The sequence below is a fragment of the Roseivirga pacifica genome (assembly GCF_900111145.1).
GTDB classification, from domain to species: Bacteria; Bacteroidota; Bacteroidia; order Cytophagales; family Cyclobacteriaceae; genus Roseivirga; species Roseivirga pacifica.
The window spans coordinates 57,672-115,342 of the sequence record NZ_FOIR01000006.1 but is presented as its reverse complement, the minus strand read 5'-3'; the positions used below and the strand labels follow the sequence as shown (position 1 = coordinate 115,342).

Below are 57,671 nucleotides of genomic sequence, written 5' to 3'. Positions count from 1 at the left end.
AAAATGTCAACTTCGCTTTCTTTAGAGTAGATGACCAACTATTGCAATCTTTCGAGATTGAATTATTGGCCGGCAGGTATTTTAATGCCGAATTGGAAACGCCATTTGAAGATACGGATAAGCAGTATCATGGAATGATCGTGAACGAAACTGGCAGAAAAACACTGGGTTTTGATTCTAATGAAGCGGCCATTGGCCAAAAAGTAAATCGATGGGGGAGAATATTTACACTGGTTGGCGTGATTGGCGATTACAACCAGAATTCAGTAAAGTATAATGTGGAACCAATGGCTTTCTTTTTCGATAAAGCATCGAATTATGCCAACTATACACTAATTAAGTTGAAGGCAGATGATCAGAATGGCTATGCTGCATCTCTTAGTGCCATCAGAGAGTTGTATCAGTCGGTTTATCCTGCCAGTGATTTTGAGTACTTCTTTGTGGATGAAGATTTCAACAAGCAATATCGAGCCGATCAGCAATTCGGAACTGTGTTCACCTCCTTTGCCATAATGACCATTTTTGTAGCCATACTTGGGTTGTTTGGTCTAGTGCTTTATGAGGTACAACAGCGGATTAAGGAAATAGGCATTCGTAAAGTTTTGGGAGCATCTGTCCCGTCAATTATCAAGCTATTTTCTACCAATTTCCTTAAGCTGATTGGTGTTTCGATTATCATAGCAATACCTGTGGCCTATTTTGTGCTTAATCAGTGGTTACTGGGCTATGCCAATAGAATAAGCATTGGTTGGGTCTTGTTTGTAGTGCCGGCAGCGGTGTTACTGCTTATTGCGCTGCTTACCATTATTTCTCAATCAATTAAGGCTGCCAATGGAAATCCGGCCAAGGCATTGAGGTATGAGTGATTTAGTGAAAGAAGTGAACCGCGGTTTCAATCCATAAAAACTACGGTTCACTCCCGCTTACTTTTTCTTAATAGCATTGCTTTCCAAATTGTAACTGTCAAAATCTCAATGCTATGATTAAATCAAAACACAGTTTATTTAAGTTATTCTTTGCGGTAGTAATGTGCTTTTCACTGGCTTTTGCCAGTGCACAAGATACACGCAATGAAAGGTACAGAAGAAGCGGAACGGAGGTGATTCCGCCAGTACCACCGGTTCCAGCTATCCCTCCAATACCGTCCATTCCATCTATTCCTTCAATTCCACCCATTCCGGCATTGGAGGTTGTATTGCCAGAATTGCCCGATTTACCAAGTTTGGCGTCATTACCGGCTTTGCCTTCGCTTCCGAGCTTGCCAAGCCTGCCATCGTTGCCTGCCTTACCAAGTTTTGAGTTTGGTAGTGCATACGAGATTAACGGTCATTTCTTACGTTCTAAGAATAGTCGGACAGGATTATTGATTGAATCTAGTGGTAAAGTGAAGTTTAACGATGACTTTTCTGCGTTAAAGTCACTGGCAGATGATGGTTACCTAATGGTGATGGATGAAACAACCCGAAAAGAGGTTTGGGTAGAAATGGATAGTGAAAGTAATGAGTTGGTTTACACCTTTTACCAAAGAGGGAGAATACTACCTTTTGAAGGTGAAGGGGAAGAGTGGCTTGCTTCTGTTTGGGAAGACCTAGTGAAAGTTTACGGAAAAAAATAAGAAGAGGCCGTTTGACTAAAGAACGGCCTCTTATTGAAACTATTGACCCCCACCGCCTCTGCGTCTTTGCATCGGTGGGTTCTCTTTTTTCCATTTTTCATAAGCAGTCCACTGCGTTTCTGTAAAAATGGTCTTCAACTCTTTTTCTAGGCTTTCTCTCACTTCTTCCATGCCTTTTTGCATGGCTGCTCTATCTCCACTGCCTCTTAGCGACTGCATTTTTTCTTGCGTCTCCTCAATGTTTTTTACCAATACGGCTTGCACTTTTTCGTGCTGCTCGTCAGAAAGGCCAAACTCTTCTTGCCACATGTCGGCACGTTGTTTTGCCACTTTTTCAGGATCCATTTGCTGTCTGCGGCCTCCCTGGCCACCTTGAGCATAGGCGCTAGAAAGGCCTACGAAAAGCAAAAGCGCTAATAGGTAAGAATACTTTTTCATCTCGTTGAAATTTGTTGTTTAGATGGTTCGAATCACTAAAGGTTTAAAGCTACACTTTACTAAAAAACCTTTGACATAATGTGTGTTAAAAATGTGCGTAAAGCACCCGTGCCAGTTTTGCCGAGTTGCACTAATAATTCCTTGCACTCCATCATTCATACATGGTGCTAAGGCTTCATAATTATTGTTGAATCATACGGCTTGAAAATAGCTTTTGCTAAAATTTGAAAGGAATGATCGCACTTTGATGCGCTGAGAAATTAATGAGTGATTCCGATTTTGTTAATACCATCAATTCTGCCGTATTTCGCCTTTAATGAGTAGCGTATTTCCATATAAGACCGATATAGTAGTAACCTGTTTCCCAAAAATGAATGACTGGCTGGCCAAAGAGCTGACCGATTTGGGCTATGAAATAAAACATTCGAGCGTTACAGAGGTAGAAACCAGCGGCTATATGGACGACTGCATGCGCTTAAACATGTACCTGCGTACAGCAAGCAGGGTATTGTTTCAAATTCAGCGGTTTAGGGCAGTAAATGCCAATGAACTTTATAAGCGGATTAAGAATATTCCTTGGGAAAAGTACATGCATAACGATACCTACTTTTCCATTACCAGCTATGTGAAAAACGATAGTATTAAGGATACACGTTTTGCCAATGTAAGGGTGAAAGATGCCATTGCCGATAGGTTTTTGGAGAAGACTGGTAAGCGACCTAATTCCGGGCCAGAAAAAGATCATGTGGTGATTCACCTGTACTGGAAAGAAGATAAAGTGCGCATTTATTTCGACACTTCTGGCCAGACAATTTCTAAGCATGGTTATAGAAAAATTCCATTCAAGGCACCAATGAGTGAATCGTTGGCGGCTGCTACAATCATTGCATCTGAGTGGGATAGAGAAAGCCCCTTTGTAAACCCCATGTGTGGTAGTGGTACCCTGGCCATTGAGGCAGCACTTTTGGCTCAGAACAAAGCGCCTGGATTGTTTCGCGATAACTTTGGCTTTATGCACCTAAAAGGCTACGATGAAGAGTCGTGGGAGGGCTATAAACGACTGGCAGGTTTGCAGATAAAAGAAACCGAAGGTGTGAAAATCATAGCTTCAGACCTGAGTAGACAAGCACTTTTTGCAGCGAGGGACAATGCCAAAACTGCCGGAGTTGACCATATGATCGAATTTTTTGAAGGTGATTTTCGCGATACGCCTGTGCCGCAAGAAGATGGCGTGCTAATGATGAACCCCGAATATGGAGAGCGACTTGGAGAGGTAAAAGAGCTGGAGCCAATTTATAAGGCTATTGGCGATTTTATGAAGCAAAAGTGTAACGGGTATACAGGCTTTATCTTTACTGGTAACCTCGATCTTGCCAAACACATCGGTCTAAGAACTTCTGCCAGAATTCCCTTTTTCAATGCGAAAATTGAATGTAGATTGTTGAAATACGATTTATACAGAGGTACCAAGAAGCAAAAAGATTGAAGATTATTCGATCCATTTTAAACAGTTTTCCCATTAAGCTATTGCTTGTGCATATTAAGCACAACCAGTTTTTACTGCTTTATTGGGTCATACTCTTTGCGATTATAGATGGTCGAATTGGCAAGAGTTTGGGGATTCCCTACCTATTCTTGGATCCAATCTATTTAGACAAAGTAGGCTTTTGGGGCTTTCTGATTATGGGCGTTGTGCTGGCTGGTTTTGCCATGTCATTTAACATTACCAGTTATATCTTGGATGGCTTTCGTTTTCCGTTTTTGGGTACTTTGCCACGGCCATTCACGCATTACTGTCTCAACAATGCACTTTTACCGCTAGGCTTTCTAATTTTTTATGTCGTTAGAATAATTGGCTTTCAGCGCGATGCGGCACTTTATAGCAGCACCGAGATTTTGGCCAGCGTAGGTGGTTTATTGCTAGGCTACGCTTTTATGCTCATGATGCTGTTTAGCTATTTTGCCATAACCAACCGCGACATGCGTACGGTGCTTAAGCGCAAAGCGGCTAAGCTGCCACCAAAGTTTAGCGTGCAAAAGCGCAAGTCGGCTTTTCAACAGCTGAGAAGGTTGAATAAAAAGCCTGTAAAATGCGATAACTACCTTTCCATTAAGTTTCGTTTTTTTCCTACCCACCGCTTCGAAAAATATTACGATAGGGTAGCCATTCTTGGCATTTTTAAGCAAAACCAGAGCAATGCCATTATTGCGGAAGTATTTCTGTTGGTAGTTATTTTCGGCCTTGGGATATTTCAGAACACTCCTGTTTTTCAAATTCCGGCCGGAGCATCAGCGGTGCTGTTCTTTACCATTTTTGTAATGGCCACAGGTGCCCTTAGTTATTGGCTACGTTCGTGGGTGGTTTCTGCGGTTATTTTGCTACTGGTTATTGCCAATGTTTACTCTAGCAGGTACCATACGGGCTATACTTTTCCGGCTTATGGGCTCGATTATAAAACCGAACCTACGACCTACAACTTGAACAAAGTAAATGCCTTGGTATCCGAAGATGCCGTGAGGGAAAGCAAGGCCTATTGGATTGAAATGCTCCAAAACTGGAAGGCCAAAACTGGGCAGGAAAAACCCAATATGGTGTTGGTAGCAGTAAGTGGAGGAGGGCAGCGCGCAGCACTTTGGACGACCACCGTTTTGCAGCATGCCGATTCGGCCATGAAGGGCCAATTAATGGACAAAACCTTTCTTATTACGGGAGCTTCTGGCGGCTTGGTTGGGGCGGCATACTTCCGCGATATCTACATGCAAAATGTTATGGTAAGCGATGAACAAGCAAGGGTGGCTATTAGTACCGAATTGCTTAACCCTATGATATTTACCCTGCTGATCAACGATTTCTTTTTAAAGGTGAGAAACTTTGAATATGCTGGTCAAACCTATAAAAAAGAGCGAGGCTATACCTTTGAGCAAAACCTAAGTCAGAATTTGGGTGGTTTGCTCGATAGACCCATTGCCGATTATCGCGAAGCAGAATATAGCGCAAGAATTCCGAAGCTTTTGGTAGCACCGTTGATTACCAATGACGGACGCAAGCTTTACATCTCTCCGCATCCTGTTGGTGTTTTTAATGAAAAGAGAGACCAAAATGCGATTGTACAAGGGGTGGATTTTAGAGCTTTGTTGGAGGAACATCAAGCCGATAGCTTGCGGTTTTTAACCGCACTGCGCATGAGTGCTACTTTTCCGTACATTACCCCAACCATGACATTGCCAACGGAGCCACCAGTGCAAATTGCCGATGCTGGAATTTCCGATAATTATGGGGTAGTAGATGCGCTGATTTTCTTGGAAGCATTTAAAGGTTGGATAAAGGAAAACACCAATGAAGTGGTGCTGTTGGCCGTGCGTGACTCAAAGAAAAGTGAAGAACTGGCAGCGGTAAAATCACAGAATATTGTTGAGCGATTTTTCTCGCCAATTCAGTCGGTGTATAAAAGCTGGGACAAGGTGCAGACGATTAAAAATGACCAGTGGTATGAGTTAGTAAAAGCTTCTTTTGGCGACCAATTGCAGCGGGTGGAAATTCAATATGCAGCCGATCCGGAGGACCGCGCTTCACTTAGTTGGCGATTGACAGAACTAGAGAAAAAGGACATTATAGAATCTATACATCGCCCAGTAAACCAAGAAAGTCTAAGGAAGTTGGAGAGGTATTAGTGGTTTGGTAAAAATCATACAATGGTTTAGTTGTTTTGGTCTTTGGTACTTGCTTTTTAGTTCTCCATCCATGCAATTACTTCATTGTCTTCAAAAGGTTTTGATTTGACATATTCACCATGTTTTTCATAGAACTCATCTATTTTCCCTTCTTCAAGTTTTGGAGGGCTTTTTAATGGTTTGCCATCAAAATGAGTTCCGACATACCTTTGGAAGTCTTCATGAACTTGAAATTCCTTTTCTGTTTGTTCAATTGAAAGTTTGACGATAGCAAACCTTCTATGCCAATCACCTGCTTTCCAATCTTCATTTTCTTGAATCATTTCAAACCAAAAAAGTCTATTCTGGTATTTAATAATACCGCTTATAGCACCATCCCAATAATTCGATGTATAGATATTCTCAGTTTCGCTAAAATCTACTTTAGCTAACTCTAGGTTTGAATTGATATTTCTAAGGTCTTTGAGTTTCAACTTTTTTACTAGCAATTGGGTAGAATACACTGGCTATGCAGTTTATAGCTACAATAAGTTAAGGATTTTCTGTACCTCCATAAGCCACATTGAATATAGGTTGTTGCATACCGAGTTTATTGTTTTTTAATGTGATAAGTTGTCAGTCTTTTATCTCCTGATTTTGTGAATAACCCTTTTTCAATTCCAGTTTTTAAATCTCTACTGGCTGAAGCGCTACTCAAGTGCTTGAAGACTTGCATATAGTCTTTTCTAGAGAAGGAGTCCATATTTAGAGAGCAAAAGTGTTTTAGTCTATTTTCCTGTGTCATATTCACAGAAACAGAATTTTTAATTAGTTCTGCTAGCGTATCATTTACTACTGAAAGCATATATTCTATGAATACAGTCGATTTTCCCGTTTTGTCACATATGGATAGAACTTTGTAATAGTCCTCTTGCGACTTTGATATTAAGGTCTCAAAAGGCAAGTATTGAAAGATGGGGTATTGAGACATTAAAATAATTGTTTGCCATAATCTTCCCATTCTACCGTTTCCGTCAGTAAAAGGATGAATAAATTCCATTTCGTAATGAAAAACACAACTTTTTATCAAAGTGATTTCCTCGTCATTTTTGAGGTAATCAAATAGGTCTTTTATTAAATACTGAACATTTTCAGGAGGGGGGGCTAAGTGTTCAACTTTGGATCCTTTTACAATTCCAACTCCTTCTTTTCTAAACTCCCCTGGATTATCAATTAGTCCAAACATTAACGTCTTGTGAGCTTTTAAAAAGGAGTTAATAGAATCAAATTTGTAGTCAATTATTGACTCATAAACTTTTATTGCATTTTGAACTTCTTTGATGTCCTTTGATGGGCCAATAACTCTTTTGTTTTCAAGTATTGCAGTAATTTGTTGTTCTGTCAAAGTGTTACCTTCAATCTGCAAAGAAGAGTGAATCGTTTTAATTTGATTCTGCTTTCGAAGGCTAGGAGAAGACTTTATTAAGAAAGAGGCATTTACTTCTCCAATCTTTTCCGAAATACTAGTTATTAACCCTAAGATATTTGTGTTAATCTCATACGGAGGCTTCATGATAGTATCATTTGATAGTATCAAAGATAGAGGTTTCTATGAAATTAGCTTTTTTATGTGGTGTGCAAAGGTCTCGGCAATGAGTAGTTGCGTGGTTTAGCGGTTAACTTAACAAGTACACACCAAGCTGAAAATCCGCGAGGATTTTAAGAAGTAGGAGAGGACAAGCAATTACTTATAGCCATTGTTACCTGCTGACTTTATTTTTTATTTTATTCAATCGTTGAAATATTCTTTCTCCTAAATCAATTTCTCCAACGAAGTCGTCCCATTGGCAAGTTGGTGCAAACCAAATCCACAAATCCTCAATTACGTTTTCATTTCCGTTTTCCAATTTTTTAATACGGTCAACGAGGTCAGTATGGAATTCCTCCGCTGATGAATGTTTTCCAGAATAACCTCCTGAATATTCGGATAAGATTTTTTCTGCCTTTTTTAAATCAGATATGAGTGAGCTCATCTTAGTCCGATTCGTGAAAATACTCATAAGCATATCCTTCTATTTCTCCACTTAATTGACTTCCGTTTTCATCTTTCAAATCATATGATTCTTGTGTTCCGCCTATCGATGCACAACCGTCTAAACCTAAAAGAATAGTGTAAAAAATGTCCGTTAGTGTTCCGTCCATTATTTTTTTCATTACATCAGGTTGTTGGTCGGTCAGATTTAATGATTTAATCAGATGTCCAACTTCTGATTCTGGATTTTCAGATAAATATTCAGCAAGAAAATTCTGTTTCTCTTTATAAAATCCTTTTACAAATTCTTTTGTATTCATTCTGTTTTTCAGCTTGCAGGTAACGTTACGTGTCATTCATAAATATGATTGATATGAATATATAATGAAAGATTTATGACTGATAGCCGTAAAATAGCAGGGCCATAGGCCATTCCCACCATTTCATTTAACCAATAACTTATCCTCGTTACAAATGAGGGTGGAAAAGGGCCAAACTGAAAATGGGTGATGATTTCCAGAAGCAGATAAGGATAAGTATTTACTTATTACCGTTGTTAGGGGCGGTATTTATCCACTTAATCGCACTTTCAGACATCTTTTTATAGTTGTGCCCTGTGTTTTTTACCGTGTCAATTGTCCAGTTAAACTCCCAATTGTTTTTATCTACTAATTCCTTATTAGCATTAAAAAAAGTTGTTCCACGTTCCAACCTATGTGCGCCTTGTTCCATTGCTAAATCCGTTGTTCTAAAAGTCCCCAAGCTAGGATCATTATCTAATTCTCCTAAAAGAACAATCATTCTTTTCTTGTAAGATTTTTGCAAATCTGTTGCTGTATTTTTGATTCCATACGGAAATGCAAGGTTCTCGTTTGGTAAGCTGTAAAAGCCAGAATTTGCAGCTATGGCCGTTCCAATTCTCGATTCGGGCATTAACATTACCATTCTATGTACAAATTGACCACCGGCTGAATGTCCAAAAATATCGTACTGCTCATTTGTAATATTATTCACGGATTTGATGTGGTCAAATATGTTTTCAACCACTGTATATGCCCATTCAGTTTTCGGGTTTTTGCTTCCAAAAAACGTAAACAGATTCCCTTCTTGATAGTCGTTTGTAGTGTACTTCGAAAACTTATTCTCGAATTCAGGTGCTATTATTAACAGGTTATTCTCATTGGCCAAATCAATCCAAGCATTTAGATAGTCATCCGCGTTTCGTCCGCCACCGTGCATCACGAAAACTATTTTGTCTTTGTCGTTCCAAGTTTCAGGTTTGTAAGTCCATACTCTAATGGATTTTCTTTCACTTTCTTTATAAGCGTGAATGACAAAAGAGTCAGTTCCTGCATTGATTTTTCTGGTGGCTGTGATTTCTGGCCCTTTGGGAAGAACATAGAGGTAAACGTAACCTGTGACTGAAAGCAGTAAAAGAATGGCGAGTGTATATAAAACTACCTTTTTGATTATTCTAAAAAATCTGTTCATTGATTTGTTTTTTGTGCGCTAAAATCGGTCATAAATATGGTCGATTATCTCAAGAATAGCGGCCTAGTGTTTATAGCTATGATTTGCTTGAAACATTGTTAAGCTTTTTTCTCAGGTATAAGTTCAACTTTTAGCCCATCATCTTTTCTAATCAGGATGTAACTATAATGCATTTGTAAAAGGCCATTGGCTGTGTTCAAATAATTGAGGTCAAACAGGAAAGTATAATGAGCCCTTACTTTTTATCGATCGATCGTTTGGCTCGTTTTACAATCTTTTCAGTTGCAGTGGTTGGTGATGCTTTGCTCCATTTATCGCAGAGCTTTATCACGAATTCTGGTTTGGATTTACTCGCATCGTTTAACCAATTACCCACGCTATCCTGAACATATTTGGAAGTGTCCGACTTTAGTTGTTCCAAAATAGGCAGGGCAATTTCGGGGCTTTCCTTAAGCCGCTCAATATGCTTACACCAAACCCCTCTTGGTCGTGTAGCTTCTGTAGTAAACCTTCTCACATTCTCATCCTTGCTCTGAGTCCACTCGGTTAAGACCTCAATAGCTTCATCGAGATCTGCTTCAATGGCAGGGCGCAGTGCAAGCCAAATCACTTCTCTCACCCCAAAGTGTTTGTCAGCTACAAGTCTAAGTGCTTTAGTCAGTTTTTCTGATATGCTTAGCCTTTCATTTAGCCCAATTAAAAAAGGGGCATAGCAGCGAATAGTGTCTGACTTATGACTGCTCAGTTTATCGAGTACCGAGTCAAGCTCTGCAGTATTGGCATAGTGTTTATAAAGCGCAGCGCCCACTAGTTTAGTGGTGTTCATGGTAGAAGGCTTTTTTTGCAGTGCTATTTCATTGGAGATACGCTCTACCAATTCCCAGTCCATGCCCAAAGCCGGAAATACTGTTTGAATTAGCTGTGCGTGGTCTATCGCTAGCCATTCGGTCAAGTTTACAGTTTCTATTTCACCCTTGTTCAGCAGGCTCAACACGGCTTGTGGAATGTCTTCTACTTTTCTGGCTCCTTTTCTATTGAGAATTTCTGGGTTCATCGGAAGTGTGGGTTTGGCTAAAGCTAATTTCACAAGAAATGAGTAGAATACCGCTAAGTTTCTCAATAAGCTGATTTGTGCAAGGCTTGTCAGTTAGTTTCTACATTTCTCTACTGAAAATAAGCGACTTATACGGCTGCCTAACAATCGTTAGGAGAATCACGCATTTTGGCTAAATTTGTAGTGGATTAGAAATGGAAATTTAGATGCAAGAAGTAGCTCCTTATACGCCAAAAAATAAAGTCAGAATTGTTACCGCTGCCTCATTGTTCGATGGGCACGATGCGGCTATCAACATCATGCGCAGAATTATTCAGGCCACTGGTTGCGAGGTAATTCACCTTGGCCACGACCGCAGTGTGGAGGAAGTGGTGAATACCGCCATTCAGGAAGATGCGCAGGCCATTGCCATGACTTCGTATCAAGGTGGTCATACAGAGTATTTTAAGTACATGTACGACTTGCTGAAGGAAAAAGGAGCTGGTCACATTAAGGTTTTTGGAGGAGGAGGAGGAGTGATTCTTCCAGAAGAGATCAAAGAACTGATGGACTATGGCATTACCCGTATCTATTCACCAGACGATGGGCGTGAAATGGGGCTCCAAGGCATGATCAATGACATGGTGGAGCAATGCGATTTCCCTACCGGACAAAACTTAAATGGTGAAGTAAATCATTTGGTTGAAAAGGAAGTGACTTCCATTGCGAAGCTTATTTCTGCAGCCGAAAATTTCCCGGAAGCATCTGCTAAAGACTTCGATACGGTGCACAAAATGGCCGATAAAGTGGAAACGCCTGTACTCGGTATTACCGGTACTGGTGGAGCTGGAAAATCCTCTTTAGTTGATGAATTGGTGCGTAGGTTCCTGATTGATTTTGAGGACAAAACTATCGCCATTGTTTCTGTAGATCCATCGAAGAGGAAAACAGGTGGAGCACTTTTGGGTGACAGAATTCGCATGAATTCCATCAATAATCCACGCGTTTATATGCGTTCGTTGGCTACCCGTCAGTCGAATTTGGCACTTTCGAAACACGTGCGCGAAGCGGTGCAAGTGCTAAAAGCAGCGCAGTACGATTTGATCATTCTCGAAACTTCTGGTATCGGTCAGTCGGATACTGAAATCCTGGATCACTCAGACGTTTCGCTTTACGTAATGACGCCTGAATACGGTGCCGCAACTCAGCTAGAAAAGATCGATATGCTCGATTTTGCTGATGTAATTGCGCTGAATAAATTTGATAAGCGCGGGGCTTTAGATGCACTACGCGATGTAAAGAAACAGTATCAGCGCAACCATGGTTTGTGGACGGCCAAAGTAGATGATATGCCTGTTTACGGCACCATTGCTTCGCAGTTCAACGACCCGGGCATGAACAGTCTTTATAAGGTGATTATGGACAAAGTGGTTGAGAAAACCAATGCCGAACTGAAGTCTACCTTCGAGATCACCAATGAGATGTCGGAGAAGATTTTTGTGATTCCACCAAATAGAACACGCTATCTATCAGAGATTTCTGAAAATAACCGTGGTTACGATGCTACAGCACTTTCTCAAGCTGAAGTAGCGGACAAGCTTTATGGGCTTCAGCGTTCTATGGAAACGTTGAAGGACTCTACTATCGCGGATAGAGATCGTTTGATCAAAGGACTTCAGGAAACATTTGAACAAGTAAAGCTTGATTTAGACCCGCATAATTGGCAGTTGATTGAGCAGTGGGAAGAAAAGAAAAAGAAGTATAGTGATCCGGTTTACACCTTTAAAGTACGCGATAAAGAAATTAAGATAAAGACGCATACAGAGTCACTTTCACATTCTCAAATACCGAAAGTGGCATTGCCGAAATTCAAGAGTTGGGGCGATGTAATTCGTTGGTCATTACAGGAAAACGTACCGGGAGAATTTCCTTACACTGCCGGTATTTATCCTTTCAAAAGAGAAGGTGAAGATCCAACCAGAATGTTTGCTGGCGAGGGTGGTCCAGAGCGTACCAACAGGCGTTTTCACTATGTGAGTTTGGGCATGCCGGCTGCACGTTTGTCAACCGCCTTCGATTCCGTAACGCTTTATGGAAACGATCCTGATTACAGACCGGATATCTACGGTAAGATCGGTAATTCAGGGGTAAGTATTTGCTGCCTAGACGATGCGAAAAAGCTCTATTCAGGTTTTAACCTTTCGCACCCAACTACTTCTGTTTCTATGACCATTAATGGTCCGGCTCCAATGCTTTTAGGCTTCTTTATGAATGCTGCCATAGACCAGCAGTGTGAGTTATACATTAAGGAAAATGGGCTGGAAAAAGAGGTTGAAAAGAAAATTGAGGCGATTTATAAAGAGCGTGGAGTAGCACGACCTAAGTACCAAGGCGAATTGCCTGAAGGAAATGACGGCCTTGGCCTAATGCTACTTGGCGTTACGGGCGATCAGGTACTGCCAGCCGATGTGTATGCCGATATCAAAGCCAGAACATTATCGACCGTGCGTGGTACGGTGCAGGCGGATATTCTGAAGGAAGATCAGGCACAAAACACTTGTATTTTTTCTACTGAGTTCGCTCTTCGTTTGATGGGTGATGTGCAGGAATACTTTATCGAAAAGACTGTTAGGAACTTCTACTCCGTATCTATTTCTGGTTACCATATTGCCGAAGCGGGTGCCAACCCTATTACGCAGTTGGCTTTTACATTGGCGAATGGTTTTACCTATGTGGAGTACTACTTAAGCCGAGGCATGGATATCAATAAATTCGGTCCGAACTTGTCGTTCTTCTTCTCTAATGGAATTGATCCTGAATATGCAGTAATCGGCCGTGTGGCCAGAAGAATTTGGGCCAAAGCGATGAAGGAGAAATACGGTGCGAATGCCCGTGCGCAAATGTTGAAATACCATATTCAAACTTCGGGTCGTTCGTTGCACGCACAGGAAATCGACTTCAACGATATTAGAACAACGTTGCAGGCACTTTATGCGATTTACGACAACTGTAACTCACTACATACCAATGCTTATGACGAGGCAATTACTACACCAACAGAAGAGTCGGTGCGTAGGGCAATGGCCATTCAGCTAATCATTAATAAGGAGCTAGGTTTGGCGAAGAATGAGAACCCGCTGCAAGGCTCTTTCATCATCGAAGAGCTGACCGATTTGGTGGAAGAAGCGGTGTTAACAGAGTTCGATAGAATTACTGAGCGTGGTGGCGTGCTTGGTGCGATGGAGACCATGTACCAACGCAGCAAGATTCAGGAAGAGTCGCTTTACTACGAGACTTTGAAGCATACCGGTGAGTTCCCAATCATTGGGGTGAATACCTTCTTGAGTTCTAAAGGTTCGCCAACTGTTCAGCCAAAAGAGGTGATTCGCGCAACCAAAGAGGAGAAGGAATATCAAATTTCTATGTTGGGCGATTTGCATAATGGTAATGAAGAAAAGGCTGCTGAAATGCTGAAGCGCGTACAACAGGCCGCAATTCAAAATCAAAATATCTTTGAAGAACTGATGGAAGCTTGTAAGTACTGCTCGCTCGGACAGGTTACTTCGGCATTGTTTGAAGTAGGAGGGCAGTATAGGCGCAACATGTAGTTGCTTTGGTTATCAGTTGATCAGTGATCAGAAATCGGGTAAGGAAGTCTCTTCCTATGGCATTCCTTCAGGGATTGAGGGTGGTGGTATTTAGTCAATTAGAAATCAGGAATTGGATGGTGGCACGAATGTCCTCCTCTGGAGGAGGTGCCCATAGGGCGGAGGAGGAGTTGTTAACCGATGGACAATCGACAATAGTCCATAGATAATCATCGGGTTCCGTCATTGTGAGGCTCAAGTTCTGCAGTAGGGAGAACTTGGGCTGTGGTAATTTGTCTCTTGCCCGTGCGAATTAGACTCAGGTTACTAACTAGGTGCGGTTTGTTGGTGACAACGCCAACAAAGGATGCGGAAACCATCGAAGTATTCAAGCACTTCTGGCTAAATTTTTAGTCGATGGTCACGCTGATGTTGGATCCCAGCCCTCTGATTGTCGCTAAAGCAAGTTAGTTACTCCACACTCCAATGTCTCATGGTTAAATAATACAGATAAATATTCGATTCGTGGAGATGGAATTAACACCTCCTAAAACCCAATCACCATCTTACCACTTATTTGTCCCTTCTCTTTGAGCACTTTACCAAAGTTGGGTTGCCCTGCTTCTTTATTTAGTTTGGAAATAGTTTCTATGTCGCGGTCGTCATAGTAAAGTTCGGCATAGCCGGTAAAGGTCATTTCAAATTGCTTTTCATTCATTTTTGTAATGGTGACTGAGCCGTTTTTCATGTCGAGCATAAACTCCATATGCGAGTCTTCGTATGGGAGAAAGAACGCGAGTGAGTAGTAAGGTTTGTTGGCTGTTGGAGACTTAGGGACATTGCCTGTCATCCCGGCACTTGCCTTCTCGGCTTTTTCCAGCTCTTCGTTTAATAGGGCTTCCAATGCTGCTAAGGCATTTTGATCACCCTTTGCCACTTTCTCTGAAAGCTCCTTTACCCTTTCCTCTTTCGACTTCATCGATTCGTTAATTGTCTGCCCTGTAGCAGCGGTTTGCTTGGCTTCGCTAGAGTTTTTGAATTGCTCCATATGTGCCTTTTCGTCTCGCCCATACTCATGCTGAGAGTAAGTCAGGGTTAATGGGTTTTGAGGGTTTGGAGTAGTTAGGTCATGGTGGTTTTCAATAGAAAAAACCATACGCACACCAAATTCGGGGTGAGTGCCAGGAGGAACTTCTTCCGGTGATGGAATCCTAAACTCGCTGGTAGAAATAAGTATGTGAGGTGAGGTGTTGCTGTAGTTCTTTTCTTCAATAAATGAGTTGTTAATCCGTATTGAATTGAAGGTGAACTGAATTTGATCTTGGGCCTTGATTGCTTTGGGGCTGCACAAAATAAGAACCGCGAAAAGAACAAGTTTAGAGCGCATAACGGTAGATTATAGTGATGTACTAATTAAAGTATTGAAATATAGCTACTTGTTCTAGTCGTGTCAATCACGCTGGAGGTGTATTCTTTTATGAAAGGGCTGAAATGGCAGAAACATGCGGTGGTTAGTCGATGGCCAATAGTCTATAGGGAATTATTGGATTCCGTCATTGCGAGGCTCAAGTCCTACATTAGCAAGAACTTGGGCTTTGGCAATCTGTTTGTTTCTAGTGCAAAGACTCTCAGCTCGTAACGAGAAGAGGTTTGTTGGTGTAACACCAACAAAGTATGTAAAACGACTTTTCCAATATCCTCATTTTAAAGGAGGATGAGTTAGTGGTGCTTACTTATCCCTTAATGATTTTCTCAATCTCTTTACTTCTAGTCATTAGTTCTGTTTTTGAGAACCTTTTATTTGTCTCCTCTTTAGGATATTTATGCCACTCATCAAGTTTATTTATACGTAATTTGGTTATTTCGTGCCGAAAAAATTGAAACGTAATATTTTCTATGCTCATAGCGAGATTAACAAAATCTTGTTTTACTATTACCCCAGTTTTTATTATATCCGAGTCAGTCCCTGCTTCTGATACTTGGTGATAAATTGTCACTAAATAGTCCTGAAAGAAGGATAGTTCTCGTTGCAAATCAGTATTCAACCAATGGGAGTTTTGATGAATTATTTGAAACATCTCTTGAAGAAAGAGAGAAAAATGATCAAATGATTCCATGCATGACGGGTAGGAAATAACATTGCTGTCTTCATCTTTCTTTCCTGTTCCTATCACACTTCTTGTTTTTTTAACGAGGCTCAAAATTTCTTCATGTGCTTTAATACGCTTATCTAAAATCTTTTCGAGAACTCTGAGTTTAGTTTCCTTTCTCTTAAGGACATGGTTGTTTAACGAGGAAAGTGTCGTGCCAATGATTACCCCGGTTAAAGCAATTATTGAGGTTAGTAATGAATTGTCCATAATGAAGTTTTAATAGGTGGCTCTTTGCAATTCAATGCGGTCTCTCCAAATCAACTTTTGGAGCTCCTCGTTATAAACGAGGGTGATGGTTTACTCCTGATTCAATTCCCGGATCTTGATGTTTCTGAAAGCTACTTTCCCTCCATGTTCTTGCAGTGATATATAGCCAGTTTGCGCTTTCCCAAAATCTTCCCAAACACCAAAAGGCGACTTGTCAATTAAGGCCTGCCAGTCTGGTCCGTTAACTGGGAATTCAAGCACTTTTACATCATTAAAAATCAGAAAACCTTCATTATTTTCTTGGTCGATATGCAGCAGGTATTTGTTCCATTCGCCAGCATGTTTGCTCACAACTTGGCTTGGTGGCATCAGGTTGTAAAGTGATCCAGCTCGGTTAATGTCGCCACGCTCGGTTACGTATTCTGTCCAGCCATCGTCCAATATTTGAATTTCAGCTCCGGTGAGGTAAGGGTGCTCATACTTGTCGCTTTCTATCACTCCCCACATTAGGCCAGAGTTGCCGTGTTCGCCAATCATCCATTCTAGCGAAAGCTCAAAACTGGAGTATTGCTTGTCTGTAGTAAGGTTGGCACTGGTGGATTCGGTGCGCAAAGCAGGGTCGAACAGTATCACGCCTTGGTCTACCGTCCAGCCATTGTATTCTTTGCCATGGCCGTAAACATGCCAGCCATCAAGGGTTTCGCCATCAAATAGGCTTATCCAGCCATCGTTTTGTTGGCAACCGAACATAGCAATGCAGAGTGAGAAGAGGAAAATTGCGTTTCTTTTCATAGGTGTAGTGGTTAAAAAATCGGCTTCTCTAGTTAATGATTTTTTTTCAAACCTAATTCTTGTTAATTGTGAGCGGAAAAAACGCGCTACTCATAATATGAAGACGAATCAATTACTATTGGCCGCACTTTTGGCCGCATTCACCATTTCTTGTTCGGGTAAAAAGGACAATACCGATAATTATGACATTAATGGTGCTGGAAATAAAGCACCTAAAGAGGAAAAAGCATCAACTCGCGTTGACTTGGAAAGCAAGGGTGTGGGGCCTATCACTTCTGTGGATATTCCCGACACAATTGATGAAGAACTTGCTAAAACAGGTGAAGGAGTATTTAAGCAAAGCTGTGTGATTTGCCACAAGGTGGAAGACAAGTTTATTGGTCCTGCAGTGAAGGGAGTAGTGGATAGAAGGTCTCCTGAATGGATTATGAACATGATTTTGGAACCGGCTAAAATGCTTCGTGATGATCCTTTGGCAAAAGACTTGTTTTTGGAGTTTAACGGATCGCCAATGTCGGACATGGGCCTAACGGAAGAGCAGGCTAGGGCTGTGTTAGAATACTTTAGAACATTATAAGTCCGGTTTTTGGAAAACCAATCTGGTCCATCGAACATTCGCTTTATTAGCGATTAGGCTAGGTTGGTTTTCTTTATGCAGCAAAAGCTTTAAACCATTTGCTGAAGCTGCTTTAATAATTACTTTCTCATCTGTCGGGTAAATTTTTTTTCCCAATCCTGCCGGACCGTTTCTCAACGACACTGCGAAAATGCCATCCACATCTAGCAATTGAGCAGTCCGTTTTATTGCTTGTTTTTGCTCTTCACCGTTTATGTGATGCCAAACTCCAGAGGCTAAAATGAAGTTGAATTGATAATTGCTGTTTAACATTTTGAGTATGGGCAGACTATCACTTATCCATTCAACTTTGTTTTTGAAGAGTGATTTGCCAACTGCAACCATTTCTGGGTTAGGCTCTACAGCAACCACTTTGTGACCCAATGCCGAAAGATAATCCGCATCTCTGCCGATACCCGCTCCGAGGTCTAGTATATGACACTTTTCTTTAGGGATATAGGCCAGAAAATCTTTGTGCAGTAGTTCAAAATCGATGGACAGGGTTAATGAGGTAAACTTTTCTAATGCCTCCGAATAGCCTTCAATTCCTTTGATCATAAGGTGAAGTTAGTTGATTTTTGATTCGGTATTCAATTGGTTAATTATCAGAATTTTAAGTATTTTTAATCTTGTCGAAGGGCGAAAAAATAAACACATGAAAACATCACGCTACGCACAGGAAAATAAGTCCACTTCAAGTCGTTCTGCAGCCAACAGTCAGTTTAGCGGCCAAGCTGCTGCTCAACGGGTTGAAGAAGAGGAACCGGTTCAAAATAAGGTTGTTAGCCAATTAATGCCCGAAGAGGAAGAATTAACTCAAGGTAAGTTTAATACCGCACAACTAATGGCTGAAGAAGAAGAGCCTGTGCAAGGTAAATTTGAAACCGTGCAGCAAAAACCTAACAAAACGGGAATGCCCGATAGTCTAAAATCGGGTATTGAAAATCTTTCAGGGGTAGATGTTTCTGATGTTCGTGTGCATTATAATTCGCCAAAGCCAGCACAAATGAATGCCCACGCATATGCCCAAGGTAGTGATATTCACATTGCCTCTGGCCAAGAAAAGCACTTGCCGCATGAGGCTTGGCATACTGTTCAGCAGAAGCAAGGCCGTGTGCAGCCTACCACAGCTGTAAATGGCGTTGCCGTAAACGATAATGTGGGGCTTGAAAAGGAGGCTGATGTGATGGGGGCAAAAGCCTTGAATACTAAGTAGCTATTTTTATTTCAGCGCAAAGACTGTAAAATCGTCTTCAAGGTAGTTGTCTATCACTTGAACGTGGTTGCATAGCTTGCTGCAAAAATCCACTACCTTACTTTTGTTGTGTGCTTTGAGCAGATTGTGTTCAGGGAATTTCGTTTCATCCAGCATATTAAAAGCCACTCCTTTATTCGCTGATTTGATCATGTGCGCAATGGTTTCCCAGTAATAGATTTCATTTTGGCATTTGTAACCTAAGGCTCCAGAGGCAAGGATATAATCTACATCTTCAAAAGTCATTTTCGAGAAATCGCCCTGTACAAAGTAGGTGTCCTTTAAGTCGCCATAATTCTCTTGGGCAATTCTGAAAAACTCAGGCATATGTTCGACACCTATATAGGTGAAGTTTTCAAAGTGTTCGTCCAAAAAAGGCTTTAAGTCGCCATAACCACAACCGAGGTCAAGAACATTCGTGCCGTTTAAGTCACCAATTTGAATGAGTATTTCGAACCTTTTTTGCTGGCTCATGGTGTTTTTCCAGCCTAAAGACTTTACAGAAAGGTCGCCAAACTCATTGAGCCGGTGTTCGTGAAAACTCTGCATGTTGGCTTTTTCAATGATGTTCATGGTTTGTGATTTAGGCTTTGCCTTCTTTTTGATGTTCTTTTTTAATGCCCGAAACAATGTCCTTCATAAACACCTTTTTCGAGTCTCTTTGAATAGCTTTTATGGAGCAATGTCTCAATACATTGGTAATGGAACCGCCCGTGATCTCGTATTCATCGGCAATTTTCAACCAGTCTATCTTATCATCTATTTGCAGTTTGCCATTGAAACCTTTCTCCCAAAGTAGCAGTCTCTGCTCTCTATCCGGAACGGGAAAGTAGATCATAGATTGAAATCGCCTAGCAAAAGCATCGTCCAAATTGCCCTTTAGATTACTGGCAAGAATGGTGATACCCGCAAAGTCTTCAATACGTTGCAGCAAATAAGCCACCTCTTGGTTTGCATGTCTGTCGTTCGAAGAGGTTGTATTCGTTCTTTTTCCGAAGAGTGCATCTGCTTCATCAAAAAACAGAATCCAGTTTTTGTTTTCAGCCTGATCGAACACGTTGGCCAGGTTCTTTTCTGTTTCGCCAATAAATTTCGATACGATCATAGACAGGTCAATCCGATAAGTATCAATGCCCAAAGCCTTACCAATAAGACAAGCGGTTAAGGTTTTGCCAGTGCCTGGTGGGCCATAGAACATGGCACGATAGCCTTGCTTTACCCGCTTTTCCAAACCCCAATCATTCATTAGAGTATTACCGTGCCTAATCCATGTAATAATATCTTCAAGCTCTTCCCGCACATGGTCAGTTAGCACCAAGTCCTCCCAATTAAGTTTTGTTTCAATCCGTTTGGCAGGAAATTGAGTGGAATATTCAGGGCGATATGCTTCGCCCATAGTGAGTAATGAAAGGTACTCGTCTGAGATTTTCAGCACACTGCTAAGCAAAGGCTCATCCATGTTGGTCTGGCCTTTTTCCATTTTTAAAATGCCATGGCGGAAGAAAAAGTGCTCTGGGTTAAACAGTTTGAGGAGGTTGAGCCTTTCTTCCAAGTTGTTGCCAGACAGTACAAAAGCCAGGGTTTCCCCAGTTGGGATAAAACCGCTATGGAAGTTGCCGTGTATGCCTCCAAATTCTGTGTAACCACGGTTCAGACTTTCGTTTTTGGTAAACAGGATATCTAACAAATTGGGGCGTACATGAGGAATGAGCGCCAGAATGAGTGCAATCCGCTCTGCAAAACTCATGCTGTAGTAGCTTACTAAGCCACCGTAATAAGAGTCTTCTTTATTTAATTCAGGAGGCGGAATGTCGTAAATGCTTTTTTGTTCTGCGTTAACATTCAAATAGGTGTTCAGCCTAGTGTGCAAAACCTCTTCGAACCAAGTGAGCTCTAGGTTGATTGTTTGGGCGTTTTTTGTGATTGGTGTCATTACCATGTTACATGAATTGGTTTCTTTGTCCAAGGAAATTTTATTACCGAGTAACCCCATGGCATTGAGTCGAGCAGCACATCTAGGGTTTTCTTTTCTACGCGAAGCTCTATGCTGTCGTACTTAATTTCAACAATGCCCGACCTTTGCAAAAAGCTTTCACGCAAGGCTTGAGGCGAGGTGTCTTTCATGTTAGGCCAGTTGCCAATGGCACCATTTAAAAGGCTTTCTGAAAGCTCTTTTTCTTGCTTGGTAAGCCCCAAGTCGGTTGCTATTGGAGTGCCTGGTGCTATGCCGCACAAAAGCTTGTTGAGGTACAGTTCGTATTCCAGCGGCTCGTCTTGCCCCGTTGCCAAATAATGGAGAAGATGAACACCTTTGACCGCATCTTCAGGCGTTTTGAAACTGTTTTCTTCTAGCAGATTCAGCATTTGAAAATACTGGGTAACGAAAGGCCATAGAATTACCAGCCCGGCATTATGAACAAGTACTCCTTTGTCTTGATCGTCATCTTCTTCCTCAGAGTTTTTACTTTCATTTCTTTCTAGCGCGTTTTGAACGGTCGATTCATTTTCGTTTTTGACTGAACTTTTAGCTTGATGGAGCTTTGCCCAAGAAAGCGGGAGAGTGCTTTTCATTTCCTGCTTTAATTCATTCAGTAGCTCGTCCAATGCTTGCTTGCTTTGCTTTAAATCGAAACCAAGGTGACTAGAGATTGCGGATAGAAGAGCACTAAAATAGTCGTGTTTGTTAATGTGTTTAGAAGAGATTAGGTAGCTGAGACTAAATGCATGGATGATCTGCTGAATACGCATTCTGTCTATATTTTTATAGTGCTTTAGGAGTACAATTAAATCGTGATGATAAGCCTCCATGAACATGCTTTCTTTAGTTGTGAGGCGCTTAAGAAGTAATTGCTGTTCATTTGGGCTAAACTGTTTGAAAATCATAAATAAGCGTTCAGCGGATAGGCCTTTTTGCCTGAAAAGCTGGATGAGTTTTTCTGCATTTAGCTGTGTGCTTTCAAGCTCTTTGACCAGTGATTTTTTATAAGTGAATGCCCATTGCCCATTCTTGAAGGTTGCCTCAATGAAAGCGTTTAGTTCTGCAATTGAATCACCTTTTGTATTTGATGATATAGCATGTGGAAGTTTGGCTAAATAACTGTTTAAGAACTCTAAGGCTTGATTGGTCAATAATTGCTGTAGCAGCTTTTGTGTTTCTAACCCTGCGGCCTGTATAAGTTTTGCAAAACTGCGCTCGGTATAGCCTGCTTGTTTTATCAGCTTGATTAATGACTTGGTATCTATCGGCTCATTGGCCGCTAACCAGCTTTCTATCGATGTGTGTTTTTTGAAGGAAGGAGCCAAGGCTTCGAGTATCGTAATTGATTTTTGTGATTGATAGGGCTGATTTTTCGTTGCTTTTTTGGTGTTGTTGAAGGTGTCTTGCAACTCTAGAATAGCGCGTTTGAATTCGTTGGTTTCCGGTACCTTTAAGCTTGAGCCAATAGAAATAAAGCTGGTGAAAAGGGTCTCGAAATCAATATTAAAGTGATGCGATAATTTGTGCAGGGTAGTCATTATAAATGATTTGAGATTGAAGAAGGAACCTCTATCGCTCACTAATGAATAAATGATCACATCCCATTTTTGTAGCGTTAGGCTTTCCGATTTAGTGGCCTGCTCACTTTCGAGTTTTTCTAGGGCTTTTATATAAAACTTAATGGCCGTTGACGACTTGGGTTGTACAACTTCAATCATGCGGATTTTTGCCGGCTCAGATAGCATGGAAAGCATGAATTTTCGCTTGTGACTCATCGTTAATTGCGCCAACAATAGCTGACGAAGTTTTACGGTGTGTGTCTTGCTAATCTTTAGAAAGATGTTTTCAAAGCCAGAGAGTCCTAGCTTATGCTCTGCGGCCCACCATGGGTTGGTCAAGCGGCTTACAACATGTTGCACCCAGTTAAACCTAACTTGTTCAATAAGTTGTGTGCTTACTGCTTCGTTTTTTCGCCTTTCGGCAGTCAATTCTTCTTGTTGAAGAGCTTGGAGAACAACCGCCAAATCACTCGACTTAATTGATTTTTCGGTCTGCTTGAGGTGTATGAGTGCGTGGTGAATAAAATCTTGAATATTGATATTGAAGTGAGCCGCTAAGTTTTGGAGCGTACTTTTCACAAACGATTTTAAGTTAAATCGCGAACCTCGATCTACTAGTAAGGCAGAAAGAATAAACTCCCATTTAAGCTTTCTGAACGTACTAGCGTTCGCACTTATGGGCACTGTTTTTTGTGCTCTTATTTCCTCCAGTTTATCGGCAACTTCAAATATTACAGGGGCGTCATTGGGCTCAATAGCTACAATCACTTTTTTGATATACGCCTCATCTAGAAAGTCGATAAGTCGTTTTCTAAAGGCATAGCTCTTTCCGTGTTTAATAATGAAGAGGCTTAAATCTTTAGAACCGGAGTCAAGCTGTTCTTTGAGTTGGTGGAGTAAATTGGTTTTGCTGAAACCGCCATGAGCCGGTAATAGCTGACCTGTTGTTAGGTAATCCCAAAGTGCTGCGATAAGCTTTTTTTGTCTTTGCCGAATGGTTGCCTCTTTGGGTAGAAGTTGCGCTAGTTTTTGTTGCGAAGACTTGGTCAGTTTGAATTGCTTTAGCCACGTTCTGAAGTCTTTGTTAAGTGCTTGTCTTCTGATTGCTAGGTTAAGCTCGCGGTTTTCTTTCTCCAATTGCGCATTCAAAGCTGATTCAATAGCGCGTAATTTTTTTCGATCTGTTGGCAGCTTACCGTTTGATAAAACTGTCAAAAGCTCATGAGAGGACATATAGTTGGCTTTTGTCTGTTGGTCTGGCGCTACCTTTTTCGACCCTGCTACTTCTTCTGTATAGATTTCTTGAATAATAGAAGCAAGGTGTTGCCTTTTGTTCGGAGGGAGTTTAATGGCTGTAATGGCCGACTGAAACTGCTGCAGTAAGCTTACAAACTCAATGTTAAAGTGCCCCGCTAGCTTGAATAGCAATGAGTGAACAAAGTCTTTGGTGTTAAAATAGGAACCTCTGTCGTTGAGCAAATAGGTCAGAATGAATTCCCAAACCTTATGACGAAAGTTGGTTCGCGAGGTTCTAATTGCCTGCTTTTCTTCATTGAGCTTAATGGTGTCTTTACCGATCTCGATAACAATTTTGGCTTCGGCAGGAGAGAGCTTTTCTATGAGTTTGTAAATGGAGGCATCGCTGGCATTAATGACTAGCCGTTGGATGAAATGCTTAGCTCCTTTATGCTGCTTGAGCAACTGAGCCAACGCATTGGGGTTGCTTTTGCTTAGCAATTCGATCAGTTGTTTAGGGGAGAATCTGGTATGTGTCTTTCCCCACCAAGGCAATACACCGTAGTGTAAAAAATAGGTGAGCAGTTCTATTTGATCAATCTCATCACTTTTTAGTATCTCCTTTTTCTGTCCACTTTCTAATTGAGAAAACTGGTAACGCAGGTATTCAGATAAACCTTCCTTAACCCTTTTCGGAATTTCAAACTCTAGCTCAGCCTCTGGAATTCCGCCAAGGTTCAAGGTGATTTCATCGAAGCGAATATTGAGCTTGTCCTTGTCGTACTTCTCCAAAACAGCTTCTATTGCTTGCTGCAGGGAATGCGAGGCGATTGCACTGATTCGATCTTGAAGTTGTTTAGCCCGCGATTGATCTGAATAGCTTATCTGAAAAACCTGCTTTTGGATAACGTGCGACTGCTCCATAACTATTTCGGGCTACGTTTGGCAAAGTGCAGTAGGTTATCCGAAATCTGGTTGAGCGTATCAAAGTCTATTTGTGACTTTCTGTTTTCGAATAGCCAATCATCGTACATGCTTTCAAATAGCACCATGTCATTCAAGCCGAGCCATTTGAAGTTGATGCCGATATGCGCGGGAGTATTCTTGCGGAATAGTATTTCCACCAGGTTTCTGAACTCTGGATCTTTAAAGCGGGCAGTCCAGCCACTGAGGAATACCGTTATAGTAAAAGAGTAGTGGTGCAGCGGGTGGTTGCTGTTCTCAACTTCTCGTTTGAATTTGATTTTTTCAGGATCGTAGATGTCGAAATCGGAGAAGCGACCGAAGAATGCCTGAATTTCTCTGGCCTTTATTTCGGCCTCTTGTTGGCTATTGTACTTTTGGCTGCATCGGCCAATTGTACGGTCTCCATCTTTCCAAACAATTATCCGTTGCCCTCTTCTGCTGAGTTCGTAAGTGGGCGAAAGGCTTCTTAATAAACGGATGTCTTTCCTAATGCCTTTTTCAATGCCCGTAAGTTTATGGGCTTTTGTTAACCTAAAGGACCAGTCAGCGCTGGGATCATTCAGTAAAATGTTTACTCTTACCTTTTTATCTCTTGGGCGAAGAAGAATGTGGTCTAAGACATAAAACCCTTCGCTTCCCAAGTTCATTTTTACCAGTTTTTGCTTGAGATTTTCTGCAGCTTGATGAGCGTTATCGTAAGACCGATACGTGGCTAGCACCCTATAAATTCCGTTATGCTTTTGCGCTTTCCGTCCGTTCTCATCTATTTTAAACTCAAAAACATAGAGCGGTTTTCCCGAAGATTTTAAGAGTATTTCCACCTTTTGTTGCTCTTCAGCAACGTTCATGGAGTTAACGTACTCCCTCAGGTCTTTTTCGAGCGCGTCTTTATGTTTGTGTGTATCATGCAGGTGCTCCTGCTCCTCTTTCATCTTGAAAAGCAGCAAGTAGGTGTTTTTGGTTTTTGGGGAGCGAATAATCCTTAGGTTGTCCTCCCAAATTCCTCTTCTAAAAAGATCTTCGTCTATTTCAATATGCTTTAAAGAAGTCTTTTTGACGGTTTCTTCAGCATCAATTTCGTTTTCAAAAAGTGCTACAGATAAGCGAGAAAAAGGCTGAAGCTCGTATTCAGGATGTTGCTTTGCGATTTCAGATGTGGAGCTGGGGAATTTCTTATCGAATCGAACCTGTTCATTTAGATTTGTGGCAATTCTCTTTACTTCCAAGGGTAACCCTAGCGTTAAACGCACTCTTTTTTCTAAGACAGAGATGTTGGGAGAACCGTTTTTGAGCTCTGCGTCTTCTCGCCAAAGCGGGCTTGTATGGTCGAAGGATCTGGCCTTGTCTCCACTCAGGTGAGGGTAGTTTTCAAGAATGTTGATCCAGTTGTTAATCGTGTGTTGTCGGTGTGTATCACGATCGAAGTAGTAGTTGAATTTCTCAGGTGAAAACTCCATGGTGTCGTCTCCAAACCTTGCCAACAGATGCGCTAAGAAGTTCTTTCTTCGATGATAAAAGCTGTCCAACTCAGCCATTATTTGTTTAACAACTTTATTAAAGGATTGCTCAAAATCTTCAGTGGGGCTTTTTTCAAGTTGGCCGACCACTTTGTACAGTTGTGGAATATCTGTTGGTACCTGTGTGAAGTAGCTTTTCTTGAGCTTTTTGTCGAGCGAAAACAGCTCATTGAACCTTGATAATTGAGCTAAATAGTTGGTCATTATTTGCTCAAAAAAGATCAGGTAAGCCTTTAGCTGATAGATCTGGGCTTTTCGTGTGGCGCTGGCTTTCTCAGGAATTCCATCTTTTGAAAGACCATATACTTTTGGGAAATGATGTTGTATGGAATGATACTGCTCTATTTCGAAAGGCTCGCCCTTTGGAACTTCAAAATCGTAATTGTGCTCGTGTTTTTGTGTAAATCTCAGCTTTACTTTGGCTTTGAGTGCTTTTAAGTATCTATCTACCTCTTTTTGATAGAGGTGAATGTGCACGCCATCTTTTGCATAAGAGAAGAAGTTGTGGTCGTTAGCATTTTTGTAAATTTTAGAACCTAAGGCTGCCGCATGACTCCACTTTACTACTACAACTTCATCAACCGTCTGGCTCGCGAGCTCGTCAAAATAGTCTACGTACTCGTTTTTGCCTTCCTCGTTCTGCTTCTCAATAAGGATGTTAAAATGCTCTATAGCTTTCACACCTTCAATATTTCTAATGGCATTTAGCAGTTGATTGCTGTAAAAAATGCTGTCTTTTTCTCTTAAAAAGTCATTGTTAATAAAGCCGTTTTTGAGCTGAGGGCCGTCAAAGATCTGGTTTACATTAAAACCTCTATCGAGCATTTCTTTGAGCGAATAAAACCTTAGTGGCCGAGTAATTAGCCGTTCCAACTCTAGTATAATATTGGCATGAACGGCTTCTGCGATCACATTGCTTTCCAACTCAATGTTGGCTTGAACATAGATTTCTTGCTTTTTGAGGAGGATTACGTCCTCAAATGCTTCACCTAAATTGCTATGTAAATTGAGCTGCTTTTTTACCTGTGCTTGTGTCGTTTCAGGGTCAATGCCAGATTCATAGTCAGGTTCTAACAAGGCCAGGTAAAGCCCTTTTATGTTCTTTCTTCTCGTAAAACTGTTAAGCGGTAGTATCCAGATATTTCTTACGCCTTTAACCCTGTCGATAATGAGTTTACGATAGTCTTTAGTTGTAAGCGGGTTGGAAGGAAGAATTTGGGCTGCTGTGTAGAAAGTGTCCTTTTTCGGCTTCCCTTTTCGGGCCTTTTGTTGAGAAGCGAGTAGGTCTACAAAGTCGAGGTTGCTGCGATAGCCAAGCTCAGTAAGGCCGTATGCCAGCTGCTCCAAGATGGTAATTCCAGGGTCGTGTGCGTTGAAGTCTGTCCAGTTTTCTCCAGCTAGTTCTTGAATAAAGTCGAGCCCTTTGGACTTTAAGAATTGAAAGTCTAATGCTTCAGGTACTTCCTCATTTTTCGATATGGTCTTTGGGCTGGCCATTCGTTATTTCGTTTTCATGTAATGCTCAGGAATTCCCATTTCTTCATCATTCCACAATTGAGTAATGAAGTATTTGATCTTTACACCTTTACCCAAGTTTTGGGTGGTTCTAATTTGCAAGGCATAGTTGTATGTAGTGCCAACCCACCTCAGTTTGATCTTGATTGGTCGCCATAAGCTGAAGCGGGTGTTGAGCCTTTTTATGCGGTGATGCGAGTTGCCATATGCGCTGGAAGCAATGGCATGAATTAGCGCATGCTTACCCGACTTGTGAATGCCTGTTCGGGCAATTACCTCAAAAACATTACAGTGGTTAAGGCCACCAACAATGGTGTGCCATTTACCATCTGCCGGTGCTGTAGATTTTTCGGCTGCTGTGCCTAAACGGCCTTTCGAGCCTACAAAACCATCAACATCGAGTGTGGTTTGGGGCTGGTCATTATTGATGCCTACTTTGCCTTCGTTGGTTAGCGTGAGTAAAGGTTTCTTTAGCCCTTCATGAGTAAAACTGAGCTGCCTGTTCAGGCTTTCTTTTACTTTTTTCTCTTCAAGGTTAATGGACCATTCTGGGTCACTATCGGTTATTTTATAGAAGATAGAGAGCACTTTTTTTGCATCTCCGATAGGAGAAAGCATTAGCCCGTCTTCCATCGATTTAGAAAGCCCGTCATCAATCTTGTTGATCGAAGAGTCAATAATATCCTCAAAGTTGCTCTCCGTAGGAAGGCTACCGTTCTTGAATAATGACTTAAGGGTTTTTCTATCTCTAATCGACATCTTTTTCCTTTTAATCCGAGACAATAAAGTCTATTCCCAACTCCATATTCGAGATGCTCCTCGGTTTGGCCGGCTGGTACGTTTTGTCATCTATTGGCGTTATATCGTGCTTTTGTGCCGAAACCAGAATGGACCATGGAAAGTCTGGCCTAATTTCGTTTTGATTGCCGCTGACTTCGGTTTGTTCTGCCGCAGTATCGTAAAAGCTGAATCTGCCTCTTCTTTGCTTAATGTTTACCAAGGAGAACTCGGTGACAAAAGCCACATAATCTAGCTGCTCTAAAAAGGTAAGCACCTCCGATTTATATATGCGCTTGCCAAACACGAGCGGCATTTTGTAGTCGTTCAACCATGGGTTCAAATACATGCGAATGTCTTCCTGTATTTTGTCTTGGTAGTAATTATTAGACTCAGGGCCATCAAATCGCACTTTACAGATAATGCGCACTTTCTGAAAATGTGGATTAATAACTTCCGTGTTTACAAATGGCGAACTGTGCTTATCTAGGAAATCGCCTATTTCTTTGAGCGATTGCTTGCTTACGCGCGGGTAGTTGCTGTTTACACTAGCTTCAATCGCTGGTACCACAACTACTCTTACGGCACCAGGTATAAACCTTCGGTTGATGTAGTCTTTGTCTAATGTTTGCTCCGCTGCAAAGCATTTCACTTTGTATAGTTGTTGGTGTTTTTCTAGCGCCAACTCTTCGTAATCTTGGGTGGTAATGGCCCTGTTTTTATGCCGAAGCCTTTCGCTTACCCTGTCATAAAAGTCGGCAGGTTGCTCTGCTGGTTTACCTCCAAAACTCGGCATGGGCTGAACAACCGCACTAATTTGAGGAATACTGTCCTTGGTGCCCTCAATGGTGTTGGGAGCCAATCTTTTATTCAGATGAACTGGACTGGCTGATTTGTCCCAAACAGATAAAATGCCGTTTTCGTAAATTTTAACCAAGCGGCCATGCGCTAATGTTTCGTGCTGAATAGTTGCCTTTACCCATAAAAAGCTATCGTCTAAAACCGTGTTGTTTCGGTTGATGTCTTTAGGAATCCTAATGTCAATAACTCCAGAATTGATGAATTGATTGGTCGTGTCATTCATTATTCCATGACCTTGGATAGGCAGCCATTGGTTGTCTCTTAAATACCACATGGAAATTTGAGAAGGACTTATGGCGTGATCCGACTCCATCAACTCGTTCAATACAAATAGCAATGAAATGTGGCCATTGCGAGGATACTCGTCCAAGGCTAATAGTAGACTACCTTCTCCGGGTGTCTCATCTATTAGTTTCACTGTTTGTCCGGCAGTTTCTAATGCCTTCTTTTGGTACCCGAAGGGTGATAATTCGTAAAGGTGAACCTCTTCGGCTGAAGTGCGATTTTTTGTTCTCGAAATGGCTGTTGCACTAGCGCTATAGCCTACTGTTATTTTTTGAATTTTAGGCGAAAATGGAAGTTTCGGCTGCTTTAGTGCAGGGCCTTTTCTTTTGGGCTGAGCATTTTTCTGAACTGTTTCAGAAAGTATAGTGGGATAACTATTGTGCCCAAAAGCAAAATCGGGGCATTGAAGCGAGCACCGTAAAAAGCCTTCAGAAGTATGCTGGTCGAAATGATAATTGCTAGCCTTTTGAGTAGGTACATGACCGAGTGACTGTAAATTGGTCGAAATGTGTATTTCACTTTCGTATGCGTCTGCAATCTGTACGTCCTTGAATGTTTGATTCGGGAATATTTCCTGACCATTTGGTTCTCCATGGTCTTCAATCCATTTGCCGCCTTTCAGTAGGGCCTTTTTTATTCTGTAGTTGGCCGTGGTAACTTCTTCAGCAATTCTTGAATCAACATCGTTGTTTAGGTATTCATGGTAGTAGCTTTCCATGCCGCCATGCGTAATTGGGAGGGAGAACCACTCAATATTTAGGTCTATGTTTTCTGTCTTTTTAGAAAAGATTTCTTCATGACCTAATACGAAATAGTCACCTTTTTGAGGGATAACTCCGAATGGCTCAAATGGATTAGCCAAATCAATTTGACCGAATGTGTTGAATAATTTGGTGCCCTTTAAGGCCTTGGTTTGTGTGTTTATATGAATGTTCTCTACCTCCATATTGGCTAGCAGGCTATACAGAAATAGGGAGCATTCATGCTTCAGCATGATTTGAACAAATGGATGCTCAAAAACGGGCTGTCTTTCCAGTTTTGATTCACAGTGCTCAATAGGAGGCTCATGCGCTGCTATTTCAATAGTGAATATCCATTGGCTGTTTTCGCGATCTAGTTCAAAACCGTAGTGTGCTAATGGTTTAATGGATACTTTTTGAGAAACCGAGAGTTCAAAGGCACTTGAAAAAACTTTGTAGATAGTTTCTTCTAGGCTTTGGTTATTTTGAGTACTCACTTGCTGTAACAAGTCGAGGCTTTCCTGAAAGCTCGCTTGCTCAAAACTCAATGTAATGGTGACGTCTCGTTTGCCACTCGCTAGATTTAGTACATGCGATGAGACAACAAAACCTGTTTTTGCCTCGACCATATTTCGTTCGTCTTGGCTTTTCATTACCTGCCCTTCGCCAAAAGGGGGGAGGTTGTTTAGGCTGAAGTATGCCTCTTTCGTACGCGTAGTTTCACTGGCGTAAATGTCGGTTATAAAACTGTCGTAAGGCTTTTGATGATATCGTTCGTCAGTTGTTTTTAATAGCGTGCATACTTTTCTGACTTTAGCAGAAGTCAGGTTGGTCGGGTGAATAGTTTTGTAGTATAGTGGCTCTCCCAATTCGTTCGTTCCTGCTTTTAAAAGCACACCCTTATCAAGAAAATGATGCTTCACCTCTGGCTTAATGGCCACACTAACAAATGCCTTGTCTGGTTGAGCTGGCTCTTCCGCTTGTTTAAGCACGTCTCGATAGTAGAAATCCAAGTGCCTTTTCGGTAGCTCATTTTGAATGTCGATGGCATATTTGAAAAGTTTTAGAAAGACGATATACAGCGCAATGTGCGGTTTACTGTTTTGCATTTCGGAGAGTGCATTTTCCAACACCTCCTTCGACTTTTCAATAATATGGTAGAACGTGTGGTGAAAAACAGTAAAAATCTGCCTTAGGTATTGAAGGTCGTTTGAGTTTTTCTCTTTGTCTAATGCTTCAAGCAGTTCTGTTGTTGGAATCCCTTTGTTCCAAGCACCGAGTAAATACTTAAAGTCATTGACCTTAGCCTCTTCCCAATTAGCCTCAGCTTTGAATTGGTACAGGCTTTTTAATTCTTCGTTTAAGTCTCCTCTTATCGCACTTCGTATATCGAAAATGATATCGCTAGTAATCTCATTTTGCTGCAGGTGTGTGCTGAAATAGTCTAGCTTTTTGGCCATTCCCAAAATAATGTCGGCTAGTCTGTTCAGGTGCTTGGATTGAAGGCTCTCATTTGAGGTGGCGCTTATTTTCTCTAACAGTTGTTGTGCCTGCCAGTCGGAGCGGCCTATGTTGTAATTAGAAATGCCAATGAGCAGGATGAGGTTGTCTCTATTGAAAAATGCTCCCCAGTTATCAATAGGTACACTATTATCGGCTAAATATTCAGGGCTTAAAAAGTTTATTTCCTCAGCGTACCTCCTTACAAACTCTAGCACATCCGATAAGGATCTGTCATCAATTTTGACAAAGCCAGGCATGAGTTCCGCTTTCTTGCGGTCCTTTTGGCTTAGCCCATTGAATATGTAATTGTCGCTGCTGCTCACTTAAATCAACTCGTTTGGGTTAGTGAAGAAATGTTGTTGCCTTCCAATAAATAGAAAGGGTAGACCATATTGTGTCGGGAGTTTGTTTGCCTGATGGTATAAACCAAAGTGATGTACAGTACTCCGTCCAGCCCATTGTCGTATTCGAGCTGTACGTCCTCTAAGTCAATGCGGGCTTCGTAGCGAATTATACTGTCTTGAATTACCTGTCTGATATGCGTAAACAGCGATTCGGAAATTTCCTCATGCACAAACTGGTTTAGGTTGCAGCCAAAATCGGGATGCATTACCCTTTCGCCAGGAGTGGTTGAAAGCAGAATGGAGAGGCTTTGCCGAATGTCTTCCTCATAGCCAGCCATTTGGGCTTCTAAATTCGTTTTATCGAACTGTGGAGGAAATGACCATCCGACTCCCAAAAATGAATTTTCCTGATCCATCTATCCCCCAATCATTACGGTGAAACATCCTAATACTATCGAGCCGCCATGAGCAGTGGTGTCACCAATTCGGGCGGCTGGTTTGCCTCCAATCATTACGGTAGCCGAGCCCTTGGCAACGGTATCCGGTGGCCCAACGCAAACCAAGCTATCGCCAACTACCGAAGCGGGTAGTTTACCAATAAGAACTGTTGGCACTCCTGGACCAATAATTGGTCCGCCCACATGTGGAATTGGGGGAAGCCCCGGTGTTTGCATGGGGCAGGTGTGCATATCTGTTATTCGTGCTGCTGGTGGCATTCTCTGTGTTTTTAAATGTTAGTTAATCATAACCATTGCGCCTTTTACGGTTGTTTGCCCACTGGCCGATAGTTCGGCAGAGGCATTGCCCTTGGCGGTAAAAGAAGTGTCGGCCGAAAGACTAACCTGCAGCCCTTTTGCTTCAAAATTCTGCGTGGCTTGTAACTGAATATTGGAGGTTGCCTGATTGTTGATGTTCTGCGTGGCCACCACCTTTACATCCTTAGGGCTATTGATTTCAATGCCGCTGGAAGACATGGTGATCTTATTGCCCGTTTTATCCTTCAATTCAATGCCATCACTATTCATTACAATACTGTTTCCATTCTGGTCTTGAGCCGTGATAGACTTGTCTTTGTCATCCCAAACCATTTTATTTTCGCCAGGCGTGGTTACCGTAATGATCTTATCCTGATCGTTAAACTCGATTTTATTGAGCGCCTTGGTCAGAAATGCTTTGGTATAGTTATCGGCCGTAAGTGCATAGTCATTGCCATCTACATCTTTGCCGGGCTTAATTTTGCTGCTGTAAAGCGAGCCGAGAATAATTGGGAACCGTGGGTCTCCATTCAGGAAGCCAACTACAACTTCATCGTCTACTTCGGGAATAAAAAAGGTGCCTGCGGTATTGGTGGCGTAAAAATTTGAAAGTCGGGCCCAAACGCCATTGCTGTCATCTTGCATCAATGGCAGGGTAATAAGAATTCTGAACTCATTGTCAGGGTCAGAATCGAGTTGCTTTACTTTGCCAATGGTAAGCCCATCTACACCAGGTAATTGCCCCGAGGCAGATGGTGCGTCAATATTTTGTTTTTCGGTATACCATTCGTCTGTTAAGCCAATTTTTACGGTGGTTACCCAATTGCCATTGGCTACCTCGTGCTCTACACCCGAAACAAAGGCATTGCCATTGAATCTTTCTCCTACGCCCTGAAATTCAACAATACAACCCGGAACAGCCTTAGCCGAACCTTGAAAGCTGGCCGTTCCCGTGATCTTATTCATCCAAGATTTTAAAAACTGAGCATCGGACCAAGCTTTTAGCGAATCGCTATCTATCGTACCGGCACTCTGCAAACCGAAGTTGCTCACGCCAAGCACATCGGCAAGTTTTGATGAATCTAAGTTCCCTTGAGCATTGACAGAAGGTTTTGCCCCCGTGTTCTGCACAATGGCTTGATTCTTTTGATCCCATGCGGTGCCTTGCACAGCAGAAAGTTGAGTTCTGCTGTTCATTTCTGCAGAAAACCTTAAAAGGTCTGCTCCATAGGTGGTGGTAAGCACCGCAGATGCACTTACATTGGGCTTAGCCACGGTTACTTTTCCATCGCTAACGGTTACCAATTTTCCGTTAATGTCGGCTCTGGTCATTAAAAAATCCCAGTCGCTGGTGTAGTGCTGCACTACCATAGGGTTTTCTACAGTAGTGGCTTCTACGTCAGCAGAAAGCCCTGCATCCGAAATGATGGAGCTGATAATGTCCGAATCCTTTTTCTTTTCGAAGTAGGTGTTTTTTCTACCGACTGTGAGCTTAAGCGCTTTGTCTTTTATTTCAACCTCCAGTTTAGGGCCGCCATGTTCGCTAAGAGAAATTCCATGGTTAACCACTATGCCTTTAAAAATGCTTTCATTGTTCGATTTATAACCCACTTTGATCTCAATTTCCTTTCCGGGGATAAGGTCTTCACTGTCGGAAATAGGGAAGTCCTGAGTGGAGGGATCTCCATCGAGCAGTACTATTTTGGCAGTAGGAATTTTGTTCACCTCGTTGCGAACATGAATAGACTGTACCTGATAGGCATCCTTTAGTTTGCTACCGCCAGAGGTTATTTCGAACGTTACAACCCCAACTTCATCAGTTATAGGAGAGTCTGCCATTGTACATTAGTTTATAGGTGGAAAGATGAGTTTTGTGCCTGCCTTTAAATTTCTTACATCAACTAAGTTGTTGGCTTTGGCTACTTTCAGGTAGTATTTGCTGTCTCTGTATATCTCGTCACAGAGTAGGGGCAGGGTGTCTCCTTCTTTTATCGTTACAATATGGGTGAGGTCTGGTGAGCTTCTGTTTGCTACTTGCGACTCTTGGGCCGGATCGGTAAAACCTTTGAAAGAGAGCGTTATCTTGGCCCTTAGTGGTACACCGTTGGGCTTAAACATTTGGTACTCCACTTTCATCGATTCCAACCTCGATTTGAAGATCATTGTACCCCAAACAAGGAGCACATAGTTTGGCTCGTGAATTTCTCCATAGTATTTGTATACCACATCTTTAAGCGCTTTGATCATTTGGGCAACGGTTTTGCCCTCGTTTTCCTTGTTGCGCTCTACGGCTCCGGTATCGTCAAATATAAAGTTGAAAGAAACCGTTTCTGGACCAATGGATTTAAACTTAGTGGTTTTGGCAGCCTTTCCCGGTGATTCCTCATCGCTATAGGTTACACTATAGTTATGGTCGTAGTTTGCGGGGTTAATCATCACCACAAACTTATCACCGTTCTTTTTGCTGAACTTGCTATCCTTATATCCGGTAATGGTCAGTTTGGAGAGCTTCATTTATCGTTCTTTTTCTTCCCTTAGTTTGGTCTCAATTAGTTGTTTGCATTCGCTCATGACTTCGCGCCTGAGTTGATGCTTTAAGTTGCTGAGGTCTACATTGCTCAGCTGACCACCGTTGGTTTGTGCACCTTCAATAGTGGTTTTTATTATTAATTCTCGGATTTCAATTGGCATAGAGTCTTTTGTAGAAAGTGTAAGTAAACTCCATGGTCTCTATTAAGACCTCATTTTTCATTGCATCGAGTTCTGCTACCTGATACTTTACCGGCCGGGCATTATTGAATGTCCAGGTTATGAGCGGATTTCCGTTTTGGTTAAAGAGTTTCACATTAATGTTCTTCAATTCCAATGGCTTGGAATAGTCTGTATTAATGGAGTCTTCGACCCACTTTACCAAAGGCCCTTTTTTAGATAAAGTACCTCTTTTTAGTACCAGATTTGAAGCATTCACCTGGGTGGGGAGTTCAACAATATAATTGTTCACCCCACCCTCAGTGAGCTTTTCTGACCCCAACTCCAAACTCAAACCCGATACTTCTTTGAAACTGTTCTCGGAAGTATCGGTAATGCCGGCAATTTCAATTTTAAAAAAGAAACCGGTGGCCGGATACCATGGGGTGTCTGCTTGCTTGGCCATAAACGATTATGCGGCCTCTACTTTAAGCGTTTCGTATGCAATTTCAATTGACTCAATGGCCGCTTCGTTTCCATCAGACTTCATGTCTGTTGGTGTTATTTTAGTTGGCCATGCGTTGTTCAATGTCCAGGTCATTTTTGCGTTGCCTGACTCATCGCACAATTGAATTACCACAGTAATTCGCTTGATCACATTCATTTTGATTTGGTTGAACCAATCGAAATAACTGTTGTCTTTGGTGAATACGCCTTTTTTCATGGTAACATTGCTGTACTTTTTAATGCCCGGCATTTTGATTGTCGAGAATACAGGGCTATTACCGTGACGGTATTCAATTATTTGTGCTTCAGCGTCCAATCCTGAAACTTCTTGAAAAGATAGTTCGGTGCCGTCCCATGTTACTTTGAAATAAAACTTTGGTAACGGCCAAATTGCACCTTGTGCTGATCCATCATCTGCCATGATAAAATGTGTTTAATTGTTAATGATTAGTTCTTAAGATTTTTGCATTTGTTGCTGGAAGGTGATTTCGATAAACTCGGCTGGTCTAGAAATAGCTACCAAAATTGTAACTCTTAAAATACCTTCAAGAATATCGTCTGCCGTCATAGTGGAGCCTAAGCCAACACTTACCGAATAGGCATCTTCTGGCACTGAGCCCACCAATGCACCTTTTTTCCATTGATTGTACAGAAAACTGTCAATCATGCTTTTAATGGTCGTCCATGTTCCTGAATCATTTGGCTCAAAAACATAAGCTTTGGTAGCAGCCTTAATAGATTGCTCTAGCATGATCATGGTTCTGCGTACGTTAATGTAGCGCCAGTCTTTGCTGTTGCCATCCAAAGTACGGGCACCCCAAACCAATACGCCTTCACCAATAAATGGTCTGATCGCGTTGATGGATTTACCATGAAGGGTTACGTTCAGGTCTTCTTGCTCATCGTGACTGATGTTTACTGCAGGCTTGGTCACCGCATTTAGTGATACGTTTGCCGGTGCTTTCCATACCCCACGATTATTGTCTACCAAAGTGTAAATGCCAGCCATGGCTGCTGAAGGAGGAAGTAGGTTGAGGCTCTCCTTAATGTGCATAAGCAGGTTGTTGAATGCTGGGCTAATTACAATTAGCGTTTTGTTCAACTCGCCCACTGCAGGCCCGCTGTAGGCATCTTCTCTAATATTTGGAATATGCGCCAATAGGTCTCTTAACTCGGTTATTTTTGGAGATTCGCCTTCTTCTGCGGCCTCAGCTACACCAAGTTCTTCCATTAGTAAACCTTTTAGCGTTTCTAGGCTGTCAGTAGCAATGTTTTGCAGGCCAAGTTCGGTATCGCCAACTATGGTGGTGTGCACCCAAGGGTAATAAGATGCTGCATAGTTTAGCGCGTTTACACCTAAGGCGTTTCTAAAGTTGTCAATTACATCACCATCAGGATGGTTTCTTTGCTTGTAACCATCGTATATGTCCAGAATACCAATGCGGCTCATCATTTTTTGACAATGCATTAATACTGCTTGTTGCAGTGCAATGCAGTCCTCATCTTTTAGGTGAATTGCCTCAGGAACTACAACCATTGTAGGCTCTTCTTCTTTCAAAAGAGGAGGTATTCCATTGTCTTTCAGCCGCTCATTACTGATCTCGTCAGAGTAGTTACCTACGGAAACGATGTAGCAAGGGCCACCACCATTGGCGTAAAATAGCCTCATGGAGTTAAATAGGTTGTACTTCTGGCCAGGGTTGGCCACGGTGTAGCCTTTGTCTTTTACCGTAATGTCAGAGGATGCTTCGTCAGCGGCCTCTGCTATGGTGTATTCGGCAATAGGAGCGCCTCCAAAAAACTGCATAAATTCACCCATAGAGGTGATTCGCATCGGTTTATTTCGGAGCGACTTACCGCCATTATCGGCTCGCTGTGTGTAGCCAATAAATGCAGGAACAGCCGTTGCCACTTCTACCACACCATTTCCAAAAGCGTCTTTTTCAACAATATAAACGCCCGGTGTTTTCATTTGTGCCATAATTGTTCGATTTAAAGATTGATGTATATTTCTGTGTATTTATTTCCTTGCTCATCTACTCGGTAAAGACTTGTTTTTTCCGGCTCGGGCAGTCTGCTAATTACCACGCCTTCCGACTTGTTCTGTACCCCCATATTCTTTCTTAACTGAAAGCCTCGTTCCCTCTTTTCTTCTAGCTTAATGGGCGAAAGAGAGGTGAACTGGATCATATCTCTTTCTTGAATGGCTACCTTTTCGCCCGTATTAAAAACCTGGTCTTTAATGCCATTGATTATTTGAATGCCTTCTAAGTCTTCCATTTTTTCGTATGGAAGAAAGTACCTCCAATAGGTTGCCTTGGTGCCAAACTGAACTTTGAATGACTTAAAATTCCAGGTCCAGTCGGCATTAATTGTGTCACCAAAATCTTTTGAAAAGGCCAAGTGGCAAACGGCATCAAACTGGCCTGCCTGCTTGCTGATAAAGAGCTTTTTTATCAGTGTTTCTCCTTGTGTTAGGTTGTAAATACCTTCGTCAAGTGGTTTGGTATCTAGTATGTATTGGTTGTCGATTTGCTTTATAGCGGAGGAGCAGTCTTCACCATTAATTCCTTGTACTATCTTGAAATCCCCACTCTCGGCAGTTCCCAATGTGTAGATGAGTTGGTTAACCGGTTCTACCAAGTCTTCGCTAGTAACCAACTCATTTTGGTGAAGTAAAACCTCACTAGTAGCGTCTTTATCAATATTGGTAAAGTAGAAACACTTGTTGTTTGGTTTTGAAACTTCGCTAATGTTGGACCAAAATGGCTCGTTGAAGCGGATAAGGAAGGTAAGTGAGAAGTCTTCTCTCAACCAATCGCTTAACTGGTTATTATTGTCAGCATCTGTGCTAGCCAATATCTTTAGAGTGTCTTTTGCAGGCTTAAATAGTAGACCACAGTTTTTCGCTAGCCTTTCAGTTGCCTTGCTAGGAATCCATTCCAAACTATTAAGCCTTTGATTGTGGAAATAATCATGGCGAAATGCTACTTGGCTCAATATGTTGTATTGGAGTAGCATTAAGGAATGTTTTTGTCTAGTCCCACATTATGAATGCCATCAATCTGTTGTCTGATAGAAGCGTCAGAGATGGTGAGCATTCTTACTTTATACTGAATAGAGGGCATGTATTTGGCGCCCAAAGTGCTCCATAGATTATTCTTTCCATTTGAATCTTGATGGAAAATTTCGAATACCAATTTGTCAATGCCGGTTCCAATCAATTCAGGAGAATTGCTGGTGTTGAACACCGGTTTAGCATGAAAAAAGGAGATAACTGCCGATAAGTATTTTAATGCTTCGGTGTAGTTGAGCGGATTAAAATAGGCCGAAAGCAGAATGAATAAATTAAGGTGAAGGTCGGGAGATTTAAAAGTTGTTCCGTTTGGCGTTTCGTGATACCTAGACCCGTTTTTTAGCGTAGTTTCTTGCTCAATATCAACAAGAGTAAGAATAACCTTGTTTTCATCTTGTATGCTAACGGAACCGTCTTGACTGATGAGAGACCCAGACAGCACCTTGTCTTCGTTAAGATCATAACGGAGCCGAAGAAACTGGTTAACCTCTCTCGCGGAGATAGTGAGTGCGTGTTCAATCAAGGTTGTGTGTGTTTAGTGTGTGCAACTGTTTGGGCAGTTACCCGAGTAATTTAATTAATAATTATTCAAAAAATCAACAAGGCTGATGTTAAGTGCTAGTACTGAGGATGAAACGCGTAAAAATGCGTGTAAAGCGAATTATGCTTTTGTACCTATTAATATTTTAATCAGCGATGATAAAAAGCGAATAAGGATAAGCCCAATAAAGCAAATGAGTACAAAAACGACATAGAGTATGACAACCTGATTGTCGATTCTGTTTATAAAGTCAGAATAGTCTTTTATGAAGTTCTGTATGAGTACCATTGGAATTAGTGCCAAGGGAAAAGCCAAGACGAAAGCCATAATTAGCCACATAAATTGCTTGGCAAAAAGCGCTTTTAATTTTTCCATATTCAGCAGGTTAAGGTGTGTCTCTATTGAAATTTAAAAAAACCTTCCAGCTTAAAAGGCATAGTAATAGCATGCTTAAAAAACCATATTTTATGATTTGAGCATTTATAAAACCACTCACCAATACAGGCTCATTGGCATAAGGCTCTAGTTGGTTGGCAATCGTGGGGTCAGTTTCAAAAACAAAGTTCGATACTGTAATACAGACAACTACAAGCACCACCAAGAACATCGCAAGCTTTAAAAAAAGAGAGAAGTCTGTGATGAATAGCTTTTCGTACACTTCTGGCTTTACAAGTGTTACTAGTATTGCGATAACCAAGAAAAAGGGGAGCAGTATGCCAATTGTAAATAGCACTTCTTTTTGCTGAATAACATGTTTTGCATCAGTGAGTAACTTGTTGAGTTTTTCTGTGGCATTTGCTTCTAGGTTGTCAATGTCTACAGTTTTAGCAGTATCTACTTTGGCGATAGTTTGTGTTGACTTAATAAATCCTGTTGAAATGTTTGCTCGTAGTGTATTCCATAATTCAGGCCTACCAGTGTCGTAGCCCAGTGCCCAAATACCCATTCCGTCTAGATTTTTGGCCTTTATCCATTCTATTTTCTTTGCAAGTGTCTTGTCATCATCAAAATGGTAGATGTAGTAGAGTCCATCTCTTTTAGTACGGACAATAGCATCGGTAGTATCGGCATTATAACTCACTTTTGCGGTGCCAATATCTGCTCTCAGTCCAGCATAGTTTCTTCTACCTACCCATTCAAAAGTTGCATTGATACCTTCAATGCCTTGGCGCCAAACAGCACCAAAATAAGGCAGGGTAATAATAAGCTTTTGAGGAGGTATGTTTTGGTACAGGTAAGCATTCACCGTATTGCTAATGTTGAAGTTGCCCTCGGTGAGAGGAGCCACTGCCGATGGCCTGTGCCTTTCTTGATAGTTGTAAGCCTGAATAATGAACTTATCGACAAAGGTATTTAGTACTTTGAAATCATAAATAGCGCTTCGTGGAATGGCCGGTAGCGAAAGCGTAAGTTTTTTGTTTTCTGACTTTAGGGCAATTGAGAGTTTTTGAATAAAACTCATGTATTGTTTTCCCAATGAAGTATTAACACCTTCAAAAACTAAGCAAACACCATTGAGGGGTGAACCCTGTGAATTAGTTAAGGCAATTATTTCTTTAATGGCAGTTGCTTGAGCTTGTTGGTCGGTAAAGAGTACTTCCATGGCATCTGTATCCAAGCATTTGATGGATAGGTAAACCTCGGTGCCAGCGTTTAAAGCCGTGGTAAGTAGTGCCGAGGTTTGAGGCGATGTCCAGTTCGGTGTGTTATAAGCCAATGAATTGCCACTTAGGCTTATGGTGGTTTCAGCATAAACCAAAGCGCTCAGCACATTGAAGTCATAGCTGCTGGTGTTATGATCGCTCCAGCCAGGGTGCCAGCCAAAAAGCGCCATTTTCTCTTCGCTATAAACCGTGTCTGACTTAAGCTCAGTTGGCCTAATGGCCGCGTAAATCTGATTGAAAAGTTCGTAAACCAGTACCTTTCTATGTACTGAGTCAGATGGTGTTTGCTGAGCAAAAGTGGGTGCCGTCAAGCCGAAAGCCAGCAGATATATTGTAGTAATCTTAAGTGCCTTATATGTAAATGGACTGGCCATAGCACTAAGGTTGCTCTTCTTCAGAAACTTCTTCTTTTTGTGCTTTTTTGCTGTTGCCGAACCAAAAGTTTAGAATTTGAGCGACACCGGCAGTTAATACTCCAATTAGTATTTTGAGCTCGCCAAGCATAGAATCATGATCGGGCTTGATTTCAAAGGAACTCTGTGTTTCCAGAAAAAGGACAATAAATATTAGGGCGAGGTATGCAATCAGAAATATAAGACTGAAAACAAATTGTACGCGTTTGTCTTCCATAATTGTGTGTGTTTAGAAGACTAATATCGCAATTTTTTCAATCTCTCACACTATTCAAAAATTTCCACATGGCCGACTTAACAAGCGCAACTTCCTCTAGCGGTATGTCTACCGACTGGGCAAGCTTTTCTGGAATGCACTCGGCACTGGTTTTCATTGCTTTTCCTTCCTCACTCAAAGTCACAATAAAAGCGCGCTCATCTGATTCATCGCGCTGTTTGCTGATCAGTTTTTTTTGAATCAGCTTGTTCAACAGCGGGGTAAGCGTGTTTGTATTCAAGAAAAGTCTGTTGCCAATTTCTGTTACTTTTTGGTTGTCATTTTCCCACAGCACCATCATTACTAAATACTGGGTGTAAGTAAGCCCGATTTCGTCTAAAAGCGGCTGGTATAGCCGCGTTATTAGGCGAGAGGTGGCGTAAATAGGAAAGCAAATTTGCTCCTTAAGGGCCAACGGGTTAAACTCTTCTTTAGGCATTCAACAGTTTTTTGATGTCATCCTCAATCTTTTCTGGTTTGGTGGTAGGCGCGTAGCGTTTGTAAGGTTTACCACTTGGGCTTACTAAAAACTTGGTAAAATTCCATTTGATCTTTTTGCCTAATGTGCCGCCCAGTTCATCTTTCAAATATTTGAAAATAGGGTGTGTGTCTTTTCCATTTACATCTACCTTTTTGGTGAGCTGAAAAGTAACGCCATGATTGATCTTACAAGTTTCACTCATGTTTTCATCTTTTACTGGCTCTTGTCCGGCAAACTGATTGCAAGGAAAGCCCAATACTACCAAACCCTTGTCACGATAGGTTTTATGCAGTTTTTCCAATCCCTCAAATTGTGGTGCAAGTCCGCATTTGGTCGCTGTGTTTACTACCAAAACCGCCTTGTTCTCAAAGTCAGACATTTGTAGGGTAGTGCCTTGTGGTGTTTCTGCAGATAAGTCGTAGAATTTCATAAGAAGTGTTTTTTGATTTTATATCGCATGCGATATATTATGAACTGGGAAGTATCCTGAATGGTTCAGGGATTTCTAAAATTTTCCTTGCGAAGGAAAAATCTTGGAGAATTTTTCGGGAAGGGGAGAGACGAAAGTTATGGGTTCTTTTGCAACGGGATGTTCAAAGGCTATGGAGTGGGCATGTAAATAAAGTCCCTTTCCGTTCAGTATAAGCCCTTCTTGGCCATAGTCTTTATCGCCTAAAATGGGATTGCCTAAGCCTGATAAGTGTTTTCTTAGCTGATGTCTCCTGCCTGTTTCTGGGCTCAACTTCACCAAATTTAGTGTTCCGAAACGTTCTGATGATACCGATTCTATTATTTCAAAATGGCTTTTTGAGGGCTTACCATCAATAGGAGTGTTAATGGTTTCGCTTGTGTTCATTTCGCCAATGGCTATGGCAAAGTAGGTTTTGTGTACAAGTTTGTCTTGAAACAGCTTACTCAATGCTCGAATGCAACTATTGGTTTTTCCGCAAAGTAAAATCCCCGTAGTGGCATAGTCTAGCCTATGGATTGGTCGAGGTAGCGTAGCATCTGGCTGGCTGCTCTGTTTCAAGTTTTGATCCAAGGCGTTGGCGATGGTCATAAATCCATTTCCACTCACTAGAATGCCAGCCGGTTTGTGAATGAGGGCGAGGTGTTCATCTTCATGAATAACCTTGAGCGGGAAGATCAATTTTTTCTTTGGGCGAAGGGCTTCTTCCGGTATTGACAGTTCAATGGTTTCGCCTCCTGTTATAAAAGTAGCGGTGGAAGCAATGGTGCCGTTTACGGTTATTTGGCTTTTCTTTAGTGCCTTTTTTAGTGCCGATTTAGTAGGGCAAGCATGAAAAATACTAACACCATATTCTTGCAGCCGGGCAGGCGTAATGTTGGCGGGAACGCTATGTTGCTCATAAATATTGATGCTGGCTAGTTACTCACTTTAGTGGAGTTTTCAAACCTTGAGCGCATGTTACAAAATTGTTAAAAATGGCCTTTCCGTAGAATGAAAGTGATCAAAGGTTCATTTCCTTTCTGCTAGGTTGTACATTGTAAACATCATTCAAAGCCAAAAAACTTACCCTCGTTATGAAAAGAAGATCAATACTTCAGAAGCTTGCAGCCGGAGCACTTTCATTGCCCTTAATGAACTCCAAAGGTTGGGGAGAAATGCTGTCGCAGGAAAGTTTGGCGGAATGGAAGGATGAATTCAGCTTAAATAGAATTCAGGATGAGGATTTTTGGAAGAAATTTAAGCAAACGCATTACGACATTACCGATAAGTGGATCAATCTGGAGAATGGATACTTTGGCGTGCAGCCCAAAATGGTGGTGGAGGCTTACACTGAGTTTATTCATAAAGTGAATAATGAGAATTCGGGTTTTGCCAGAAGAGATTTTTACCGTGAGAACAACGGACCGATAATGGATGCGCTAGCAGCATTTTCTGGTGCGGATAGGGAGGAGTTGCTCATTACCCGAAATGCTACTGAAGCGCTAAATATTCTTATTCAAGGTTATCCTTTTGAAAAGGGTGATGAAGTGATCCTTCACGATCAGGATTATCATAGTATGATCGAGGCTTTTGAAATGTTGGAGCATACCAAGGGTATTGTGATAAAGCGCATTGAGGTGCCGATGAATCCGGAGAGTGATGCCCAGATTGTTCGGCTTTATGAAGAAGCCATTACGTCTAAAACCAAATGCATACTTGCTACTCATTTAATCCACCTTACCGGACAAATAATGCCGATAAAAGCCATTGCCGATATGGCTAAAAGCAAGGAGGTAGATGTAATTGTAGATGCAGCACACAGCTTTGCTCATATTGATTTCAAGATTCCTGATTTGGGTGCTGACTTTGTGGGTGTGAACCTGCATAAGTGGTTTAGCGCCCCAATTGGAATGGGCTTGATGTACGTAAAGAAAGAACGCATAAAGGGCCTTAAACCTATGTTTGGTGACGTTGGCCAGCCAGAGGGACGGATAAACAAGCTAGGCCACTTTGGTACGCTTTCTTTCCCCACTTTAATGACAGTGCCAAAGGCTGCTGAGTTTAACAATATGGTTACTATTTCGGTAAAAGAAGCGCGCCTGCGCTATCTGCAAAACTATTGGACAAAAGAGATTGCTGGAATTGAAAATGCGGAGCTTTTAACACCGACCGATCCGAAGAGAAGTTGTGCGATTGCCACCTTTAAACTGCACAATATGGATGCGGATGATGTGATTATAAGACTCTATGATGAACACAGCGTGTTTACCGTAAAGCGTAAGCTACCCAAAGGTGAGGAAGGCATTCGTGTAACACCAAACCTTTACACCAGCACGGCTGATGTTGATAGGCTGCTTGAGGGGATAAAGGAGTTGAGCAAGGGGTGATTCTTAGTTGTCAATGTATTCATGCTTTGTGAAATACTAATTATAAGTAATAAAGGATGTACTCTGAAGACTAAGTTTTAATAGCTATTACCCTACGTTTGATGTAGAGTATAGGATGTTTTTTAGGTTTAGCTCTCTGATAATTTGCTGGATATCAATTACCTTTCCCATTTTTACTTCAGGAGCAACTTCTAATGAAATTACAATTTCATCAAATGGAATTTCATTCTGCCGTAATTCCTCTAAACTCTTTAATAACTCATTTTTGAGCTCTGTTAGACTTATTGTCTTTGAGTTTAATCGTATTTGGTCATTTTCAGAGACTTCTATGTGAATTTTTGCTTGCTCAGAAGCTCGCAATAAATATAATGAAAAAAGTAGGCCATACTTTAGTGTTTCCTTGTCCTTAAATGGGTCGTAGGTTTGTCCGTTGCATTCTAGGTAGGGCCGTTTTGAAATGAATTTGGGAATAGGTATTTGTTTGAGTTTTTGTTCATCAACTTTCCTGTTAGATAAATCTTCCGAAAGATTTTTATAATCCCATTCTGAAGTGCCTTTAAGGATTTTTAATGATAGTAGTTGTCTTTCTAAGTTGTCAAGTTCTTCTAAAAAGTTGAAATCCGATTGATAAGCTTTTTTCCAGCAATTGACGTACTCATTCGTTTGGGAATAGCAATTCGATAATATTAGAACCGAGAAAAGTGCACCTAGAAATGATTTCATGGCTTCTTATTGTGGTTTATAAACTTCTTCTTATTGGTCATTTTTTGAGTTGATAGGGGTGAATGGCGAGATCAAGCTATTTTTCAAACCGCTTCAATATCTTCACTGCATTATCTAGTACGTCTTCTTCAATGTTAGCAAATTCTGATGAGTTGATATTCATTTGAGTGCCGTTTGGTAGTGTATAGCGTATCATTTTATTCTCCCAAAAGTAATACCTGTGCTCATTGATGCTAGTTTTTGTGGAGTCGTAACTGGGTAGGGAAATAGGCGTGTTATAGTTGTGACTTTTGGTAAATGCAAAATACAATTTACCATTATTGAAGTAGTATTGTTCTTCACTTTTACCCGTGTGTCCGAATGTAATTACTTCTATTAAGCAAACCTCTTTATTATCCTTATAGGCGATTACTTGTTGTCCTTCAGTTGATTCATAAAAACCATCCAGTGTGGTTTTGGTGTAATTTGGTTTATCCTTTTGTGAGATATTATAAAGACTTCTGATCTTATTAATGACTTCATTTTGACCGTATGCCTCAGTAATTAGAACTGAAAACTGAAGCATTGATATTAGGATCATAGCTCCGGTTCTGCTCACATGTCCAGCCATTGTTTCTAGTTTATTGTATTGAATTCTTTCCCTGTCCAAACCTCTTCACTTACAGTGCAGTAGCTGCATATTTCTATAAGGTTGGTGTTTGGGTCTATAGCTGCGGAGTTCATAATAATCAGTTTGCTGTCTTTTCTGAAATCGGAGCCAAGAGATGTTTGGTAGCCTTCAATAATTTCGCCCGTTTTTCGGTTTACCACAACACCTGTTTGGCAAGGCGCACCACAGCCCCAAATAACAAGTGTGTAATGGCCGGCAAAGTTGATCCCATTGTTACAGGCGTCTTTTATGCGTGATTCAAATGCCTTGGCATCTGGAGCAGTAGAAAAGTCCGGTTCGGCTAATGCACCGTGATAAACTTCCACTGGGTAGTCTTTGAAATTTGCGGTAGGGTTAAACTTTCTGAAAAGCGAAAGCTGATCTCTTGAAACCGCCTTACCTATAATCAAGTCATCCTCATATTCTGCCAATACTTCATAGCCTGAATAATCGCGTATCTGATTTGTCTTGATGACTTCCACTTCGCTCGAAGTGTTGCCTAAGATCAAATAGTCCTGTGTATTTAATAGGGTGTCGGTTTGGTATCTAAGACTTGTCGTTTCAGGTGCAGAAGTAGAGTTTTGATCTACTTGTTTGTTGGTATTCGTTTGGCAGGAAAAGGTCAAGATTACAACAAGCAGCGGAAGTAAGTATTTCATATAAGGCGAAGTGAATTGCGAGTATATAGATACTAAAATTGTACCGCTTTTCCTTCTGAATACTGATTGTTGGAATCAACTCGGGCTTAAAAGTTTAGTGCTGAGGTAAAGTTCATTGAAGTTTTTCACTGTATCGATTACCGCTTGTTCAGGGGTGAGCGAGGTGTCAGAGATCCCCGAAACCACGCGAGAGATGTTATGGTCGACAGTACCGGTTTTCTTCCATGTGGCAACAGTTGCAGCGGTAAGGTAAGCGGAAAAGTTATGGTGACCAGAACCAGGGCGCTCCCCGATAATATGGATAATGCCTTTGGTTTCATTGGTATTGGCTGAAGCACCAAAAAGCACCTCTCCACATTTGTAACCTGCACGCACCCGTCCGTGGCGAATTACAATATTCTCATCACTTAGGTTATAACCACTTTCTGTTAGGCTTGCCTTTAGCCCTTGGAGAAAGGGTGTTAGGTGGCCTTCATCCATCAAAGCCCGCGCATTCAGTCCATCCGAAATTACAATTTGAACATCGGGACTGCTTTGCCATTTAGCACTTATTGCCTCAAGTTTTTGAATAGCTTTCTCGGTTAGCTTTTCACCAGATTCTGGGTGGTAGACATAGTCTTTTCTGTCTTTAGAGGCCGTAATAATATTGGTAGCGGCTGGAATTCCCGCGGCAAATGCTTCAGGCATTTCCGTCCAAAGGCTTACTTTGGAGTCTTCATAAAGTCGGTGAATCTTTTCGTCTAAGGCAGCATTTAAGTCCCATATGTTTTCGCCATAACCTTCGGCAATTGGTACACCACGATCATTAATTTGCGCTATTGCAGCTTTGCCTTCAGCGTATATTTCTGCTTGGCTACGGCTGTCATTCTTAGCTTTTCGGTATTGGTAATACATCCATGTAGGGTCACCAAAGCGCTTCGTGGGCTTACCTTTTTCATCAAATATCTCCATAGATATAAAGAAGTCCCACATGGCGTCATTCACTTTGTAGCCAAACTTTTCACGAACTCGCACATGGTCATTGAAACCCGTAGTGAGATAGCTGAGCATCGGATCATTTTTGGTTGGAAGCGCCATTAGATAGGCGGGGTTGGCGGGCATTACCTCATCAATGCACCAAGCCAGATCATCCAAACTTACGTCCATGTGGAGGGTAGAGCAAATGTCCAACCCAATGGTAAGGCCATGCAGTTTGCCCATAACGGTATCTTCTAAGCAGCAGCGCACAAGTTGCTCTTTGGTTCTGAAAACTTCGGGGCCAATAAAGCCAGCCACATCGTTTACAAATACCCAAGGCGTTTCATTATGTGGTTTTTCTGCCGCCATTTCTGCTTTCAGAGCACGTACAAAACCATACTTTCGGGCCTCGTGAATAACCATATCAAACCCTTCTCCATGTCCGTTGGTAAAGTCGGCACCTTGGCCGGTTTCGGCATAAAGTCCGTAACGACCGTTTCGTTGCTTCACATGGTCGAACATTTTTTTAATGGTCAGGTCGAAGGTCTTATTGGCATTTTCCGTTCCTGCTAAACTCTGAAACCAAATGCCTGTTGTTCCGGGCTGTATTTCCTCTACTTCTGCTTGAATATCGATGTGAGAAAGCACGCAATTGGGCATGGTTTCTTCCAGTCCGAATGTGGTAAGGATATCGAATAGTGCGGCTTCAATTTTAGCAACAGACTCTGGGTTACTGGAAACGGGATTAGTTCCTAGAAGCAAGTCGCCCACACCATACGACCAAGCATTGAATACCTGCCAAGTGATGTCTTCTACATTGTCGGTGGGAGAGTTGGGCTGAATGCGGGCACTCATATAACCCTTCTCCCCAATCTGGCTATTCGGTAGCGGGTTGAATACTTTTTGTCCAACAGCAATTAGCTCTTCATTACTCATGAGCTTTACCAGACAGGCGATAACATCGCTGGACAGGCTAGGCATAATGGCTTTGATATCGCTTTCGGATTTTTCCAGCACAAACTGCTTGAGCTCGCCCATTGTCCAGTCTTCAATTTCGCTGTTTGCCGTAGTTGTCTGATGGATCAATTCCTGAATACCATCTTTATAAATGATGTTTTCGTCAATGTTTTTTAGTTTGGTTTGGCTCAAAAGCTTCCGAGCATAAGCACGCGAAGCTTCATCTTTTGCTGCTATGCCAAGGGTAAGGTCTCCTTCTTTAAAGTCGTTAGCTGCTCCAAGAATTTGGCGATACAATTTTAGATCCATTTGGCCATTTACTCGGTTGATGTAGCCAAAAATGTCTTCGTTTACTTTGGGTTTAGATAGCTCAACAGCGATGGGGTTCTCGCTTTCGCTCCAAATATCACATCCATTAATAAGAAAAAGAGAGGCTCCAAAAAGACTGGTTTTGGTAATGAATTCTTTACGTGATATTTCGTTCATGGTCAGTGAGGAGTGAAGTAATCACTGAATATACCAAAACTGTAAGTTGAAATAAAGGCTAAGTATTTGAAAGTGAGGCAAACGATTGGGGTTGACGGTGATTACTAATCATCATCCGAATCATCACCATCTGAGTTCATTGTGTCTTTAAAAATTTCTTTCAACGCTCCAAAGGCTCCCAATAGCTTTCCTTTAGCGTCAGGGTTTTTGTCAGCTTCAAAGCCTAGCTCTTGGTCTCCTAAAGCACTGCTTTCGTCTATATACCAATGTCCGCCTCCATTCTTTTTAGAGGTTATATTATATTTCTGTCTTCTGCTCTTATTATCGCTTTTAGCCCAAACTCCGTGACCAGATATTGATACTTCGTCATCACTTTTTTCTAACTCTCCACTGTATTGATGGTAATGCATTTCGTATTGATAAGTATCTTCATCGTAGTCATCTGTAATTTCCGGAGGGGCTAAAAATTCTCCGCTATCTTTTTCCCACCAACTATTTTCTACGGCTTCTTTACCTAGTTTTTTGTGTGAATAATCATCACCACTTTCAAGTCGTTGAATTGGGCTGCTTTTACTTTGCTTAACCTGTAAACTCTTTAGTTGAGATGATTGTCCATTAGTTTTAGCAACCTTACTTAATCTCCTTTGCGCTACAGTCTCTGGCCTATTATCCTCAAACTGAAAAGTGCCATGCGCACTTTGCTGAACTGGACTGTTTGCGGCTGCTTGGCTTTTACTTTCTTTCGATTTATTGGTGTGGGTGTGCATATTGTTCAGTTTATGGTTATTCAATCTCCAGAATTGATGTAGGTACGAATGATTGGTTACTTACTCCATATGTAATGTACCTTCTTCGTCTTTTCATCATCGGAGTAGTTTTCATGGTCAGAATCAAATGTAAAATACTCATCTAGTTTATCGTCTGTTAGTGCAGTACCTTTCGTGATATCTTTATTCACAGTTACTCTTACGCTATGGCCAGTTATGTCGAATATATATTCACCGGACGAAAGCTCTGTTTTTAATGGTAGATTGTTTAGAGATGATGGCCCCACAAACTTCAGACTATACCCCCAGTCTTTATAAATTGATGTACTAGAGGATGAATCGTCATACATGACTTTACTGCTGGTGTTGTAGTAATGGTCGTGCAGGGCTTGAACTGCCGCCTTTAAGTTTGCAATTTGTTGAGTCGAGGTTAGGGCTTTCGTTTTTGTAAAACTTGTGTCGCACTTAGCTAGAGCAATTAATCGACAAGCATAGCCCCACCAAGGCCTTTGTTGTGTATCTTTTTGTGTCCGTATATTTTTTCCTTCACTACCAACCAAATCATCTGCTTCAGGAATATAGTCTGATGGGAGTAGACCTAAATGGCTTGCGCTTTGAACGCCATCGGAAGTATAGAACGATTGTCCGCTATTAACTTCCAAAACCTTTCTATAACTGAGAAAGGAATCCTTCAATGCATTTCTTATCTCACCATCGTTCGAACCGTTAGTAGCCTGATTTAACCCACTGCTATTGGATTTAGGGCTTATGGTATTAATGGTATCCGATAGCATTAATCCTTGCTTTGCCATGTTTAGAAATGCTGCTTTAGTTTGCTGGCTTTCGTATAATTTTTTAACCGAAACACTGCTCTGGCTATCTTGCGGCAGTTTACTGACAATCGGGTGCTTGGGAGTGATGCCTGGTATTGTCTTATCATAATAGTCTTGCGGAACGCTGAGGTCTTTGTTTGATTTGCTGAATGCCAGTTTCTGAACAATCGATGGGTTAGAAGCCTTTGCTTCCTTCAATTTAAGCTGAGCAGCAGCTTCGGGCCTGTTGTCCTCAAACTGAAAAGAGCCTTGCTCCTTTTGTTGGACTGGAGAAGCATTTGCAGCCGCCTGGCTTTTATTTTCGCTAGATTTATTGGAGTGGGTGTGCATTGTGTGTTAGTGTATTGATATTCAATATAATAAAAAAGGGAAGTCCATTGCTGAACTTCCCTTTATAATGTTTTTAACAGAACCTTACTTTTTGCCTTTGCCTTGTTTTTGGCGTTGTGCTTCTTGGCTCGCTTTCATGGCCTCTTCCAGTCTTTGCTGAAATTTAGACTTCTTTTTGCTGCCGCTGTTTTTCTTGTTCTCTTCCAGTTTAGCTCTGATCTTTTCATCGTCTACAAACCTTCTAATTAATGTTTGCTGACCGAAGGTTACCAGGTTAGATACAAAGTAGTAGAAGCTAAGTCCAGCAGAGTAGCTATTCAGTACAAACATGAAAATGATTGGCATTACATAACCAATAGATTTCATTGGTCCCTGCACCGTACTTACTTGGTTGTTAGACCATGTGTAAAGTAGGGTAGAGATGGTCATTAGTAATGTGAAACCACTTACGTGTGAACCATAGAAAGGAATGGTAAAGCCTAAGTTGAACAACACATCGTAGCTCGAAAGGTCAGTCGCCCAAAGGAAACTTTCTTGTCTTAACTCGATAGAGTTAGGGAAGAAAAAGAACATGGCGAACAGAATTGGCATTTGTAATACCATTGGCAAACAACCGCTGAGTGGGTTTACGCCCATTTCGCGGTAGAGCTTCATTTGCTCTTGCTGCTGCTTCTGCATGTCGTCACCAACCTTTTCCTTAATCTTGTCAAGCTCAGGTTTAAGCACCTTCATCTTAGCCATAGAGAGGTAAGACTTTCGCGTAAGCGGGAATAATACCAACTTAACTACAAACACGATGATCATGATAATGATACCGTAGTTGCCAATGTGTTTTTCTAGGAAGGTGAATAATGGTGCAATAATCAGCTTGTTTACCCAGCTTACTAGCGCGTATCCCATGTACACGTTCTCCTGATAATCGTAACCGATTTTCTTTAGCGTACGGTACTTTTTAGGCGTATAAACGTAGGTGAAGTCTGCACCTTCATAAAGGTCGGCAGTGCTAATTTTAGCATCAATTGTTCCGGCCTTAACAATGGTTGTATCTGTAACAGGTATGGCTGTGTTCATGGTTACAGCCTTAAAGCCTTTTTCGGCAATAATACCGGCATTAAAGAACTTTTGGTTAAAGCTGGCCCAACGAACTGGCTCTGCCACTGTTTCAGTCTGAGGATCTTTAGAAGTAGCCTTTAGCTCTTCAAAATCTTCGGCAACCGTGTAGTAGCTAATGGTGGTTTTGGTGCGTGCATCCTCAAGGTTTTTCTCATAACGCTTCATGGCCTTCGACCACTTAAGGGTTACTTCATCACCAATAATGCTATTGCTTAAACCGTTGAATCGCACTTTATAGCCCAAGTCGTACTTGTTGGCCGTAATGTTATATACAAACTCAATGCTTCCGCCATCTGTAGTGTTAAGGGTGTAAACTACTTGTGTAGTACCCTCTTCGCTAATAGTAGTAGATGAAGCTGAGGTGGTAAAGTACAACTCAGAAAGGTCGATGTTACCTTTTACTGTCGGTACAATCAATTGCTGTGCACTGTTTTCCGCAGAAGTCAATACCAATGGATCGCCATTGTACGACTTCAAGTCTTTGAGCTCCACAGATTTGATCTGACCACCTTTGTTAGAGAAAGTATAGATGGCTACATCAGTTTCTACTTTCAAGGTTTGGTTGCTGCCAATTGCACCAGTAGCAAAAACACCGTACTCTTCGGTGAGTTTGGCCGCGCTGGTGTCTTGCACCACAACTGGCTCAGGGCTAGTGGTTACTTGGCCTGGGTTTGTTGAAGCAACCTCTGTAGTGTCGGTGGCAACTATTGGTTGCTCCTCTACAGGCGGCCTAAAAAAGACCGAATAAACAATTAAAATACCTGCTATTAAAACAAGGCCTATCGCCTGATTTCTATCCATCTTCACAAAATTATTTTCTCTGATTTTTTACCACGGCACTAATGAAGCTCACAAAAATTGGGTGTGGGTTCATTACGGTACTTTTCAGTTCTGGGTGGAACTGCGTGCCTACAAAATATGGGTGTTCAGGAATTTCTACAATTTCAACCAAGCCAGAGTCTGGGTTAAGGCCTACTGCTTTCATTCCTGCGTTTTCGAAGTCTTTTAAATAGTTGTTGTTGAATTCGTAACGGTGTCTATGGCGCTCCTGAATCTTAGCTTTTCCATATGCAGAATAAGCTTTTGAGCCTTTTGCCAACTTACAGTCATATGCACCCAAGCGCATGGTGCCACCATAATCTTCAATAGATTTTTGGTCTTCCATTAGGTCAATTACTGGGTGTTGTGTCTCTTTATTCAACTCTGTAGAAGCTGCTCCTTCCAAATTCAAAACGTTTCGGGCAAATTCTACAACTGCGCACTGCATTCCAAGACAAATACCGAAGAACGGAATATTGTTCTCCCGAACGTACTTTATGGTCTCTATCTTTCCTTCAATACCTCTTTCACCAAAGCCTGGCGCTACCAAAACTCCGTCTAAGTCGCTTAAGCTTCTTCTGGCAGATTTGGCGTTAATGGTTTCTGAAGAAATCCATTGAATGTTCACTTTACATTCCAAGTGAGCTCCTGCATGAATAAATGCTTCGGCAATTGATTTGTAAGCGTCAGGCAGCTCTACATACTTTCCTACCAAACCAATAGTTACTTCGTTGGTAGGGTTTTTAAGTCTGCCCAAAAACTCTCTCCAATCGTCAATGTTTGGTTGCTCTTTGTGAGGAAGTCTAAGTTTGGTGAGAACGCGCTCATCAAGCTTTTCTTTACGCATGTGCAAAGGCACATCGTAAATAGTTTCTGCATCCAATGCCTCAATTACCGAGTTCAATTGAACGTTGCAGAAAAGCGCTAGCTTTTTTCTTATATCGTTAGGAATAGATTTTTCGGCACGGCAAACTAAAATGTCCGGCTGAATACCTGCTTCCAATAATTGCTTTACCGAGTGCTGTGTTGGCTTAGTTTTAAGCTCTTTGGCGGCTTTTAGGTAGGGTACCAAAGTAAGGTGAACCACTATACAGTTGCTTTCGCCAACTTCGAATTTGGCTTGGCGTACTGCCTCAATAAAAGGAAGTGATTCAATGTCGCCAACGCAACCACCAATTTCTGTAATTACTATATCGTAATCACCAGTTTCGCCAAGGCGGTAAACATTGTGTTTAATTTCATCTGTAATGTGCGGAATCACCTGAACGGTCTTTCCTAGGTAATCACCTCTACGTTCTTTGGTAATTACGTTGTTATAAATTCGGCCGGTGGTAACGTTATTGGCCTGCGAAGTCTGAATATTCAGAAAACGCTCGTAGTGGCCCAAATCCAAGTCGGTTTCGGCACCGTCTTCCGTTACGTAGCATTCGCCATGCTCGTACGGATTCAGTGTTCCTGGGTCGATGTTGATATATGGGTCAAACTTTTGAATGGTAACTCGGTAACCCCTGGCTTGGAGTAAGTTACCTAGTGATGCGGCAATAATTCCCTTGCCTAAAGATGATGTTACCCCACCGGTAACGAAAATATATTTTGCAGATGCCATAAGTACTATTGAAGCGATATTAACTTATGGGGTACAAAGGTAAGACTTTTCGGAGAATCAGGCTTACGAATATTTCAAACTTTAACGATTGAATTTGCCGTGGCTTTGCGCCACCTCTTATTTACTACTAAATTGCAGGCTGTTTAATACCTGAGGGGCAATGAATTTGAAGGAAAAGCTGAAAGAACCAATATTTGAAATTGTAGCTAAAGCCGCTGAAAAATTAGGCGTAGAAACCTATGTGGTGGGAGGTTATGTGCGTGATTTACTATTGGAGCGTCCTTCTAAAGATATCGACTTTGTGTGCGTGGGCAGTGGGGTGGAGTTAGCCAAAGCTGTTCATGAGTTGCTTGGCGGCAATAAGCACTTTGGGGTTTTTAAATCCTTCGGCACAGCCATGATAAAAGATGGTGATAACGAATATGAGTTTGTAGGTGCCAGAAAAGAGTCTTACAGTCGTAATTCGCGCAAGCCAGTTGTAGAGGATGGAACCTTAGAAGATGACCAAAACCGAAGGGATTTCACCATCAATGCGCTAGCTGTTAGCTTAAATGAATCGAATTACGGTCAACTTGTCGATCCATTTAATGGGGTGGAAGACTTGAAGGAGAAACTCATTCGCACTCCGCTCGAACCAGAGCGCACTTTCTCAGACGATCCGCTAAGAATGATGCGTGCCATTAGGTTTGCCAGCCAGCTCAATTTTGACATTGATGGCGACACCTTTGAGGCAATTGGCGCTATGCGCGAAAGAATTAAGATCGTTTCGAAAGAGCGCATTATTGTGGAGCTGAATAAAATCATTCTTTCGAAAACGCCTTCATACGGTTTCAAACTCCTTTTTCATACCAAGCTATTGCACGAGTTTTTTCCTGAAATGGCTGCGCTGCAAGGTGTGCAAACCAAGGATGATAAGTCGCATAAAGACAATTTCTACCATACGCTACAGGTACTCGATAATATCAGCGAGCATACCGATGACCTTTGGTTGCGATGGGCTGCCATTATGCACGATATAGCGAAGCCTGCTACCAAGCGCTTCAATAAAAAAGTAGGCTGGACATTCCACGGCCATGAGGATAAGGGCGCTAGAATGACTCCTGGGATTTTTAGAAGGCTGAAGCTACCAATGGGGCCAGAAATGAAACTAGTACAAAAGCTGGTTAGGCTACACTTAAGGCCCATACCATTGGTGCGAGATGAAATTACGGACTCGGCCATTAGGCGCTTACTGTTCGATGCAGGTGATGATATTGATGGCTTAATGATGCTTTGTCGCGCAGACATTACTTCTAAAAACAATGCGAAAGTCAAGCGATTCTTGCGCAACTTCGATATTGTAGAAGAAAAAATGCGGGAAGTAGAGGAAAAGGATAAAATTCGTAACTTCCAGCCCGTTATTACTGGCGACATGGTAATGAAGGCTTTCGACTTAAAGCCTAGTCGTGATGTTGGTGATATTAAGGAAGCATTGAAAGAAGCCGTATTGGACGGTCAGATTAAAAATGAATTCGAAGAAGCCTACGGTTATATGGAGAAGATCGGTAGGGAAAAGGGCTTGAAAATTGTTAATCCTCTGAAATAAATCTTGAGACTATTAAAATGAAAAGAATCAAACTTTTTGGGTTTATCCTTGTGCTATTAGCAAGTGCTGAAGTAGCCGCATTGGCGCAAGACAGTACCTATGTTTCGAACGAATACGCTAAAGCTATGGCGGTTTACCAAAGAGCTCAGCGCTACAACGATGCCGCTTTGACCAAACAGGCTTTGGTCGATATGTCGATTTTAGCACCACGAGATACGGGCATTCTCAGAAGCTTAGCCGAGCTTTATTATAACAATCAGCAGTACGTTTCTAGTGCAATGGCTGCGGCCGATATTACCAGAATATATCCAAATAGCCTTGTGGGGATAGAAATTCAGGCTTTGAGTTATGAGAACCTAAGACTTTACGACAAGGCCTTGGAGCAGTATGAAAAACTTTGGTTAACCACCGATGACAATAATGTGTTGTATCAAATGGCATATCTTCAGTATTCAATTAAAAGATATACTGAGGCTATCACCAATATTGATATTCTAGCGACAAAGATCACTGACGAAAGCACAGTGACTTTGAGCAAGAGTGATGGTAATGTGCAGGAAATTAAATTTAGCGCAGCACTTAAGAACTTAAAGGGACTTGTTTTTTCTGCGCAAGGAAATAAAGAAGAAGCAAGAAAGCTTTTTAATGAGGCATTGGCCATTAATCCTGATTTTGATGCAGCTAAAAGCAGCTTGGCAGAATTAGACAAAGGTTAATTCTTTATAATATCAAGAAATTGAAGCACCTTTTAAGGTGCTTTTTTTATGCTTATCTTTCTACATGCAACCCTTAAGAAAAGGGGCTGTCTTTAGCTCGA

Annotated in this window: 51 protein-coding genes (1 of these 51 only partly in view); 10 read left to right on the top strand and 41 right to left on the bottom strand. The window is 41.6% G+C overall.

Going from position 1 to position 57,671, the window contains the following annotated elements:
• On the top strand, positions 1–866 hold the end of the coding sequence (locus BMW98_RS20195) for an ABC transporter permease (protein WP_090261308.1). Its footprint begins 1,585 nt before the window's first position; the window shows 866 of its 2,451 coding nt (coding positions 1,586–2,451); the start codon falls outside the window, past its left edge; its stop codon occupies positions 864–866.
• A 113-nt stretch (positions 867–979) separates the two neighbouring features.
• On the top strand, positions 980–1,615 hold the full coding sequence (locus BMW98_RS20190) for a hypothetical protein (protein ID WP_139177725.1): 636 nt from the start codon (positions 980–982) through the stop codon (positions 1,613–1,615).
• Positions 1,616–1,654: 39 nt separating this feature from the next.
• Here the strand turns inward: BMW98_RS20190 and BMW98_RS20185 are convergent, their stop codons facing one another.
• Positions 1,655–2,053, bottom strand: coding sequence for a hypothetical protein (locus BMW98_RS20185; RefSeq protein ID WP_090261304.1), 399 nt, complete (start codon positions 2,051–2,053; stop codon positions 1,655–1,657).
• 316 nt (positions 2,054–2,369) lie between these two features.
• Between BMW98_RS20185 and BMW98_RS20180 the strand changes: the two genes are divergently transcribed.
• The gene (locus BMW98_RS20180; RefSeq protein ID WP_090261302.1) at positions 2,370–3,539 is read left to right on the top strand and encodes a THUMP domain-containing class I SAM-dependent RNA methyltransferase; all 1,170 of its coding nucleotides are present in this window, start codon (positions 2,370–2,372) and stop codon (positions 3,537–3,539) included.
• A 47-nt stretch (positions 3,540–3,586) separates the two neighbouring features.
• The gene (locus tag BMW98_RS20175) at positions 3,587–5,725 is read left to right on the top strand and encodes a patatin-like phospholipase family protein (RefSeq protein ID WP_139177724.1); all 2,139 of its coding nucleotides are present in this window, start codon (positions 3,587–3,589) and stop codon (positions 5,723–5,725) included.
• 56 nt (positions 5,726–5,781) lie between these two features.
• Here BMW98_RS20175 and BMW98_RS20170 read toward each other — a convergent pair whose 3' ends face one another.
• From BMW98_RS20170 to BMW98_RS20145, 6 genes are all read right to left on the bottom strand, one after another.
• Complete coding sequence (locus BMW98_RS20170; RefSeq protein WP_139177721.1) at positions 5,782–6,198, bottom strand: hypothetical protein; 417 nt, start codon at positions 6,196–6,198, stop codon at positions 5,782–5,784.
• Between the two features lie 116 nt (positions 6,199–6,314).
• Complete coding sequence (locus tag BMW98_RS20165) at positions 6,315–7,277, bottom strand: Fic family protein (protein WP_090261295.1); 963 nt, start codon at positions 7,275–7,277, stop codon at positions 6,315–6,317.
• A 187-nt stretch (positions 7,278–7,464) separates the two neighbouring features.
• Positions 7,465–7,737, bottom strand: coding sequence for a hypothetical protein (locus BMW98_RS20160; RefSeq protein ID WP_090261293.1), 273 nt, complete (start codon positions 7,735–7,737; stop codon positions 7,465–7,467).
• A gap of 1 nt (position 7,738) precedes the next feature.
• Positions 7,739–8,056: a hypothetical protein gene (locus BMW98_RS20155; RefSeq protein ID WP_090261354.1), complete on the bottom strand. Its 318-nt coding sequence runs from the start codon at positions 8,054–8,056 to the stop codon at positions 7,739–7,741.
• A gap of 220 nt (positions 8,057–8,276) precedes the next feature.
• On the bottom strand, positions 8,277–9,227 hold the full coding sequence (locus BMW98_RS20150; protein WP_090261291.1) for a hypothetical protein: 951 nt from the start codon (positions 9,225–9,227) through the stop codon (positions 8,277–8,279).
• 235 nt (positions 9,228–9,462) lie between these two features.
• Positions 9,463–10,314: a DNA alkylation repair protein gene (locus BMW98_RS20145; protein WP_222843688.1), complete on the bottom strand. Its 852-nt coding sequence runs from the start codon at positions 10,312–10,314 to the stop codon at positions 9,463–9,465.
• A gap of 173 nt (positions 10,315–10,487) precedes the next feature.
• Between BMW98_RS20145 and BMW98_RS20140 the strand changes: the two genes are divergently transcribed.
• The gene (locus BMW98_RS20140; protein ID WP_090261287.1) at positions 10,488–13,868 is read left to right on the top strand and encodes a methylmalonyl-CoA mutase family protein; all 3,381 of its coding nucleotides are present in this window, start codon (positions 10,488–10,490) and stop codon (positions 13,866–13,868) included.
• Between the two features lie 526 nt (positions 13,869–14,394).
• Here the strand turns inward: BMW98_RS20140 and BMW98_RS20135 are convergent.
• The 3 genes from BMW98_RS20135 to BMW98_RS20125 form a co-directional block, all read right to left on the bottom strand.
• On the bottom strand, positions 14,395–15,234 hold the full coding sequence (locus BMW98_RS20135) for a hypothetical protein (RefSeq protein ID WP_090261285.1): 840 nt from the start codon (positions 15,232–15,234) through the stop codon (positions 14,395–14,397).
• A gap of 346 nt (positions 15,235–15,580) precedes the next feature.
• Complete coding sequence (locus tag BMW98_RS20130; RefSeq protein WP_090261284.1) at positions 15,581–16,207, bottom strand: hypothetical protein; 627 nt, start codon at positions 16,205–16,207, stop codon at positions 15,581–15,583.
• Between the two features lie 90 nt (positions 16,208–16,297).
• Positions 16,298–16,999, bottom strand: a complete 702-nt coding sequence (locus BMW98_RS20125; RefSeq protein WP_090261282.1) for a 3-keto-disaccharide hydrolase — start codon at positions 16,997–16,999, stop codon at positions 16,298–16,300.
• Between the two features lie 97 nt (positions 17,000–17,096).
• On the opposite strand from BMW98_RS20125, the gene BMW98_RS20120 reads away from it, so the two are divergent.
• Complete coding sequence (locus BMW98_RS20120) at positions 17,097–17,576, top strand: c-type cytochrome (RefSeq protein WP_090261351.1); 480 nt, start codon at positions 17,097–17,099, stop codon at positions 17,574–17,576.
• On the opposite strand, the gene BMW98_RS20115 is transcribed toward BMW98_RS20120, so the two are convergent.
• Entirely contained in the window at positions 17,571–18,173 is a 603-nt protein-coding gene (locus BMW98_RS20115) for a class I SAM-dependent methyltransferase (RefSeq protein ID WP_090261280.1), read from the bottom strand. The genes BMW98_RS20120 and BMW98_RS20115 overlap by 6 nt on opposite strands.
• A 97-nt stretch (positions 18,174–18,270) precedes the next feature.
• Here BMW98_RS20115 and BMW98_RS20110 point away from each other — a divergent pair, with 97 nt between their 5' ends.
• Positions 18,271–18,831 carry an eCIS core domain-containing protein gene (locus BMW98_RS20110; protein ID WP_090261349.1) on the top strand — a complete coding sequence of 187 codons (561 nt, stop codon included), beginning with the start codon at positions 18,271–18,273 and terminating at the stop codon, positions 18,829–18,831.
• A 6-nt stretch (positions 18,832–18,837) separates the two neighbouring features.
• Here BMW98_RS20110 and BMW98_RS20105 read toward each other — a convergent pair whose 3' ends face one another.
• The 22 genes from BMW98_RS20105 to BMW98_RS20005 form a co-directional block, all read right to left on the bottom strand.
• Complete coding sequence (locus BMW98_RS20105) at positions 18,838–19,443, bottom strand: class I SAM-dependent methyltransferase (RefSeq protein WP_139177718.1); 606 nt, start codon at positions 19,441–19,443, stop codon at positions 18,838–18,840.
• 10 nt (positions 19,444–19,453) lie between these two features.
• A complete protein-coding gene (locus BMW98_RS20100) occupies positions 19,454–20,803 on the bottom strand; it encodes an ATP-binding protein (protein ID WP_090261347.1) in 1,350 nt (449 codons plus the stop codon).
• Positions 20,803–24,567, bottom strand: a complete 3,765-nt coding sequence (locus BMW98_RS20095) for a contractile injection system tape measure protein (RefSeq protein ID WP_090261277.1) — start codon at positions 24,565–24,567, stop codon at positions 20,803–20,805. The genes BMW98_RS20100 and BMW98_RS20095 overlap by 1 nt, the downstream gene beginning before the upstream one ends.
• A 2-nt stretch (positions 24,568–24,569) precedes the next feature.
• On the bottom strand, positions 24,570–27,623 hold the full coding sequence (locus BMW98_RS20090; protein WP_090261275.1) for a hypothetical protein: 3,054 nt from the start codon (positions 27,621–27,623) through the stop codon (positions 24,570–24,572).
• Positions 27,624–27,626: 3 nt separating this feature from the next.
• Complete coding sequence (locus BMW98_RS20085; protein ID WP_090261274.1) at positions 27,627–28,400, bottom strand: hypothetical protein; 774 nt, start codon at positions 28,398–28,400, stop codon at positions 27,627–27,629.
• 10 nt (positions 28,401–28,410) lie between these two features.
• Positions 28,411–32,130, bottom strand: a complete 3,720-nt coding sequence (locus tag BMW98_RS20080) for a baseplate J/gp47 family protein (RefSeq protein ID WP_090261272.1) — start codon at positions 32,128–32,130, stop codon at positions 28,411–28,413.
• Between the two features lie 5 nt (positions 32,131–32,135).
• Entirely contained in the window at positions 32,136–32,567 is a 432-nt protein-coding gene (locus BMW98_RS20075; protein WP_090261269.1) for a GPW/gp25 family protein, read from the bottom strand.
• Positions 32,568–32,867 (bottom strand): PAAR domain-containing protein, encoded by a 300-nt coding sequence (locus tag BMW98_RS20070; RefSeq protein ID WP_090261267.1) that lies wholly within the window; start codon positions 32,865–32,867, stop codon positions 32,568–32,570.
• 18 nt (positions 32,868–32,885) lie between these two features.
• Entirely contained in the window at positions 32,886–34,745 is a 1,860-nt protein-coding gene (gene vgrG, locus BMW98_RS20065; protein ID WP_090261265.1) for a type VI secretion system tip protein VgrG, read from the bottom strand.
• A 6-nt stretch (positions 34,746–34,751) separates the two neighbouring features.
• Positions 34,752–35,420, bottom strand: coding sequence for a CIS tube protein (locus tag BMW98_RS20060; protein WP_222843687.1), 669 nt, complete (start codon positions 35,418–35,420; stop codon positions 34,752–34,754).
• Positions 35,421–35,597, bottom strand: a complete 177-nt coding sequence (locus tag BMW98_RS20535; protein WP_162844606.1) for a DUF5908 family protein — start codon at positions 35,595–35,597, stop codon at positions 35,421–35,423.
• Complete coding sequence (locus tag BMW98_RS20055; RefSeq protein WP_090261263.1) at positions 35,587–36,060, bottom strand: phage tail protein; 474 nt, start codon at positions 36,058–36,060, stop codon at positions 35,587–35,589. Before BMW98_RS20055 ends, BMW98_RS20535 begins: the two co-directional genes overlap by 11 nt.
• Before the next feature lie 6 nt (positions 36,061–36,066).
• Entirely contained in the window at positions 36,067–36,522 is a 456-nt protein-coding gene (locus BMW98_RS20050) for a phage tail protein (RefSeq protein WP_090261261.1), read from the bottom strand.
• Between the two features lie 33 nt (positions 36,523–36,555).
• The gene (locus BMW98_RS20045; RefSeq protein WP_090261259.1) at positions 36,556–38,082 is read right to left on the bottom strand and encodes a phage tail sheath family protein; all 1,527 of its coding nucleotides are present in this window, start codon (positions 38,080–38,082) and stop codon (positions 36,556–36,558) included.
• 11 nt (positions 38,083–38,093) lie between these two features.
• On the bottom strand, positions 38,094–39,122 hold the full coding sequence (locus BMW98_RS20040; RefSeq protein WP_090261257.1) for a hypothetical protein: 1,029 nt from the start codon (positions 39,120–39,122) through the stop codon (positions 38,094–38,096).
• Complete coding sequence (locus BMW98_RS20035) at positions 39,122–39,700, bottom strand: Pvc16 family protein (RefSeq protein WP_090261255.1); 579 nt, start codon at positions 39,698–39,700, stop codon at positions 39,122–39,124. The genes BMW98_RS20040 and BMW98_RS20035 overlap by 1 nt, the downstream gene beginning before the upstream one ends.
• Positions 39,701–39,838: 138 nt before the next feature.
• Complete coding sequence (locus BMW98_RS20030) at positions 39,839–40,093, bottom strand: hypothetical protein (protein WP_090261253.1); 255 nt, start codon at positions 40,091–40,093, stop codon at positions 39,839–39,841.
• A gap of 10 nt (positions 40,094–40,103) precedes the next feature.
• Positions 40,104–41,756 carry a glycoside hydrolase family 18 protein gene (locus BMW98_RS20025; protein WP_090261251.1) on the bottom strand — a complete coding sequence of 551 codons (1,653 nt, stop codon included), beginning with the start codon at positions 41,754–41,756 and terminating at the stop codon, positions 40,104–40,106.
• A 4-nt stretch (positions 41,757–41,760) separates the two neighbouring features.
• Positions 41,761–42,012 (bottom strand): hypothetical protein, encoded by a 252-nt coding sequence (locus tag BMW98_RS20020; protein ID WP_090261249.1) that lies wholly within the window; start codon positions 42,010–42,012, stop codon positions 41,761–41,763.
• 37 nt (positions 42,013–42,049) lie between these two features.
• On the bottom strand, positions 42,050–42,490 hold the full coding sequence (locus tag BMW98_RS20015; protein ID WP_090261247.1) for a MarR family winged helix-turn-helix transcriptional regulator: 441 nt from the start codon (positions 42,488–42,490) through the stop codon (positions 42,050–42,052).
• Positions 42,483–42,962: a glutathione peroxidase gene (locus BMW98_RS20010; RefSeq protein ID WP_090261246.1), complete on the bottom strand. Its 480-nt coding sequence runs from the start codon at positions 42,960–42,962 to the stop codon at positions 42,483–42,485. Before BMW98_RS20010 ends, BMW98_RS20015 begins: the two co-directional genes overlap by 8 nt.
• Positions 42,963–43,037: 75 nt before the next feature.
• A complete protein-coding gene (locus tag BMW98_RS20005; RefSeq protein WP_245733661.1) occupies positions 43,038–43,682 on the bottom strand; it encodes an RluA family pseudouridine synthase in 645 nt (214 codons plus the stop codon).
• 395 nt (positions 43,683–44,077) lie between these two features.
• Between BMW98_RS20005 and BMW98_RS20000 the strand changes: the two genes are divergently transcribed.
• Positions 44,078–45,370 (top strand): aminotransferase class V-fold PLP-dependent enzyme, encoded by a 1,293-nt coding sequence (locus BMW98_RS20000; RefSeq protein WP_090261242.1) that lies wholly within the window; start codon positions 44,078–44,080, stop codon positions 45,368–45,370.
• 87 nt (positions 45,371–45,457) lie between these two features.
• Here BMW98_RS20000 and BMW98_RS19995 read toward each other — a convergent pair whose 3' ends face one another.
• The 8 genes from BMW98_RS19995 to BMW98_RS19960 all read right to left on the bottom strand — a co-directional run bounded on the left by BMW98_RS19995 (position 45,458) and on the right by BMW98_RS19960 (position 55,269).
• Positions 45,458–46,093: a biopolymer transporter ExbD gene (locus BMW98_RS19995; RefSeq protein ID WP_090261240.1), complete on the bottom strand. Its 636-nt coding sequence runs from the start codon at positions 46,091–46,093 to the stop codon at positions 45,458–45,460.
• 76 nt (positions 46,094–46,169) lie between these two features.
• A complete protein-coding gene (locus BMW98_RS19990) occupies positions 46,170–46,703 on the bottom strand; it encodes a hypothetical protein (RefSeq protein ID WP_090261238.1) in 534 nt (177 codons plus the stop codon).
• Positions 46,704–46,708: 5 nt separating this feature from the next.
• Positions 46,709–47,401, bottom strand: coding sequence for a hypothetical protein (locus BMW98_RS19985; protein WP_090261236.1), 693 nt, complete (start codon positions 47,399–47,401; stop codon positions 46,709–46,711).
• A gap of 75 nt (positions 47,402–47,476) precedes the next feature.
• The gene (eutB, locus tag BMW98_RS19980) at positions 47,477–49,801 is read right to left on the bottom strand and encodes an ethanolamine ammonia-lyase subunit EutB (protein ID WP_090261234.1); all 2,325 of its coding nucleotides are present in this window, start codon (positions 49,799–49,801) and stop codon (positions 47,477–47,479) included.
• Positions 49,802–49,905: 104 nt separating this feature from the next.
• Entirely contained in the window at positions 49,906–50,568 is a 663-nt protein-coding gene (locus BMW98_RS19975; protein WP_090261232.1) for a hypothetical protein, read from the bottom strand.
• 56 nt (positions 50,569–50,624) lie between these two features.
• Entirely contained in the window at positions 50,625–51,731 is a 1,107-nt protein-coding gene (locus BMW98_RS19970; RefSeq protein ID WP_090261229.1) for a hypothetical protein, read from the bottom strand.
• Positions 51,732–51,815: 84 nt separating this feature from the next.
• On the bottom strand, positions 51,816–53,645 hold the full coding sequence (gene yidC, locus BMW98_RS19965; RefSeq protein ID WP_090261227.1) for a membrane protein insertase YidC: 1,830 nt from the start codon (positions 53,643–53,645) through the stop codon (positions 51,816–51,818).
• Between the two features lie 10 nt (positions 53,646–53,655).
• Complete coding sequence (locus tag BMW98_RS19960; RefSeq protein WP_090261224.1) at positions 53,656–55,269, bottom strand: CTP synthase; 1,614 nt, start codon at positions 55,267–55,269, stop codon at positions 53,656–53,658.
• Positions 55,270–55,429: 160 nt separating this feature from the next.
• Between BMW98_RS19960 and BMW98_RS19955 the strand changes: the two genes are divergently transcribed.
• Both BMW98_RS19955 and BMW98_RS19950 read left to right on the top strand, forming a co-directional pair.
• The gene (locus BMW98_RS19955; protein ID WP_090261222.1) at positions 55,430–56,854 is read left to right on the top strand and encodes a CCA tRNA nucleotidyltransferase; all 1,425 of its coding nucleotides are present in this window, start codon (positions 55,430–55,432) and stop codon (positions 56,852–56,854) included.
• 17 nt (positions 56,855–56,871) lie between these two features.
• On the top strand, positions 56,872–57,570 hold the full coding sequence (locus tag BMW98_RS19950; protein WP_090261219.1) for a tetratricopeptide repeat protein: 699 nt from the start codon (positions 56,872–56,874) through the stop codon (positions 57,568–57,570).
• The last annotated feature ends 101 nt before the right edge of the window (positions 57,571–57,671 follow it).

Coding starts and splice junctions, on each gene's coding strand:
- BMW98_RS20070 (WP_090261267.1), bottom strand. CDS start 32,867: ATGCCACCAGCAGCACGAATAACAGATATGCACACCTGCCCCATGCAA.
- BMW98_RS19960 (WP_090261224.1), bottom strand. CDS start 55,269: ATGGCATCTGCAAAATATATTTTCGTTACCGGTGGGGTAACATCATCT.
- BMW98_RS20045 (WP_090261259.1), bottom strand. CDS start 38,082: ATGGCACAAATGAAAACACCGGGCGTTTATATTGTTGAAAAAGACGCT.
- vgrG (WP_090261265.1), bottom strand. CDS start 34,745: ATGGCAGACTCTCCTATAACTGATGAAGTTGGGGTTGTAACGTTCGAA.
- BMW98_RS20185 (WP_090261304.1), bottom strand. CDS start 2,053: ATGAAAAAGTATTCTTACCTATTAGCGCTTTTGCTTTTCGTAGGCCTT.
- BMW98_RS20095 (WP_090261277.1), bottom strand. CDS start 24,567: ATGGAGCAGTCGCACGTTATCCAAAAGCAGGTTTTTCAGATAAGCTAT.
- BMW98_RS20085 (WP_090261274.1), bottom strand. CDS start 28,400: ATGTCGATTAGAGATAGAAAAACCCTTAAGTCATTATTCAAGAACGGT.
- BMW98_RS19995 (WP_090261240.1), bottom strand. CDS start 46,093: ATGAAATCATTTCTAGGTGCACTTTTCTCGGTTCTAATATTATCGAAT.
- BMW98_RS20105 (WP_139177718.1), bottom strand. CDS start 19,443: ATGAACATCATTGAAAAAGCCAACATGCAGAGTTTTCACGAACACCGG.
- BMW98_RS20100 (WP_090261347.1), bottom strand. CDS start 20,803: ATGACACCAATCACAAAAAACGCCCAAACAATCAACCTAGAGCTCACT.
- BMW98_RS20040 (WP_090261257.1), bottom strand. CDS start 39,122: ATGCTACTCCAATACAACATATTGAGCCAAGTAGCATTTCGCCATGAT.
- BMW98_RS19955 (WP_090261222.1), top strand. CDS start 55,430: ATGAATTTGAAGGAAAAGCTGAAAGAACCAATATTTGAAATTGTAGCT.
- BMW98_RS20135 (WP_090261285.1), bottom strand. CDS start 15,234: ATGCGCTCTAAACTTGTTCTTTTCGCGGTTCTTATTTTGTGCAGCCCC.
- BMW98_RS20165 (WP_090261295.1), bottom strand. CDS start 7,277: ATGAAGCCTCCGTATGAGATTAACACAAATATCTTAGGGTTAATAACT.
- BMW98_RS20110 (WP_090261349.1), top strand. CDS start 18,271: ATGAAAACATCACGCTACGCACAGGAAAATAAGTCCACTTCAAGTCGT.
- BMW98_RS20130 (WP_090261284.1), bottom strand. CDS start 16,207: ATGGACAATTCATTACTAACCTCAATAATTGCTTTAACCGGGGTAATC.
- BMW98_RS20090 (WP_090261275.1), bottom strand. CDS start 27,623: ATGGCCAGCCCAAAGACCATATCGAAAAATGAGGAAGTACCTGAAGCA.
- BMW98_RS19985 (WP_090261236.1), bottom strand. CDS start 47,401: ATGAAATACTTACTTCCGCTGCTTGTTGTAATCTTGACCTTTTCCTGC.
- BMW98_RS20140 (WP_090261287.1), top strand. CDS start 10,488: ATGCAAGAAGTAGCTCCTTATACGCCAAAAAATAAAGTCAGAATTGTT.
- BMW98_RS20160 (WP_090261293.1), bottom strand. CDS start 7,737: ATGAGCTCACTCATATCTGATTTAAAAAAGGCAGAAAAAATCTTATCC.
- BMW98_RS20120 (WP_090261351.1), top strand. CDS start 17,097: ATGAAGACGAATCAATTACTATTGGCCGCACTTTTGGCCGCATTCACC.
- BMW98_RS20060 (WP_222843687.1), bottom strand. CDS start 35,420: ATGAAGCTCTCCAAACTGACCATTACCGGATATAAGGATAGCAAGTTC.
- BMW98_RS19950 (WP_090261219.1), top strand. CDS start 56,872: ATGAAAAGAATCAAACTTTTTGGGTTTATCCTTGTGCTATTAGCAAGT.
- BMW98_RS20150 (WP_090261291.1), bottom strand. CDS start 9,227: ATGAACAGATTTTTTAGAATAATCAAAAAGGTAGTTTTATATACACTC.
- BMW98_RS20190 (WP_139177725.1), top strand. CDS start 980: ATGATTAAATCAAAACACAGTTTATTTAAGTTATTCTTTGCGGTAGTA.
- BMW98_RS20535 (WP_162844606.1), bottom strand. CDS start 35,597: ATGCCAATTGAAATCCGAGAATTAATAATAAAAACCACTATTGAAGGT.
- BMW98_RS20155 (WP_090261354.1), bottom strand. CDS start 8,056: ATGAATACAAAAGAATTTGTAAAAGGATTTTATAAAGAGAAACAGAAT.
- BMW98_RS20180 (WP_090261302.1), top strand. CDS start 2,370: ATGAGTAGCGTATTTCCATATAAGACCGATATAGTAGTAACCTGTTTC.
- BMW98_RS19975 (WP_090261232.1), bottom strand. CDS start 50,568: ATGCACACCCACACCAATAAATCGAAAGAAAGTAAAAGCCAAGCAGCC.
- BMW98_RS19990 (WP_090261238.1), bottom strand. CDS start 46,703: ATGGCTGGACATGTGAGCAGAACCGGAGCTATGATCCTAATATCAATG.
- BMW98_RS19970 (WP_090261229.1), bottom strand. CDS start 51,731: ATGCACACCCACTCCAATAAATCTAGCGAAAATAAAAGCCAGGCGGCT.
- BMW98_RS20075 (WP_090261269.1), bottom strand. CDS start 32,567: ATGGATCAGGAAAATTCATTTTTGGGAGTCGGATGGTCATTTCCTCCA.
- BMW98_RS20055 (WP_090261263.1), bottom strand. CDS start 36,060: ATGGCCAAGCAAGCAGACACCCCATGGTATCCGGCCACCGGTTTCTTT.
- BMW98_RS20050 (WP_090261261.1), bottom strand. CDS start 36,522: ATGGCAGATGATGGATCAGCACAAGGTGCAATTTGGCCGTTACCAAAG.
- yidC (WP_090261227.1), bottom strand. CDS start 53,645: ATGGATAGAAATCAGGCGATAGGCCTTGTTTTAATAGCAGGTATTTTA.
- BMW98_RS20030 (WP_090261253.1), bottom strand. CDS start 40,093: ATGGAAAAATTAAAAGCGCTTTTTGCCAAGCAATTTATGTGGCTAATT.
- BMW98_RS20010 (WP_090261246.1), bottom strand. CDS start 42,962: ATGAAATTCTACGACTTATCTGCAGAAACACCACAAGGCACTACCCTA.
- BMW98_RS20115 (WP_090261280.1), bottom strand. CDS start 18,173: ATGATCAAAGGAATTGAAGGCTATTCGGAGGCATTAGAAAAGTTTACC.
- eutB (WP_090261234.1), bottom strand. CDS start 49,801: ATGAACGAAATATCACGTAAAGAATTCATTACCAAAACCAGTCTTTTT.
- BMW98_RS20125 (WP_090261282.1), bottom strand. CDS start 16,999: ATGAAAAGAAACGCAATTTTCCTCTTCTCACTCTGCATTGCTATGTTC.
- BMW98_RS20000 (WP_090261242.1), top strand. CDS start 44,078: ATGAAAAGAAGATCAATACTTCAGAAGCTTGCAGCCGGAGCACTTTCA.
- BMW98_RS20015 (WP_090261247.1), bottom strand. CDS start 42,490: ATGCCTAAAGAAGAGTTTAACCCGTTGGCCCTTAAGGAGCAAATTTGC.
- BMW98_RS20020 (WP_090261249.1), bottom strand. CDS start 42,012: ATGGAAGACAAACGCGTACAATTTGTTTTCAGTCTTATATTTCTGATT.
- BMW98_RS20025 (WP_090261251.1), bottom strand. CDS start 41,756: ATGGCCAGTCCATTTACATATAAGGCACTTAAGATTACTACAATATAT.